Raw genomic sequence first — 55,847 nt, 5'->3', positions numbered from 1 at the left:
GTCCCCAGGCCGGTCGGGAAGAAGATGAGTGCGAGCGCGACGGACACCGCGGTGACGAGGGCCAGTCGTGCTCCGACGCCACGCACGAGCGCCGCCTTGCTGGGCAGGTCCTCCGCCGACTGGCGCAGGACCGACCGCTGGACCATGAGGGCGTTCGCCGCCCCGAGCAGGAGACCGAAGCAGCCGAACGCGGCGATGCCCGCGGCACCGAAGAGGTAGCCCGCGACGAGACCGAGCACGCCGAGGACGACCGCCACGATCAGGGACGTCCGGAAGGCCTCACGCGTGGCCCCGGGAACAGTCAGCATCGGTGCATGACCGAGGGGTTCGTTCACATCAGCTCCCGAGGAACTTGCGCATCTCCGTGTAGGCCAGTCTCGCCGTGGCCGCGATCCCCAGCGCCAGCCCGATCAAGAGGAAGATCGGGAACGTACCGGCCAGGTGATCGACCAGCCACCCCAGGAGTGTGGGTCCGATGAGGCAGCCCGCCAGAGTGGTGCCCAGACCGAGGAGAGCCCATCCGTCCGCCCGCGAATCCGCCATGCCCGGTCGCCCACGCCCTCATGCGGTACGCAGGGCTGACGCGTTCATGGTCAGTCCTCCTCGACGACGACCGGCGACGCGGAACCACCCGGCGCCACGTTGCCGTGCCGTCCTCGGGCGGTCCGGCTCTCACTCATCTGGACCACTCGATTTGCCCCGTTTCGACGGGACGCGAGGAACCTATCACACCCCCTACGACGACCTGTCGTCGTACGTAATCCGCTACTCAGCACCCGTGTGGTGATCGAACTCGGATGCCGGAGAACGATCACCGGGCGCGTAGTCGGGGCACCGCCGAGGCCAGTACCGCGACGAGCAGCCCGAAGGCCACGAGCCCCACGACGAGGAAGACGTCGGTGATCAGCGCCAGGGCCACGGCGCCGAACGCGAAGACCCCGGCCCACAGGTAGATCAGCAGGACCGCGCGCCGCTGCGAGTGCCCGATCTCGAGCAGGCGGTGGTGCAGGTGCATCTTGTCCGGCGCGAACGGGCTGCGTCCGGCGCGGGTACGGCGCACGACCGCGAGCGCCAGGTCGAGCAGCGGGACCAGGACCACCGCGGCGACGACGACGATCGGCGCCAGCAGGGCGAGCGCGTTGCGGGGCGCGGAGTCCGCGTAGGTGATGCGCCCCGACGCGCTCGTGGTGGCGGCCGCGAGCATCAGCCCGATGAGCATCGAGCCGGAGTCGCCCATGAAGATGCGGGCGGGCTGGAAGTTGTGCGGCAGGAACCCCGCGCACGCGCCGGCCAGCACCGCGGCGATCAGGGCGGGCGGGTAGGCGGTCACGTCGCCGCCGCGCTGCTCGAGCAGACCGAGCGAGAAGGCCAGGATCGCGAGCGAGGCGATCATGCCGATCCCCGCGGCGAGACCGTCCAGACCGTCGACGAAGTTGACGGCGTTGATCAGCACCACGCAGATGAACACGGTGAGGACGACGCCCTGGTTGGGGTCGAGGATCAGCAGGGTCCAGTCGCCGCCGTCGGGGATGGGCAGCACGAACCACTGCACCCCGAGCAGCACCAGCACGCCCGCGGAGGTCGCCTGGCCGGCGAGCTTGGTGAGCGCGTCGATGCCGAAGCGGTCGTCGAGCGCGCCGACCAGCACGATCAGCCCGCCCGCGACCATCACGGCGCGGGTCTCCGAGGAGTAGTCGAAGGCACGGCGCAGCACCGGCAGCTGCGAGGCCACGAACACCCCGGCGAGGACGCCGATGTACATGGCGACCCCGCCGAGGCGCGGGATGGGCACGGTGTGGACGTCACGCCCGCGCGGGACCGCGATGGCCCCGGCGCGGATGGCCAGGCGCCGGACGACGCCGGTCACCAGGAACGTGACCACCGCCGCGGAGAGCCCGACCAGGAGGTACTCCCGGATCGGCAGCCCCTGCGGGACGAACGGTGGCGACGGGTCCACGCGCCCAGATTAGACGGGGGCCCTCAGCCCCTCGGGTAGGCGGGGAACCGGGCGACCAGTGTCGACACCTCGTCGCGCACGTCCGCGAGGGTCCGCTTGCCGTCCTCGCTGGTCTCGTCCGCGGTCACCGCGGCCGCGATCAGGCGCGCGACCTCGGGCATCTCCGCGGTCGTCATGCCCTGCGTGGTGATCGACGGCGAGCCGACCCGGATGCCCGACGCGGTCATCGGGGGCTGCGGGTCGTACGGGATCGCGTTCTTGTTCAGCGTGATCGCGGCCAGCCCGCTGCGGGCCTCGGCCTCCTTGCCGGTGACGCCGAGCGGCTGCAGGTCCAGCAGCGACAGGTGGGTGTCGGTGCCGCCGGAGATGGCGCGCATCCCGTGCGACTCCAGGCCCTCGGTGAGCGCCTGGGCGTTCGCGATGACGCTGCGCGCGTAGGCCTGGTAGTCCGGGGTGGCGGCCTCGGCGAGCGCCACCGCCTTGCCGGCGACGGCGTGCATGAGCGGCCCGCCCTGCAGGAACGGGAAGACGGCCTTGTCGAGCGCCTTGGCGTGCTCGGCCTTCGAGACCAGCATGCCGCCGCGCGGGCCGCGCAGGACCTTGTGCGTCGTGAAGGTGACGACGTCGGCGTAGGGCACCGGGCTGGGGATGGCCTGGCCGGCGACGAGGCCGATGAAGTGGGCGGCGTCGACCCAGAGGATCGCGCCGACCTCGTCGGCGATCTCGCGGAACTTCGCGAAGTCGATCAGGCGCGGGTACGCGGTGGCCCCCGCGACGATCATCTTCGGCCGGTGCTCGAGCGCCAGCTCACGGACCTGGTCGTAGTCGATGAGCCCGGTGTCCTCGCGGACCGTGTAGGGCACCGGCTCGAACCACTTGCCGGAGAAGCTGACCTTCGCGCCGTGGGTGAGGTGCCCGCCGTGGGGCAGGCTCATGGCCAGCACCTTGTCGCCCGGCTGGCAGAACGCCGCGTACACCGCGAGGTTGGCGTTCGCGCCGGAGTGCGGCTGCAGGTTGGCGTGCTCGGCGCCGAAGAGCTGCTTCGCCCGCTCGATGCCGATCTCCTCGGCGCGGTCGACGACCTCGCAGCCGCCGTAGTAGCGGCGGCCGGGGTAGCCCTCGGCGTACTTGTTCGACAGCGTCGAGCCGAGCGCGGCGAGCACCGCCGGGCTCGTGAGGTTCTCGCTGGCGATCAGCTGGAGTCCGCCGCGGAGCCGCCCGAGCTCGTCGTCGAGGACCTGGGCGATCTCCGGGTCCACGGCGGAGAGGGCCTGGTAGTCCGGGCCCCAGAAGTGCTCGTCTGCGCCTGCCACGGTCGTGTTACCTCACTCTGGTCGGGGTGGACCGCATGCGGCCGCGTCCCCGGAGCGGGACGACGGCGTCGGTCCGGATTCAGTACGACGCTACCCGGACCGGCCCTGCCCGGTCGGGGCGATTGTGCCGGTGGTCACCAGTCGGCGATCGTCAACGAGGTGTCCGGGCGCGGGCGCGCGTCCAGGCCCCGGGCGAGGTAGTCCCACGCGGCGAGCCCGATCATGGCGCCGTTGTCGGTGGACCAGCGCAGCGGCGGCAGGCAGAGCGACACCCCGGCCTCGCCGCACAGCTGCTGCGCCGCGGCCCGCACCTGCGGGCTCGCCGCGACTCCCCCGACGACGACGAGGCAGCGGCTCGGGTAGCGCTCCAGCGCCCGGCGGCACTTGGCGACGAGCACGTCGAGGCACGCGTCGACGAAGGACGCGGCCACGTCCGCGTGCGGGTGGTCGGGGTTCGCCGCCAGGAAGCGCGACACCGCCGACTTCAGCCCGGAGAAGGAGAAGTCCAGCTCCAGGTCCTTCGCCGGGCGCGGGAAGGCGACGTCGGCGGTCCCGGCCTTGGCCAGCATGTCGATCGCCGGCCCGCCCGGGTACGGCAGCCCGAGCATGCGGGCGACCTTGTCGTAGGCCTCGCCCACCGAGTCGTCCCGCGTCGACCCGACCAGCTCCACCTCGCCGGGGCCGGCCAGGTGCGCGAGCAGCGTGTGCCCGCCCGAGACCAGCAGGACCATGGCCGGGTACTCGACCCGCCGCTCGTCGAGGTCGGCGCTGCGCAGGTGCCCGCGCAGGTGGTTGACCCCGTGGACCGGCAGGCCCCAGCCGTCGCCGAGCCCGACGGCGCTGTTCGTCCCGACGACGAGCGAGCCGATCAGCCCGGGACCGCGGGTGACGCCGATCGCGGTGAGGTCGGCCGGGCGCAGGTCGGCGTCGGTGAGGACCTTGCGCACCGTCGGGAGGATCGCGTCGACGTGCGCGCGGCTGGCCATCTCGGGGTAGACGCCGCCGTAGCGGTCGTGCAGCTCCACCTGTGAGGCGACGGCGGCCGCGACGACCTGGCCGTCGGGACGGACGACCGCGACGCCGGTGTCGTCGCACGACGTCTCGATGCCGAGCATCAACCCGTCGTCGGGAAGGACCGTCGTCATACGCTGCGCTCCTCTCCGATGACCCGCGCGATCTCCGTGGCCGGGACCACGCCCTCGCGCTCGATCCGCGGCGTGTCGAGATGGCAGTTGACGACCGTCGACGCCTCCCCCGACCGCACCCCGCCGTCGACGACCGCGTCCGGGCGCCCCGCGAGCTGGTCGAGGATCGGGCCCGGCGCCTGCCGCGTCGGTTCGCCGTGGGCGTTCGCGCTGGTCACGAGCAGGGCGCCGACGTCGGAGAGCAGGGCGCGCAGGTCGGGGTCGGCCGGCACCCGGACGCCGACCTCCTCGCGACCGGCCAGCCACGGCGGGGCCTTCCCGGCGTCGATGCCGAGGGCCACGGTGATCGGTCCCGGGGAGAACGCCGCGAGCAGCCGGCGCGCCGTCTCCGGGACGAGCACGCCGAGCGAGGGCAGCTCGTCCGGGGTCGCGACCATGATCGGGAGCTCGCGGGTCCGCGGACGGTCCTTGAGGGCGAAGAGCCGGTCGATCGCCTCGGGACGGCGCGGGTGCACGGCGAGCCCGTAGACGGTGTCGGTCGGCAGCAGCGCGACCCCGCCGTCGAGCAGGGCCTCCCGCGCCGCGGTGAACCCGTCGCCGCGGAACCGCACCGACGCCTCGGTGAGCGGCGCGGCGCTGACCACCGGCGGGTCGTGGTCGCCGGCGCGCAGCCGCTCGGTCAGGGCGTCGACGTCCGGCGCGTCGAGCCCGGTGTCGTGGGTGGCCAGGCCGTGCTCCGCGAGCAGGGCCGCCGCCGGGGCGCGGCGGGCGCCCGCGAGCGCGACGGTGCCCTCCCCGACGCGTTCGGCCAGGTCCTTGACCACCACGTCGAACTCGCCGTGGCGCAGGGTGACCTGCCCGTCCGCGTCGGTGAGCGAGGCGTAGACGGCGGTGCCCCCGGCCGGCCGCAGGACCAGCGCCGGGGTCCGGGCCGCCTGGGTGGTGAGCAGCGCGAGCGAGTCCACCGCGACGACCGGGATCTCCCGCGCGAACGCGACGGCGTTCACGTACGCGATCCCGGCGCGCACCGAGGCGAGGTTGCCGGGCCCGACGTCGACGGCGAGCCGGTCGAGGTCGGTCACCGAGCGCCCGGCGTCGCGGATGACCTGGCCGGCGAGCACCCCGACGTCGACGAAGCCCGGGTCACTGCGGTCCGCGGTCGCCCGCGCGACGACCGTCCCGCCGTCGAGCAGGGCGGCCCCGTAGAGCCGTGAGGAGGTCTCGACGGCGAGGGTGAGGGTCATTCCGGGCTCCGGGCGGTGCTCGTTCCGGCGGCGACGGCGTCGAGCACCGGGGCCCACCGCGCACCGCCCCGCATCGTGATCTCGCGCGCCGACGCGTCGTCGGGCCGCGTCGCGAGGTGGACGTAGAGGGGGTCGACGAACTCGCTGGTCACGAGGGCGCCCCACTCGACGAGCGCGATCACCTCGTCGAGGTACTCGTCGAGGCCGAGGTCGCGGAACTCGGTGAGGTCGGCGAGGCGGTAGGTGTCGACGTGCAGCACCCGGGGCCCGGGCGTGGCGTAGAACTGCGCGAGCGAGAACGTCGGGCTGGAGACGGCGGCGTCGGAGCCCAGCGCGGCGACGAGCGCGGACACGAAGGTGGTCTTCCCCGCCGCGAGGTCCCCGGTGAGCAGGACCGCGTCCCCCGCGTGCAGGTGCGGCGCGAGGTCGGCGGCCACGCGGGCCGTGCCCTCCGTGCCCTCGACGCGGCGCACCGTCTCGTGCGCGCTCACCTGCTTCTCCATCGCCGCTCCATGATAGGAGCAGCCGGGGCTGGGGCCTCGCGACGGGCCCGGCGACCCATGATCATCGGGCCTGGGTGGTCGTCCGTCTGGACCCGGGACAGCCATGCAGGCCCGTTGATCACCGGGACCGCCTCAGGCGACGGCGGGCGTGCGCCCGAGGACCTCGCCGATCTGGGCGGTGCTCACCGCGCCCTCCCGCCGCACGACCGGCTCGGCCCCGGTGAGGTCGACGATCGTCGATCCGCCGTCGCTCTCGAGCGCTCCGCCGTCGAGGTAGATCTCGACGGCCTCGCCGAGCTGGGCGTAGGCGTCGGCGCAGGTGTGCGGGACCGCCCCGCCCCCGGCGTTCGCCCCGGTCATCGCCATCGGCCCGCACTCGCGCAGCAGCTCCAGCGCCACCGGGTGCAGCGGCATCCGCAGGACGACGGTGCCCCGGGTGCGGCCGAGATCCCACGCCAGCGACGGCGCGTGCGGCAGCACGATCGACAGCCCGCCGGGCCAGAACGCCTCGACGAGGTCACGGGCCGCGCTGGGGACCACGGAGACCAGCCCGTCGATGGTCGACCAGCTGCCCACCAGCACCGGGACCGGCGTCTCCGGTCCGCGTCCCTTGGCGGCGAGCAACGACCGCACGGCCGGCTGGTCGAACGCGTCCGCCCCGATGCCGTAGGAGGTGTCGGTGGGCACGACGACGAGCCGGCCCGCACGCACCGCAGCCGTGGCCGCGGCCAGGCCGGCCGCCCGGGTGTCGGGCACGCGGCAGTCGAAGGTGGTCACGGCGGGGAGCCTAGGACGTGCGGCGACGCGCCCCGGTAGGGCGGCACGACGGGCACACAGCGCATCCTCCCAAGCACCTCACCATGCCCCAGGTGCTCCTGATCATCGAACGGGGCGGCGACCTACGGGACGGCCCAGCGACCTCAGGCCGCCCGCTGACGCGTACCGACGGCGACGCGCGGCCGGCCCGCCAGGTCGGAGCGGGTCCTGACGTCGGCGAACCCCGCCCCGGCGAGCACCTCGAGTACGGCAGGCGCGTGCGACTCGTCGTGCTCCACGGCCACCCGCCCGCCGTCCCGGAGCAGCCGCGCCGCGGTGTCGGCCAGCGGCCGGATGACCGCGAGACCGTCCGGCCCGCCGAACACCGCCTCGTGCGGATCGTGGTCGACCTCCGGCCCGACCGCCGTCCCCTCGGGCACGTACGGCGGGTTCGCGACGACGACGTCGACGGTCCCCTCGAGCAGGGCGAGCGTGCCGCCGTCGGTCACGTCGGCGCCGGTGAGCCGCACCGTCGAGCCGGCGAGGTTGCGGCGCGCCCAGGCGAGCGCGCCCTCGTCGAGCTCCACCGCGTGCACCTCGGCGTCCGGACGGGCCGTCGCGAGGGCCAGCGCCAGGGCTCCGGAGCCGGTACAGAGATCGACCGCCCGCGGCTCGGCGATCCCGCGCATCGCCGCGACCCCCTCGGTGAGCAGCAGCTCGGTCTCGGGGCGGGGCACGAACACTCCCGGCCCGACCGCGACCGACACCGGCCCGAGCACCGCGCTGGTCAGGAGGTGCTGCAGCGGCTCGCGGGCGGCGCGGCGCTCGACCAGCGCGTCGAGGCGCTCGACGTCCGAGTCGTCGAGCTCCGGGGCCAGCACGAGCCGGGTGCGCGGGACACCGAGCACGTAGGCGGCGAGCAGCTCGGCGTCCACCCGTGGGCTCTCGACCCCCGCCTCGGCCAGGCGTGCGGCGGCGTCGGCGACGCGGGTTCGGGTCAACGTGCTCATCGGGCCCTTCCTTCCTGCCCGGCCTCCTGGGCGGCCTCGGCGAGCCGCTCCTCCCGGTCGGCGGCGCGCAGCGCGTCGAGCACGTTGCCGAGGTCGCCGTCGAGGACCCGGTCGAGGTCGTGGGACTTGTAGCCGATGCGGTGGTCGGAGATGCGGTTCTCGGGGAAGTTGTAGGTGCGTACCCGCTCGGAGCGGTCGACGGTGCGGACCTGGCTGCGCCGGTCGGCCGACGCCTCGGCCGCCTGTGCCTCGTCACGCATGGCCTGCAGCCGCGAGCGGAGCACCTCCATCGCGCGCGCCTTGTTCTGCAGCTGGGAGCGCTCGTTCTGGCAGGACACGACGACGCCGGTGGGCAGGTGCGTGATCCGCACCGCCGAGTCGGTGGTGTTGACGCCCTGCCCGCCCTTGCCCGACGAGCGGAACACGTCGATGCGCAGGTCCTTCTCGTCGACCTCGACCGAGGCGTCCGCGGCATCAGCCTCGGGGTACACGAGCACCCCGGCCGCCGAGGTGTGGATGCGCCCCTGGGACTCGGTGACCGGCACGCGCTGCACCCGGTGCACGCCCCCCTCGTACTTCAGCCAGGCCCAGACGCCGTCGCCCGGGGAATCCGACACGGTCTGGCCGGGCGCGGACACCGTGACGGTGACGTCCTTGTAGCCGCCGAGGTCGGACTCGGTCGCGGCCAGGACGTCGACCTTCCAGCCGCGGTGCTCGGCGTAGCGGGAGTACATCCGCAGCAGATCCCCCGCGAACAGCGCCGACTCCTCGCCGCCCTCGCCGGAGCGCACCTCGACGACGACGTCGTGGCCGTCCGACGGGTCGCGGGGCACCAGCAGCTCGCGCAGCCGCGCGCGCAAGGTGTCGACGGTCGACTCCAGGCTCTCCGCCTCCGCGCCGAACGCGGGGTCGTCGCGGGCCAGCTCGCGGGCGTCCGCCAGGTCGGCCTCGGCCTGCTCCAGCTCACCCGCGGTCGCGACGACGGGGGCCAGCTCCGCGTAGCGGCGGCCCAGCCGGCGGGCGAGCGCCTGGTCGGCGTGCACCTCCGGATCCGCCAGGCGCGCCTCGAGACCGGCGTGTTCCTCCACGAGCGCGCGCACCGACTGCTGCGTCGCGTTCGGGTCCTGCCCCGCCACCTGCGTCATCTTTCCCGCTCTCTACAACTCCCGGCGCCTCGTCCAAACGCACGAACGCCCGCCGTCCCCGCCCCGGGGTGCCGGGGTGGGACGGCGGGCGTCGCGGGAGCTACTTGCGGCCGGCGCGCTTGCCGTACCGGGCCTCGAAGCGGGCGACCCGGCCACCGGTGTCCATGATGCGCTGCTTGCCCGTGTAGAAGGGGTGGCACGCCGAGCAGACCTCGACCGTGATCGCACCGTTCTGCTTGGTGCTGCGCGTGGTGAACTGGTTGCCGCAGCCGCAGGTCACCTGCGTCTCGACGTACTCGGGGTGGATGCCCGTCTTCATCTCTGGCTGGTCCTCTCGTATCCGCCGCCGGGTCCCCGTCGTGATCGTCGGGGTGAACCGGAAGCACCTGTCGCCGGAGTCATTCTCTCAGGACCGCCGACTCCTCACGTCAACAACCCCGGGCCGGAGCGTGTTCCCGGCCCGGGCGCCCTCGACGACGGGCTAGACGTCCTCCTTGCCGGGGGTCGTCTTCGCGACCTGCATGAGGAACTCGATGTTGGTCCGCGTCTTGCGCAGCCGGTCGAGGACCAGCTCGATCGCCTGCTGCGAGTCGAGCGCCGCGAGCACCCGCCGCAGCCGGTGCATGACCGCGGTCTCGTCCGGCGAGAGGAGCAGCTCCTCCTTGCGGGTGGACGAGGCGTCTGGGTCGATCGCCGGGAAGATGCGCTTGTCGGCGAGCTTACGGTCGAGCTTGAGCTCGGCGTTGCCGGTGCCCTTGAACTCCTCGAAGATCACCGTGTCCATCGTCGACCCGGTCTCGACCAGCGCCGTCGCGAAGATCGTCAGCGAGCCGCCGTCCTCGATGTTGCGCGCCGCGCCGAGGAACCGCTTCGGCGGGTAGAGCGCCGTCGAGTCGACACCACCGGACAGGATCCGGCCCGAGGCGGGCGCGGCCAGGTTGTAGGCCCGGCCGAGGCGGGTGATCGAGTCGAGCAGCACGACGACGTCGTGGCCCTGCTCGACGAGGCGCTTCGCGCGCTCGATCGACAGCTCGGCGACCGAGGTGTGGTCCGACGGCGGCCGGTCGAAGGTCGAGGCGATGACCTCGCCCTTCACCGTGCGCTGCATGTCGGTGACCTCCTCCGGGCGCTCGTCGACGAGCACGACCATGAGGTGGACCTCGGGGTTGTTCGTGGTGATCGCGTTGGCGATCGCCTGCAGCACCATCGTCTTGCCCGCCTTCGGCGGCGAGACGATCAGGGCGCGCTGCCCCTTGCCGACCGGCATGACCAGGTCGATCACGCGGGTGGACAGCATCTGCGGCTCGGTCTCGAGACGCAGCCGCTCGTTGGGGTAGAGCGGCGTGAGCTTGGTGAACTCCGGGCGGCGCCTGGCCTGCTCGGGGTCGAGCCCGTTGACGGTGTCGACGCGGACCAGCGGGTTGAACTTCTGCCGGTTCTGCTCGTTCTCCCGCTGCTGGCGGACCTGGCCGGTCACGGCGTCACCGCGACGCAGCCCGTGCTTGCGCACCAGCGATAGCGAGACGTACACGTCGTTCGGGCCGGACATGTAGCCCGAGGTGCGGACGAACGCGTAGTTGTCGAGCACGTCGAGGATGCCGGCGACCGGGATGAGGACGTCGTCGTCGCGGACCTCCGGCTCGCGGCCGCCGTCCTGCCCGGCGCCGCCGCCCTGGCCGCGCTCGCCGCGGTTGCGGCGGCGGTCCCGGAACCGGCGCCCGCGACGACGGCCGCCGCCGCCCTCGTCGTCGTCGTCCTCGTCGTTGTTGTTGTTGCGGTTCTGGTTCTGGCCGCCCTGGTTCTGGCCGCCGCCCTGGTTGCCGCCACCCTGACCGCCGTCGCGGTTGCGACCGCCGCCCTGGTCGTTGCCGTTCTGGCCGCCGCCCTGCCCGCCGTTGCGGTTGCGACGGTTGCCGCGGTCGCCGTCGCCACGACCGGAGTCCTGGTCGGCGTCCGTGTCCTGCCCGGAGTCGCCGGACCGGCCCTGATCGGAGGTGCCGTTGTTCCGGCCGCCGTCCTCGCGGGGCGCGCGCTCGGGCGCCTCGGCCGGCGCGGCGGCGGGGGCCTCGACGGATCCGGTGGCCTCGCCGGCGCCCGAGTCGGAGCCGGCGGACTCGGAGCCGGGGCCCGCGTCGCGCCGGGCGCTGCGCCGCGACCGGCGCGGCGCGGCCGGCGCACTCGCCTCCGCGGCCTCGCCCGCGTCGGCGGCGGGCGCGTCGGTGGTGGCCGTGACGGCCTCGGCGACGGTCTCCGCCGTCTCGGGGGTCGCCGTGCGCGGCGCGGAGTCGGCCTCGGCCGGCGCCTCCGGCTCGGACTCCGGGGTCACCGCGGTCTTGCGGCGGGCGGCACGACGACGGGCGGGCTTGGCCGCGGCCTCGTCGTCGGCGGCCTCGCCGGCCTGGGGCGCCTCGGTGGCCTGCGGCGCGGCGGCCGGCGCCTCGGGCTCCTCGCCGAGCGGGAGCTGGGCCGCACCCCCGCCGCTCTGGCGCTTCTTGATCTCGTTGATCAGGTCACCCCGGCGCATGCCGGTGGTGTCCGTGACGCCGAGCGTCCCGGCCAGCTCGCGCAGCTCGGCGAGCACCATGCCGGAGACGCCGCCACGGCGGCGCTTCTCGGTGCCGCCGGAGCCGGACGTCGGGGCGTCGTTCCCACCCGGGGCCTCGGAGGAGGCGGCGTCGGTGGAGAGGACGTCGGTTTCGGTCACGCAGGTCCTTCCTGACCGGCTCGGGCCATGCTGCCCGGGCCAGCGGACATGTCCGCACGCCTCTGGTTCACGCGTGCGGTTTCGCCGTAACGACACGGTTCACGGGATGACGGAGTGGAGGTTCGGCTCCCGGGAAACACGATGCGCTGCGGAACATCTTCGGGGCCAACGACCACGCGTGGAGCCGTCCGAGAACGCCGAACCACCTGCGCCACCGGGCGGATGCGGTTCCGGAGCGGGGAAGACCATCCCGGGATTCCGGGACGTGGCACCGGCGCGGATCACGCTGGTCGCTGTCGTGGCCCAGGGTAGCCCCACCCGCCACCCGCGGCAACAACCGGGTGGTGTCGGCGTGCCGGGGCGATCCTCAGTCGGTCACGACGGCACCGTCGGTGTCGATCGGCAGCCACATCGTCGTGAACCCGCTGGTGGGGAGGTCGGCCGGCAGCGGGTCGCCGGTGGTCAGCGCGAGCACCGTCGGGCCGGCCCCGGACACGACCGCGGGCACGTCCGCGGCGCGGAGCGCGTCCACCAGATCCGCGGTCGCCGGATAGGCCGGACGCCGGTACGGCTGGTGCAGCCGGTCCTCGGTCGCCGGGAGCAGCAGATCCGGTGCACACGTGAGCGCGTGCACCATCAGCGCGGAGCGCGCCGCGGTGAACGCCGCGTCGGCGTGCGGGATCCGGTCGGGCAGCAGCCCCCGGGTCGCCTCGGTGGAGCTCGAGTCCCCGGAGACGAACACGACCGGCACCACCTCGGGCCGCGGCGCGAGCCGGGTGCCCCGGAAGGAGCCGCCCTCGCACCAGGTCACGACCAGGCCGCCGTAGAGGCAGGCGGCGACGTTGTCGGCGTGCCCGTCGAAGCGCGCCGCGAGATCGAGCACCGCGGCGTCGTCGGGGGCCTTGCCGGGCCCGAGCAGCGCACAGGCCGCGGTGATCCCCGCGACCGCCGCGGAGGCCGAGGAGCCCAGCCCGCGGCTGTGCGGGATCTCGTTGTGGCAGGTCAGGTGCAGCGGCGGCCGGGCGACGCCCGCGAGGTCGAACGTCGCGCACGCGGCCTTGAGCACGAGGTGGCGCTCGTCGCGGGGGACCCGCCCGGCGCCCTCGCCGTGCACGTCGACCACGCTCGGGCCCTCGTCGAGCGCGGTCAGCTCCACGTGGTCGTGCAGGCCCAGCGCGAGGCCGAGGGTGTCGAAGCCGGGGCCGAGGTTCGCGCTGGTGGCGGGGACCCGGACGCGGACGGTGGGACTTTCCGTACCCACGGTCAGCCGAGACCGAGCGCGTCGGCGACGGCGTCCACCCGCTCCGGGACCACGACCGGCTCGGGCACGTCGGCCAGGGCGGTGCCCGGGTCCTTGAGCCCGTGGCCGGTGACCGTGCAGACGACGACCTGCCCGGCGGTGAGCTCACCCGCCGTCGACCGCGCGAGCAGGCCGGCCACGGAGGCCGCCGACGCGGGCTCGACGAACACGCCCTCGCGCGCCGCCAGCAGCCGGTACGCCGCGAGGATCGCGTCGTCGTCGACCTTGGTGATCCGGCCCCCGGACTCGTCCCGCGCCGCGACCGCGCCGTCCCAGGAGGCCGGCGACCCGATGCGGATGGCCGTCGCGAGGGTCTCCGGGTGCGACACCGGGGCCCCGTCGACCAGCGGCGCGGCGCCCGCGGCCTGGACGCCGTGCATCTCCGGGGTGGACTCGACGACGCCGTCGCGGTGGTACTCGACGTAGCCGCGCCAGTAGGCCGTGATGTTGCCGGCGTTGCCGACGGGCAGCACGTGGAGGTCGGGCGCGCGCCCGAGCTGGTCGCAGATCTCGAACGAGGCCGTCTTCTGGCCCTCGATGCGAGCCGGGTTCACCGAGTTGACGAGGGCGATCGGGTGCTCCTCGGCGGCCTTGCGGGCCAGCTCCAGGCACGCGTCGAAGTTGCCCTCGAGCTGCAGGATCCTCGCGCCGTGCGCGGTGGCCTGGGCGAGCTTCCCCAGCGCGATCTTGCCCTGCGGGACGAGCACCGCGCAGGTCATGTCGGTGCGGGCGGCGTAGGCGGCCGCGGACGCCGAGGTGTTGCCGGTGGACGCGCAGATGACGGCCTTCGCGCCGCCGGCCGCCGCCTCGGTCATCGCGACGGTCATGCCGCGGTCCTTGAACGACCCCGTCGGGTTCGCGCCCTCGATCTTGAGGTGCACCTCGCAGCCGGTGAGCGCGGAGAGGTGCTGCGCCGGCAGCAGCGGGGTCCCGCCCTCGCGCAGCGTGACGACGTCCCAGCCGTCCTTCACGTGCGGCATCCGGTCGGAGTAGGCGCGGATGACCCCCGGCCACTCGACGCGGTGGGCGAGCAGGGCGGCGGGGGTCACTGGGCTCCTCCGAGAGCATGGACGGGGCGGCCGAGACCTTCCACGCGCAGCACGCTGGCGACACCGCGGACGGAGTCCAGCCCGGACAGCGCGTCGACGGTGGCCCGCAGGGCCGCGTCGGGGGCCTCGTGGGTCACGACGACCAGTGTGGCGTCCGTCCCCGCGTCGCCGCCATGACCCGCGTCATCCGCGTCCGGGCTCTCGGCCTCGCGACCGCCCTCCTGCTTGACGGTGGCGATGCTGACGCCGTGCTCGGCGAACACCGAGGCCACCGCGGCGAGCACACCCGCGCGGTCGTGGACGTCGACGTTGACGTGATAGCGCGTGCGGACCTCGCCCATCGGCTGCACCGACAGGTGCGCGTAGGCGGTGTCGCGGGGCCCGCGGCCGCCGATGACCCGGTTGCGCGCGGCCGCGACGAGGTCACCGAGCACGGCGCTCGCGGTCTGCGGGCCGCCCGCGCCCTGGCCGTAGAACATCAGCGGCCCGGCGGCGTCGGCCTCGACGAAGACGGCGTTGAACGCGCCGGAGACCGAGGCCAGCGGGTGCGCCTTCGGGATCATCGCCGGGTAGACGCGGGCCGACACCGTACTGCCAGCGTCGCCGTCGACCTGCTCGCAGATGGCCAGCAGCTTCACCGAGCAGCCCAGTGCCTTCGCCGACGCGATGTCGGTCGCGGTGACGTCGCGGATGCCCTCGCGGTGCACGTCGGAGGCGGTCACGCGGGTGTGGAACGCGAGGCTGGCGAGGATCGCGGCCTTGGACGCGGCGTCGTAGCCGTCCACGTCCGCCGTCGGGTCGGCCTCGGCGTAGCCCAGCCGCCCCGCCTCCTCGAGCGCGTCGGCGTAGCCCGCGCCGGTGGACTCCATCGCCGAGAGGATGAAGTTCGTCGTGCCGTTGACGATGCCGGCGACGCGGCGGATCCGGTCGCCGGCCAGCGACTGCTGGATCGGGCGCAGCAGCGGGATGGCGCCGGCGACGGAGGCCTCGTAGTAGAGGTCGGCGCCGGACTCGCGGGCCGCCGTCGCGAGCGCCTCGCCCTCCTCGGCGAGCAGCGCCTTGTTCGCGCTGACCACCGACCGGTCGTTCTTCAGGGCGTCGAGCAGCAGATCCCGCGCCGGCTCGATGCCGCCCATGAGCTCGACGACGACGTCGACATCCGGGCGCGCGACGAGCCCGGCGGCGTCCGTGGTGAGCAGTTCGGCGGGCACGTCGGGGTGGCGCTGCGGGCGGCGGACCGCGATCCCGGCGAGCTCGATCGGGGCACCGACCCGGGCGGCGAGCTCCTCGGACTGCTCGCGGAGAAGCCGCACCACCTGCGTGCCGACCACCCCGCAGCCGAGCAGCGCGACCTTGACCGAGTCGATGGTCCGGCTCCGCTCCGCTACGCGTCCCGCGTCCTTGCTCACAGCACCTCCAGGCGCGCCAGGTCGTCGAGGGTCTCCCGCCGCAGCATGGTGCGGTCGGCACCGTCGGCCACGGCGACGACGGCGGGGCGCGGCACCTTGTTGTAGGCGCTGGCCATGGCGTAGCAGTACGCGCCGGTCGCGGCCACGGCGACGAGGTCGCCGGGCGCGAGGTCGGCGGGCAGCCAGCAGTCCCGGACGACGACGTCGCCGGACTCGCAGTGCCGCCCGACCACCCGGCACAGGGTCGGGACGCCGCCGCCGGGGTTGCCCGCCCCCGCGGTCTCGGCGGGAACGGCCGACCGCGAGACCAGCCGGCAGTCGTAGGCCGCGTCGTAGAGCGCGGTGCGGATGTTGTCGCTCATCCCGCCGTCGACGCTGACGTAGCGCCGCCGCGCTCCCCCGCCGAGCTCGACGTCCTTGATCGTCCCGACGGTGTAGAGGGTCACCGTGCCGGGCCCGGCGATCGCCCGGCCGGGCTCGACGGCGATCCGCGGCACCGGGATGCCCGCCCGCTCGCACTCCCGGTCGACGATCGCGCGCAGCTCCCCCGCCAGCCACGACGCGGAGCGCGGGTGGTCGGCGGTGGTGTAGGCGATGCCCATCCCGCCGCCGAGGTCGATGAGGCCGGAGGCGGTGTCGGCGCGCTCGCCGTGCTCGGCGCGGATCTCCGCGAGCAGCCCGACCACCCGGCGCGCGGCCAGCTCGAAGCCGCCCGAGTCGAAGATCTGCGAGCCGATGTGGCTGTGCAGCCCGACCAGGCGCAGGTTCGCCGACTTCAGCACGCGGCGCACCGCCTCGGCGGCGTCTCCCCCGGCCAGCGAGAACCCGAACTTCTGGTCCTCGTGCGCGGTGGCGATGAACTCGTGGGTGTGGGCCTCGACGCCGACGGTCACGCGGACCATCACCTCGGCCACGATCCCGCGACGACGGGCCGCGTCGTCGAGCCGCGCGACCTCGGCGAACGAGTCCAGGACGATCTTGCCGACGCCGGCGTCGAGGGCGGCCTCCAGCTCGGCGGGCGACTTGTTGTTGCCGTGCATCGCGATCCGCCCGCCCGGGAAGCCGGCCCGGACCGCCGTCGCGAGCTCGCCGTCGCTGCACACGTCGAGCCCGAGGCCCTCGTCGGCGACCCAGCGGGCCACCTCGGTGCACAGGAAGGCCTTCGAGGCGTAGTGCACGAGCTCCGGGTCGCCGAAGGCCTCGGCGTGGTCGCGGCACCGTGAGCGGAAGTCGGCCTCGTCGACGACGAACAGCGGGGTGCCGTGGCGTTCGGCGAGGTCCCGGACGTCGACGCCGGCCAGCCGCACGACGCCGTCGTCGCCGCGGACGGCGTGACGGGGCCACACGGCGGCGGGCAGCGCGTCGAGGGCGGTGCCGTCGTGCGGGACCGGGCCGGGGGCGTCGTGCGCGGGCAGGACGTCGGCATGGCGGGGCCCGGCGGGATGGGCGCGCGTCATTGGGAGATCAACTCACATCGGGGTTCGATCACATACGGCTGGGGGCGGAGACGCCGAGCAGGCCCAGGCCCGACGCGAGCACGGAGCGGGTCGCGCCGCAGAGCGCCAGGCGGGCCGTGTTGACGGGTCCCGGCTGCTCGTCACCCTGGGGCAGGACCCGGCAGGTGTCGTAGAAGCGGTGGTAGGCGCCGGCGAGCTCCTCGAGGTAGCGCGCGACCCGGTGCGGCTCGCGCAGCGCCGCGGCCGAGGACAGCACCCGCGGGAACTCGCCGAGCGTGCGGATGAGGTCGCCCTCGCGGGGCTCGACGAGCAGGCTCAGGTCCGGGTCCGCGGCGGTGACGCCGAGGTCGGTGGCGTTGCGGGCCAGCGCGCAGAGCCGGGCGTGCGCGTACTGGACGTAGAAGACCGGGTTCTCGTTGGTGCGCTTGCTGATGAGGTCCAGGTCGATGTCGAGCACCTGGTCGACGCTCGAGCGCGTCAGCGTGTAGCGGGCGGCGTCCACGCCCACCGCGTCGACGAGGTCCTCGAGCGTGATGATCGTGCCGGCGCGCTTGGACATCTTCACCGGCTCGCCGTCGCGCAGCAGGTTCACCAGCTGGCCGATGAGGACCTCGACGGTGTCGGGCGGGTCCCCGAAGGCCGCCGCGACCGCCTTGAGCCGGTGGATGTAGCCGTGGTGGTCGGCGCCGAGCATGTAGATCGTCAGGTCGGCGCCGCGCGCCCGCTTGTCGCGGTAGTAGGCGATGTCGCCCGCGATGTAGGCCGGGTTGCCGTCGGACTTGATGACGACGCGGTCCTTGTCGTCGCCGTGGTCGGTGGAGCGCAGCCACCACGCGCCCTCGGCGTAGTAGAGGGCGTCGTCGTCCTTGAGCTTCTGCACCGAGGTCCCGACCGCGCCCGAGGCGTGCAGCGCGGCCTCGGAGGACCAGACGTCGAAGTGGGTGCCGAACGCCTCCAGCGACTCCCGCATCTCCCCGAGCATCACCGCGACGCCGAGGCGCTTGAAGGCGGCGACCTGCTCCTCGCGGGGCTGGTCGAGCAGACCGGGCTCGAGCTCGACGACCCGCTGCGCGACCTCGGCGACGTAGGCCCCGCCGTAGCCGTTCTCCGGGACCTCCTCGCCGTGCGCGGCGGCGGCCAGCGACTCCGCGAACCGGTCGATCTGGGCGCCGGCGTCGTTGACGTAGTACTCGCGGACCACCGCGGCGCCCTGCGCCTCCAGCACGCGGCCGAGCGCGTCCCCGACGGCGGCCCACCGGGTGCCGCCGAGGTGGATCGGACCGGTCGGGTTCGCGGAGACGAACTCGAGGTTGATCGTCGTCCCGGTCAGCGCGTCGGTGTGTCCGTAGGCCTCCCCCTGCGCGAGGATCTCGGCGACGATCCCCGCCTGCGCGTCGGCGGCCAGGCGCAGGTTGAGGAAGCCCGGACCCGCGACCTCGGCGCTCGCGATCGCGCTGGTGTCGGAGAGCTTGGTGGCCAGCCAGTCGGCGAGGTCGGCCGGCTTGACGCCCGCCTTCTTGGCGCTGCGCAGCGCGAGGTTGGTCGCGTAGTCCCCGTGCTCCGGGTTGCGCGGGCGCTCGACGACGACCTCGTCGGGCAGCGCCGCCGTGTCGAGTCCGCGCTCGGTCAGCACGTCGACGGCGACGGCGTGCAGGAGATCGGCGAGCGCAGCGGGGGTCACGGACGTCGAGTCTAGGGAGCCACGCGGCGCACGTGGGGCGGTGGGCGGACGGCCGTACCCCGTCCAGGGCAGCGACTACTCACGCAGGGCTCATCCCTACACTCCGTGGCCATGGCGAGTGGACGCTCCACCGGTTCCCCCCGGCGGCCTCCGGCAGGTGGGCACCAGCGAAGCAGGAGCGCTCCGCCGCGGGGCCGGGGTGCTCCGCCCGGCCGGTCCCGGCCGCCGCAGCGCGGGAAGAACCCGGTCACCGGCGCGCGCCGGCGGGCACCGTCGGGAGGCGGTCAGCGCCAGGTGCCGTGGCTGCTGATCGGCGCGATCGTCGTCGTGCTCGCCCTGGTCGGCGGGATCGGCTACTTCCTGCTCGCCCGGAACTCCACGGTGAGCCCGTGGCGGCCGTCCGACGACAACAAGGACCCGTCGCTGGCGATCCCCGGCATCGCGACCACGAAGTACGAGGGCCAGCACCACGTCACGCCGCAGCAGCGCGTCGCCTACGACAGGACGCCGCCCTACGGCGGTCCGCACGACGGCTACTGGGCCGCCTGCAACGGGCAGGTCTACCCGCGGGCCGTGCGCAACGAGAACATGGTGCACGGGCTCGAGCACGGCGCCGTCTGGATCGCCTACGACCCGACGCGGATCTCCGGCGCCGCCCTGGACGGACTCACGGCCAAGGTCCGCGGGCAGAACCAGATGATGATCTCGCCGTACCCAGGGCTGGACCAGCCGATCTCGCTGCAGTCCTGGGGCCACCAGCTCAAGCTCGCCGACCCGAACGACCCGCGCATCGACGAGTTCATCACCTCGCTGCGCGGCAACCCGAACACCTACCCCGAGGTCGGGGCCAGCTGTGACGCCCTCGGGCCCGGCGCCTTCGACCCGCAGAACCCGCCGCCGTTCGACCCGCCGCCCTACCCGAAGAACGCACTGCCGATGACCTACCAGGGCAGCTCGGGCGGGACCGGGTGAGTGCGTCGGTGAGCTCCCCGCCGGAGCCTCCCGACGTGGACGACTTCGAGGACGACGGGGGTGGCTGGTGGTCGCGCAGTCCCGGGTGGGCCCGCGGCGTCGTCGTCGGGGGCGTGGTGCTCGTGCTGCTGCTGGTCGGCGCGCTCGGCGGGCTGGTGCTCGGGCAGCGCACCGCCCCGTCGTACGGGCCGCCGCCGGGCGCGGTGGACGTCGCGTTCCTGCAGGACATGGCGGTGCACCACAACCAGGCCGTGCAGATGGCGGTGTGGGAGCGCAACAACACCACCGACCCGGCGCTGCGCCAGCTGGCGTTCGACATCGAGTCCACCCAGAACCAGCAGATCGGGATGATGCAGGGCTGGTTGCGGCTCTGGGAGCAGCCGACCGAGGCCCAGCCCGGCCAGTACATGGCCTGGATGGGGATGCCGTCCGCGGCGATGCCCGGGATGGCCTCGGACGCGGACCTCGCGCGGTTCACGTCGCAGACCGGCACACCGATGGACGTGGCGTTCCTGCAGCTCATTCTGCGCCACCACCGCGGCGGGCTGTCGATGATGCAGGAGGAGGCGGACCGCGGCTCGGTGTCCGTGGTCACCCAGCTCGCGCGGTCGATGGTCGCCTCGCAGACCGCGGAGGCCGACACGATGACGCAGATGCTCGCGGCGCGCGGGGCGGCTCCGTTGCGGTCGTGAGTCGGGTACCGCGCGCCGCCGGCGATGGTCCGTTGCTGACATCAGAGGTCACGATGAACCCTTCCTGACATGGCCCCGGCGTCCGGACGATCACGGGCGATGCGCTAGGCTCGTCGCCGGTACGCCCCCGTAGCTCAGGGGATAGAGCACCGCCCTCCGGAGGCGGGAGCGCAGGTTCGAATCCTGCCGGGGGCACCACCCGCTCATCAGCGGACACCTCGGGCCGCAGCTTCCCACGCCGCGCGGCCCTGACGGTCGGACGCAGGCTCTCGCCGCGCAGGACGGTGTCCTCCTCGTCGCCGTCGCGCTACGCCGTCCGGTCCCGGTCGCGTGCGGGGTCATCGGGAACCGTGAGGGGGCGGTCCGATGCGACAGCGCGGCCGGCAGGCGCGGCGTCCGCGCGCGCCGCACCCGCGCGCGAACCGGTCCGCCGCCCCCGACTGCCCCCAGCTGACCTACGACGACGAGCAGGACCCGCCCGGCATCCCGCGCGGTCCGCCCGAGACACCCCGCGGTCGCCGACGCGCTGCTCGTCCCGGCGCTGAAGACCGGGTCGGTGTTCGTGTTCACGCTGACCGGCGACGGCGGCTCGGTGCGGGGCGACGCGGGCCGGCTCTTCCGCACCCGCAACCGCTACCGCGACGTCGCCCTCAGCCCCGACCACACCCGCCTCTACGTCGCCACCGACAGCGACGGGCGCGCCGGACCGCAGTCCGGCTCGCGCACCGGCACCCTCGACAACCCGGGCGGCGTGCTCGAGTTCCCGCTCACCGGCCTCACGACCGCTTCCCGATGACCCCCGGGGTGGTCGCAGTGCGGGACGCCCCGGACTAGACCGCTGTACGGGACTCCCGGGTTCCTGGCGTGCCGGTCCCCCCGACGACGGGCGACGGCGTGAATCCCCGAGCGACGAGCCAGACGCCCAGCGACAGTTCCCAGACGGCGATGGGAACGGTCGTGACGGCCGGCAACACCGAGAACTGGTCGACGATTCCGAGGATCGCCGCAACCTTGGCGGCCAGGAAGAATGGCGCTCCGATCAACCCGATCATGGGGATCATCCGCGGCACGAGCCGGGATCGGTAGAGCAAGGTGCCCAGGAGCAGTGCATTCACTCCCGGAATCAGCCCCTGCCCGAGCAGGAACGCCTCGTCGTAGATCGCGACGAGGGATTTTCCGACCGCCACGAGCGCGACCGGGTCGGCTCCGGCCGATGCCCGCCGCACGGTGACGATCGCGAACAGGCTGACCACTCCGACGAAGATCGTGGCGGCCTCCAGGACGCGGGCGGCCACGAACCCGAGCGCCAGGGCCTCGTTCTGCCGCTTGACCACCGGGAAGAGGGTCACCGCCGTGCCGATGCACGCGAGGGCCACGACGATCTCGAGCAGGCCGCCCCGGAGCGCTCCCCCGTCGGGCCCCGGACCGACGATGTAGCCGACACCGTGGATCGGGCCGTACAGAACGAGCGTCGGCACCGACACGAATGTCAGGAGATAGCAGAGGCCCGCGACGAGGGCGGTCTTCCGCAGCGACGTCATGTCGAGAATCCCCCTGTCGACGCGTTCCGCCGCGCCGAGAACAGGCTGGCCTTGCCCGACGGATCGGCTCGACTTTACGCGCGGCCACCGGATCCGGGAACGCATTCGTCCGTGACTTCGCCCGGTGCCTTTTCGGCTACCGCGCGTCGGATTCGAAGGGGCGCGTCGGAATGGGGCGCGACCGTCCGGCTCGACGGGACTGCCCCGAGCGTCGTCACCGGCCGCTCAGCGCAGGGCCGGTGCCTCGCGCCCGTCCGGGGCGTGCGCCACCAGTTCGGCGTGGGCCCGCTCGGCGGCCTCCGCCGGGTTCTCGCGCAGCGCGCCGACGACGGCGTCGACGCCCCCGGACCACGCCATCCGGGCCGCCTTGCGCCGCACCGGCTCGGCGTCGTCGACCAGCAGCAGCGCCAGGTGCTGCGGAGTCCGGGCGTCCGTGCTGCCGATCAGGTCCAGCGCCTCGGCCCGCACCCGCGGCAGCGGATGCGCCAGGTAGCCGCGGATCATCAGCGCGCGCCGCCGGGGCTGGGACGCGGTCTCCCAGTCCTGCAGGGCGTCCGCGGCGCCGGGGGCGGTCAGGTCGAACGGCGGGGTGGGGGCGGCCACGGCAAACGTCAGATCCCCGGGCTGCGGCTCCGCCGTGAGCAGCAGGACGCCGTCGGTTCCGAGCGCCCCGAACCGGTCGGGGACCGAGATCGTCCCGACGGCGAGGTCGGCACGGTCCGCGGCGTTCGCGACCCGTCGTCGGGCCGCCGCGCCCCGCCTGGCGCGCCGCGCGCCGCCCTCCCGCATCCGCTGGATCATCCAGATCAGGGCCGTGCCGAGGACGAGGACGGCGATCGCGGCCCCGAGCAGGACCAGGTATCTCGCTGTCACACCTCAGGCCTGGGCGATCGCGGGGGCGTCGTCGGAGGCCGCCACCTGCTGCAGCGCGGCCTGGTCCTCGGCGTGGAAGGTCTCCTCGAGGCGCTCGGGGTCGGCGTCGGTGTCGATGCTGAGCAGGTCGGCGCCCCGGGCGGACTCGATCGTGCCCAGGCGCCGGTTCAACCGGTCGGCCGCGTACTCGGTCATCTCGTCGACGCTGATGCCGAACGGCGGGTTCTCGTCACCGAAGTGGTCGAAGGTGTTCGCGATGACGCCGACCGCGGGCGCGAAGAGCTCCTCGAGGCGGTCGTTGACCACCGTCCACAGCGCGTCGTCGGCGGCGACGTGGCGACGGCAGGTGAACGTGCCCCAGGCCATGTGCCGGCGCTCGTCGTCGCCGATCAGCTTCACCACCCGCTGCATCCCGGGGAGGATCCCGCGCGAGGCGCAGACCTGGCTCCACCCGAAGTAGCCGGTCAGCGCGAGCGCGCCCTCGACGACGTGGTTGTAGGTGACCGACGCCCGGACCTGGTTGGCGGGCGACGGGTCGTCGTGCAGCGCGTGCAGGCAGGCCGGCAGTTCCTGGGCGAAGATCTGGGTGTAGGCGTCGTTGAAGTCGACGAACTCGTGCAGGTCGTCGGTCATGCCCACGGCGTCGAACCAGCGCCGGAACGACTCGGTGTGCTTGGCCTCCTCGTACAGGAACTGGGTCAGGTACATCTCGTCGGCGAGCCGCCCCTCGGCGGCCATCGCGGCGATGAAGGGCTGCAGGTCCTGGGTCACCGACTCCTCGCCGGCCAGGAACTGGGCGGCGAGCGCCGAGGTGAGCCAGCGCTCCTCGTCGGTCATCGCCGCCACGTCGCGCGCGTCCTGCGAGAAGTCGATGTCCGCGGGGTTCCAGTGCCGCGCGTTGCCCTTGGTGAACAGGCGCATCGGGAACGACTCGAACGAGAGCCGCCCGGCCTCGAGGCTGGCGTAGCCGGTGCGCTGCCCGTGCGCGATGCTGCGTGTGCTGCTCACTTCGATCCGCTCCGTCCCCTCGAGGCCGGCCTGACTGGCCTGGACCGCCGCCACGGTGGCACGGATCACCGTCGGGGACTCGGGGACATGCCTCCTTCGGGGGCGCAAGACACCACCACGGTGAGCCCGGCCCGCCTCGTCAGCGCCCCCGGTCCGCCGCGCGCCCGAGCATCTCGGCGAACAGTTCGCCGAGCGGGACGCCGGCCCGCTCCGCCATCGCGACGATCACGCTCGTGGGGGCGAAGGAGCAGTACAGGCCGGCCTCGAGGAACCACGGGCGGCCCGCGGGGTCGACGCGGAAGTCGAAGAGCCCGTAGTCGCGGCACCCCAGGGCCGCGTGGCAGCGGCGGGCGGCCTCGTGCACCGGACCGACCACGGGGTCGTCGGGAGAGACCGCCCACGCCCGGTCCGCGCCCTTCGCGACCAGGCCGAGCCCGCCGTCGTCGTCGCGGGCCAGCTTGTCCGCCGGCAACCGGACCGGCGCCGCGTCCTCGTCGACCGGGTACTCCTCGAGCGGCAGGCACACGAGCTCCCCCCGGTGCTCGATCACGCCGCACCGCACCTCGCGCCCCGCCGGGACGTAGGTCTCGACGAGCGCCGCGCCGGAATGCCCGAGCGCCGCCCCGAGGGCCGGGCCGTACTGCTCGGGGCGGCGCACCAGCGTGACGCCGAGCGAGTTGTCGGAGTCCGCGGGCTTGACCACCACCGGCAGCTCCGGCACCGCGCCGGGCGACGCGGAGGTGACCACCCGGCCGTCGGGCACGTCGACCCCGCCGTGCGCGACGAGTGCCCGCGCCCGCGGCTTGTCGGCGCCGAGCGCCATGACCTCGGGCGGGTTGCCGACGACCGGGACGCCGAGCACGTCGAACAGCGCGCGGTAGGACGTCATCCCGGGCAGGCAGAACATCTGGGGGATGACGACGTCGGGCGGGAGTTCCCGGATCCGCGCCAGCGCGGCCGGCAGATCGAGGGCCGGGGCGGCCGTGTCCACCGTGGTGGGGAACCGCCAGCACCCGTCGGGCGAGACGTGGGCGATCACCGGCTCGTACCGGTCCGGGTCGGCGGTGGCGGCCAGGCAGCCGCGGGCGTAGAGCCGGGAGAGCTCGGCGAGGAACTCGCTGGTCGGGGACCCGACGAGGTGCAGGACGCGTAGCACGGTCAGTCCCCGGCCGGTTCGACGAGCTTGCCGATGTTGACGTCGATCCGGACCCAGTCCCGCCCGGCGAGCAGGCTCGACCACAGCAGCGCCGGGATCTGCAGGTGGTGGACCAGCAGGAACGGCAGCGGGTCGTCGAGGTCGAAGATCGCGTCCGTACCGCGCAGGACCACCCGGAGCCGCTCGAGGGCCGTCGCCGGCCGCGACACCATCCGCCAGAGCTCCTGGTAGAGCCAGTAGGTGGGCCGGGCGGTCGGGCTCGGCCGCAGGGTCGCGACGTCGTCGTCGAGGTACGCCGCCGCGAGAGCCTCGGGCCGGTCGTGGAACATCGTGATCGCGGAGTGGGTGCGGGGGTTGCACTCGATCGCGACCGGCGCTCCGTCGTCCTCGACGATGACATCGAACGAGTACTGGCCGGTGAGCTTCCGGTCGGCGACGAACCGCGACACCCACTGCTCGATCTCCGGGACGTCGACCGGCGCGTAGTTGAGCTGGAAGGCCGACGACTCGCAGCAGCAGTAGACCTGGAGCCGGCCGTCGCGGGCCGTGCCGTGGGTGCAGTACTCCTGGCCGCGCACGAACGCCTGCAGGATCCACGGCGTCTCCGGCGAGATCGGCCTGGACCGGGCGAACGCGGCGGTCTCGTCCGGTGTCGGACGAGGCAGCGGCGTGAGATCGAGGCGGTTGACCGCGTCGTACGGGATGCTCTTGAGCACGTACCCCGGCCCGCCGGGCGGGAAGTCGAACGCCTCGACCTCGGCCGCGGACGTCACCCGATGCGTGTCCGGCACCGGCAGCCCGCCGGCCTGCGCCGCCGCGGCGAACGCGGCCTTGTCGTCGACGGTGCCGATGGCCTCGGCGTCGCCGTGCAGCACCTCGCAGTACTGCTCGAGCACCGGCTTGGCCAGCGCGTCGTACCAGCTCGACGCCGGGCTGCAGACCGGCACGTAGACGTCGACGCCCTCGTGGCGCACCACCTCCACGAGCGCATCCACGTAGCCGAGGTCGTCGGGGGCGGGCACGACGTGGAACGCGGCGACGGCGCGGGAGAAGCGGTGCCCGGTCAGGCGGTAGCGCGCCGACTCGACCAGCACGACCCGGTGACCGGCCGTGTGGAACGCGCGGGCGAGCGTCAGCGCCTTGGTCATCTTCCCGCCGCTGACCAGCACGGTCCGCGGCCGCTCCGGCGTGTCACGCGGCGGGGCGCCGACCAGGGCCGAGCGGACGAGCGCGGCGCCCGTGACGGCGAGGTTCGCGGGCAGCGCGGCGGCCAGCAGCGCCTGGATCGCCAGGGTCCGGGCGGCGCCGGTCAGGCTCATGACACACCCGGGTAGGTCGCGACCATCCCGCGGTGCATCACCCGGTGCCCCACGACGCCGTCGTGGTCGGCCCTGTGCATGACCGCGCCGTTGTCCCAGATGACGACGTCGCCGGGCCGCCAGGCGTGGCGATGGACGTTGTCGTCGCGGGTGGAGTGCTCGAGCAGCGCGGTGACGGTGTCGGCGGCCTCCTCCTCGCCCATCCCGCTGACCGCGGCGCAGCGCTTCGGCGCGTCGAGGTAGAGCGCGACCCGCCCGGACACCGGGTGGGGGCGCAGCACCGGGTGGTCGGCGGCGGCCTCGTCGTCGGGACCGAGGTCGAGGCCGGTGACGACGTGGCACAGCGTGCGGCCCTGCACCCGCTGCCGGAGCTCGTCGGGCAGCGTGTCGTGGGCCCGGAACTGGTTGCTGAACAGCGTCCGGCCGCCCTGCTCGGGGACCTCCACGGCCCGCAGCGCGGTGTAGGCGGGGGGTCGGGCCACGTACCCGGTGTCGATGTGGAAGGTGCTGCGGGGCGGCTCGGTACGGCCCACGTTGGAGACGACGTTCAGGTCGGGGTGTCCCGCCAGCGGCGCCTCGCCGGTGGTGAACGCCAGGTCCCCGAAGCTGCGCAGGAACGCCGTGAAGCGCTCGTCGTCGACGTCGCCCTGGTCGGGGAGCACGAGGACGCCGTGCTCGGCGAGCAGGTCGCGCAGGGCCGTGACGTCGTCGAGCGGACCGACCGCGAGGCCGGTGATCTCGGCGCCGACGGGTGCCAGTGCCTCGATGTTCATCGGTCCTCCTCGACGCGGCGGATCAGCGTCATGCCGTCCCGCAGCGGGACGAGGACCTGCTCGACCCGCGGGTCGGCGGCGACGGCGTCGTTGAACGCGGCGATCGCGGCGCCGTTGGCGGTCGGTGCGCCCGCGCCGTACGCCCGGCCCTGCATGAGGGTGTTGTCGACGACGACGAGGCCGCGCGGGCCGAGCAACCCGCCGTCGAGCAGGGCCGTGAGGTAGTCGGCGTAGCCGGCCTTGTCGGCGTCGACGAACACCAGGTCGAAGGACTCCCCGGCGAGCGCGCGCAGCGTGTCGGCGGCCGGGCCGACCCGGACGTCGATCCGGCCACCGGCGGGCGAGCCCGCGAAGCACTCCCGGGCGAGGGCGGCCACGTCGGCGTCGACCTCGCAGGCGACGACCCGGCCGTCGTCGCCGACCGCCTCGGCCATCGCCAGCGCCGAGTAGCCGGTGAACATGCCGATCTCGAGGACGGAGCGCGCCCGCGTCGCGTGGACCAGCGTGCGCAGCAGCTGTCCCTCGACGTGGCCGGAGAGCATCTCCTGCTCGAGCCCGGTCCCACCGGAGTGCGTGCGCCAGTCGTGCTCGACGGTCCGCCGGGCGAGCGCGGCCAACCCCGTCGACTCCGGGGTGGTGCACCGCTCGAGGTAGGGATCGAGCCCGACGGCGAGATCCCGCGCCTCGCGCAGCCGGTCGAGTCCGTCGGCGTCGAGCGCCCCTCGCTGCGCCCGGTCGAGCACGTCGTCGAGGGCGGCGGCGAGGATCCCGACCGGGGTGACCGGGCGCGGCGCCCCCGGTGCGGTGGCGGCCGGGGTCACGAGGCCGTCACCTCCTCCGGCACGACGAACATGTCCTCGCCGTGGCCGCCACGCGGGTAGCCCGCGGCGAGCTCGTGGTGGGCGTCGAGCGTCGCGGCGAGCTCGTCGGCGGTGAGGTCGTTGACGAAGAAGCAGGTCCCGATCGGGCGCGGAACGGCGGCGCGCAGCTGCCCGTTGCGGGTCTGCACGATCGAGTCCGTGGCCTTCGCGAGCAGCTCGGGCGTGAGGTACGGGCTGTCGAGCGTGAGCCCGATCCGGCTCATCAGCCAGAAGATCCGGTCCCGTTCCCCGGCCGAGATGTAGCCCCGCCGCTCGGCGAGCGTCGTCGAGAACGCCATGTCGACCGCGATCGCGTGGCCGTGGAAGTACGGCCGCTCCGGGGTGAGCTCGAGGGTGGGGCTCCAGGTGTGCCCGAAGGCGATGACGCGGTCGAGGTCGAGCTCCTGCAGGTTCGGGACCTCGAGCTCGAGCATGGTGCGGATGGCGTCGTAGGTGAGCCGGTGCGCGGTCCCGCGCAGCTCGGGTGACCCGTCGAGATGACCGAACCGCGTCGTCAGCAGGTCCTCGCCGTACTTCTCTAGCGTCTCGAAGATGTCGGCGTTCCCGACCGTCGCGATCTTCACGAGCTCGGCCATCCCGTTGCGCACCTGGTCGGCCGGGAGGGTCCGCAGGAACGAGAAGTCGAGGATGACCTGCTGGGAGGCGTGGAACGCCCCGAGGCGGTTCTTGTTCTTCCCGTGGTTGACCGCGACCTTGATCGCGACGCTGGCGTCGATCAGGCCGATCAGCGTCGTCGGGATGCGGATGTAGTTGGTCGCGCGCCGGAACATCGAGCACGCCGTGCCGGTGACGTCGGTGATGAGCCCGCCCCCGACGACGAGCACCGGCTCGGTGCGCACCAGCCCGAAGTCGCCGAACGCGTCGACGATGCTCTCGACGGTGCGCATGGTCTTGTCGGGCTCGCGGATGGTGAGCGGGAACAGCGTCAGCGCGAGCCCGTGGTGGTCGAAGTAGGCCTGCATCTGCTCGCCGTGGAGCTCGTGCACGGCGCTGTCGATCACCGCCAGGCAGCGCCCGTACGGGCGGTAGGCCTCGGCGAGCTCGGGGTTCTCCGGCGCGAAGACCCCGTCGACGTAGCGCAGCGAATAGTCGATCTTCTCGTACGCCTCGACGTGGAAGGCGGTGTCGGTCGCGGTCAGCGTCGGCTCGGGTGGGGCGGCCATGGCGGGGCTCCTGTCCAGGTCGAGCGGGGTCAGCGGTTTCCGGCCAGGGAGCGGAGCTCGCCCAGGTCGAGCGCCTCGACGCGGCCGGTGACGCCCGCGAACTCCAGGTCGGCGGTGTTCTCGTTCGGGAACGCGACGCACGGGACGCCCGCGGCGGCGGCCGCGTGGGCGCCGCCGGGGTTGTCCTCGACGGCCAGGCACCGCGAGGCGTCGAGCCCGAGCTCACGCAGCGCCACCGTGTAGGCGGCGGGGTCCGGCTTGGTGCGCTCGACCCGCGAGGAGTCGACGACGACGTCCCACGCGTTCGCGTCGATGTCACCGGAGACCGCGTCGAGCAGCGCGGCGACGTTCTCCTTCGAGGTCGACGTCACGAGGCCGACCCGCAGGCCGGCGTCCCGCGCGGCCCGGACCGTCTCGGCGACGCCGGGCCGGGGACGGACGTCCGCGGACGCCAGCCGTCGCTGGAAGATCGTCGACTTCGTCGCGTGGACCGCGTCGGCGTCGACGGGCTCCCCGATCGACCGGGCGTACTCGGCGATCCGGTCGCTGCCGCCGTTGCCCGCGAGCATCGCGCGGTACCGGTCGCGGCTCCACTCCCAGTGCAGGCCGTGCTGCGTGAAGGCCTCGTTGAAGGCCTGTCGTTGCAGCTCGGAGGTGTCGACGACGGTGCTGATGGAACCGAGCAGGATCGCGGAGACCATGGAACCTCTTCCTCTGGTGCGGGTCGGGTGGTGCCGGGTCAGTGCTGGAAGCGCATCCAGGCCTGGCGGCGGTCCTCGTGGGTGCGCAGGTCCCCGATGGCCCGGACCCGCCGGGCCTGGTCGGGGGTGGCGGTGTGCTGCGCGACGGCTTCCTCGGCGACGGCCATGTCGCGGTCGGCGAGCGCCTCCGCGGCCGTCGTCGGGGTCGGCTGCGGGGGTGGCGCGCCGGCGTCGTCGGCGTCCCCGGAGCGGTACGGGTTGTCGGCCGGCGGCCGGCCGCTCAGCCGCCCGTACGCGCCCACGAGGAGCAGCACGAGGCCGGCGCCGATGCTGAAGAAGACGTTGGGCAACCGGAACGCCAGCAGGTTGGCGACGGTGCCGATCAGGGCGAGGTTGACGAACGCCGAGATCAGGAACAGCGCGCCGACGACGATGAGGACGGTCGACGCGGTCCGTCCGCCCCGGATCGCGGCGGCGACGAGGACGACGGCCGTGGCGATCGAGATCGCGGAGAGCAGCCCGTTCGAGGAGAGCCCGAGCACGGGCCGGCCCTCGGTGGAGAAGAACTCCAGGCCGCCGGCCACACCCGCCGTCGCGAACGTGACGAGGACGGCGGCGGCCAGCACGGCGCCGATCCGGTGGACCAGGAGCACCCCCCGACCGGGACTCGGCGCGTGCTCGTGCCGTCCCGGGGGGAACATCCGTCCGAACAGTGTCGTGGGCATGACCGGCCGTCTCCTTCCACGTGCGGGGGCGAACGCCCTGGCCCACGGGTCTGGAGCCGGCATGTCGTCGGGGGGCCCTGACGACCTCCCCTCGCGATCGCGGGCAGGATTGCCGACGCGGCGAGAGTTGAAACGACGCAGAACCGTTGCGGTTCAGCGAGTGGCGAGCTGCGCTCCGAGCCGCCCGGCGATGTGCCGCAGCACGGCCGGCAGATCGTCGACGGTGTCGACGGTCGCGGGCAGGTCCAGCAGGTCCAGCCCGGCCCATCCGGGTCCGACCGCGAGGACCGATCCGGCGGAGGCGCCGACCTGGTCGAGCACCACGGCGCGCGCGGTCGACGGGGTCTGGGCCCACAGCACCACGGTGTCGGGCCCGGTCCGGCGGCAGGCTTCCGCGAGCGCGACGTCGGGGACCGACGGGCCCAGCATCCGGGCGGGCAGGTGCGACTCGGCCAGCGCCGCGTGGAGGGCCTCGAGGGCCAGCGTGTGCTGCTCCCCGTCGGTGCACGCCAGGAGGACTCCGGCGCCGCTCGCGACGGCGGGCGGGTCGGACGCGGCGCTGACCGGACGCAGGGCGGTGCTGATGGCCCAGGCGGCGATCAGCTGCGCGTCGATGCACCCCCCGGTCTCGGCGACCTCGCGGTCGAGCGTCGCCAGGGCGGGCCGGCACATCTGCTGCCAGGTCGCGACCACGCCACGCTCGGCGAGCTGTCCGGCGACCGCCGCGACCACGGCGTCGGCGTCGAGGCGGTGGGCCGCGCCGACCACCCCGCGGACCACCTGCGCATACGAGCGGCGACCGCCCTCGGGGTCCGCGCCGACGGCCGGTTCGGCGCCGGGCACGTGCTGGCGGGCGACGGCCGCCGCGGCGGACGGGGCCACACCCTGCCCCACGAGGCGACACATCGTCTCGAGCTCGGCCACGTCCCGTTCCGAGTAGCGGCGGTAGCGGCCGGACTCGTGCTCGGCGGGTCCGACCCCGTACCGGCGGGCCCAGCTCCGCAGCGTCGACGGCGCTACGCCGAGCCGGCGGGCGACCGCGCCGGCGGTCAGTTCGACGCCGGCCGGGCGCGCCCGGGGCGCGATGGAGCCGCCGTCGTCGTCGCCCTCGCTGCCGCCCATCCGGCCTTCGCCCCTCGAACCACGCCGTCGCCGCCTCGGCCTCGGCCTGCGCGTCGTCGGCCAGGACAGCAATGGCGTCTCGACTGCTGCCGGGAGGATCCTACGGCAGGACCACCGGGGCCCGGCCGGATCGCCTGGACGCCGCACGCGGCGCTGATAAAACGTTGCACGAACGATGCGCTGACTCACCGGGTGATGACCAAGGCGTCGGGAACGTCCGCGAAGAGCGCAGCCACCAGGTCGGCTTGTCGATCGCGAACGCGGCGGAGCGCGGCTGAGCAGTCGGGTGCGTCAGTCAGCGTTGATCAACAGCACACCACGCAGACGCGTAGGCCCCGAAACCTGCACTCAGTGCCGCTCGAGGCCGAGCGCGGCTGTTGGTCACCCTGACGGGCCCGATCTGAATGGGTCCCGGAGGGATTCCGCGCTAGCGTCCTGTGGTCATGGCAGACAGCGCCTCCTTCGAGGGCCGCACCGTCGTCGTCACCGGCGGCGGATCCGGCATCGGCCGGGCCACGGCACGGGCGTTCGCCGCCCGCGGCGCCGCGCACGTCGTCGTCACCGGGCGCCGCCCGGAACCGCTGGCCGAGACGGCGGCCGGGCATCCGGCGCTCGTCCCGGTCGTCGCCGACGTCGCCACCGACGCGGGCGCCGACGCCGTCCGGCACGCCGTCACGAACAGCGGCGGCCACCTCGACGTGCTGGTCCACAACGCCGGCGTCTTCCGCGCCACCCCGCTCGACGGCGGCTCGGTGCAGGCCGCCCGCGACCTGCTCGACATCAACGTCCTCGGCCCCGTCGTGCTCACGACGCACCTGCTCCCGCTGCTGCGCACTCCCGGCGCCGCGATCGTGCTGATGTCCAGCGTCGTCGGGCACACCCCGCAGCCCGGGCTCGGCGTACTCGGCGCGAGCAAGGCCGCCCTCGACAGCCTCACCCGCTCCTGGGCCGTCGAGCTGGCGTCCCGCGGCATCCGGGTGAACGCGGTCGCGCCCGGCCCGACCCGCACCGACGCCGTCACCGCCGGAGCCGAGGACCAGGCCGCCGCCGATGCCCTCGTCGAACGCTTCGTGGCCAAGGTCCCGCTCGGGCGCATCGGCGAGGTCGACGACGTCGTCCCGTGGATCCTCGCCCTGGCCGACCCCGCGTCGTCGTGGATGACCGGGAAGATCCTCGGCATCGACGGCGGTCGCGACCTCATGGGCTGATCACCCGAGCCTCAGCCGCCGAACTCGGTCACGCCGAGGGCGAATTCGAAATGTCCCACCCCGTGACGGGCGAGGCCCATCGTGAGCAGGCCCGCTCCTTCGAGCCAGTGCGCCATCCCCAGGTCGCCGACGTCGCGCGGGCGCAGCCCGAGACTGGCGATGAACGTCGCCACGCCCGCCTTGGCCTGCGCGTCGTCGCCGGCGAAGAAGACGTCGGGCCGACCACCCTTGTCCAGGACATGACCGAAGATGGTGTTGAAGCCCTTCACCACACTCGCGCTCGCCGGCGCCACCTTCGCGGCCTCCTGCGCGACCGAGGTGTCCTCACCGACGGCCAGTCCGTCGGCCGTGGCGTTGAAGGGGTTGCTGATGTCGACGATGACCTTGCCCGCGAGAGCGTCTCCGTACTGGCTGATGACCGGGACGACACCGTCGGCCAACAGGGCCACGATGACGATGTCCCCGGCTGGGACGGCTCCCCACTTTCCCGTCGTGGCGCCGTCGCCGAGGGCCCCGGCCAGGTCGGCGGCCTTGGACTGATCACGACCCAGGATCTCGGCGGTGTTGCCGCCCGCCACCGCCAATCCGCCGATGATGCGGGCCATGTTCCCGGTCCCGATGATGCTGATAGTGCCCATGAGATGTGGCCTCTTCCTCGTTCTCGGGATTTCGTGGCGTACCCACGCCGAATGACACGAACGGGACGGTGCGCAATTCCTGATGTGTCCGTTCCCGTTCGGCCCCATCGACGATGCCAGTGGCGAGAATGGGCGTCCAAGACTTCTTCCGGACGTGGCGATACCCTGGAGGCATCGCCGGATCGGGAGGCTCCGTGGACCTGGACCTACGCAAGGTGCGGTACTTCGTCACCGTCGCCGACACGCTGCACTTCGGTCGCGCCGCGGACGAGCTGCACATCGCGCAGCCGGTGCTCAGCCGCCAGATCCGCGCGCTGGAACAGGATCTCGGTGCCTCGCTGCTCACCCGCGACAGCCATGGCGTGGCCCTGACCGACGCGGGCCGCCAGCTCCTCGACGATGCCGGCCCGCTGCTCGCCGCCGCGGACGCCCTCCGACGGCGGGTGTGCGTGGCCGCACGCGGCGACCGGCGGCTGGTGGTCGGCTTCCGGACCGGCATCCCGGTCATCCCGGCGGCGCGGGCGTTCGAGGCCCGGCACCCGGACGTCGTCGTGGACGTGCAGCGGATGGAAGGGGCCGACCAGGCGACGATGCTGCTCGACGGCCGCGTCGACGTCGGCTACGTCCGGCTGCCGATCGACGAGACCGGGCTGCGGGTGACCCCGCTGTACACCGAGCCGCTCCTGGTCGTGGTGCCCGCGGGCCACCGGTTGGCCGGCAAGGAGGAGGTCACCGAGGCCGACCTGGCCGATGAGCCGCTGGTGTGGCATGCCGACCCGAGCACGCAGCCCACCCGGCGCCCCCTGCCCGACTCCGGGCTCCGGGTGCGCGGCGTGGAGGAGAGGCTCGAGCACGTCGGGGCCGGCCGGGGCATCTCGTTCGTGGCGCGTTCTGAGACCACGTTCTACTCCCGGCCGGACATCAGCTACGTGCCGATCCCCGACCTGGCGCCCGACCAGGTGTGCCTCGCGGTCGCCGCATCGCGTTCCTCGCCGGTGGTCGACGATTTCGTCGCCGCGGCCCGGGCGGCGGCCGAGATCACGGCGGAGTGCGGGAACGTCGACGTGGCCCAGGGCACTGACGCCGGAGAAACGACGACCGTACGGGGTTGACCCTCCGGCGAGGGGAGACCGGAGCGTCGTCGGCATGACCGAATCCGAGACGCTCGTCCAGCGCTACTTCCTCCTCGCCGCTGCTCCCGACCTCGCGGCCTACCACGCCCAGTTCGCCGACGACGCGATCGTCGAGGACGAAGGCCACCTCCACCGGGGCATCGACGCCATCCGGGCCTGGCGCACGAGCGTGCCGCCGGTGACCTACGAGGTGCGCGGTGTCGACCCGATCGCCGGTGACGGCCGGCGTGCCGTCGTCGAGATCGCGGGGGACTTCCCGGGCAGCCCGGTCGACCTCGCGTTCGGGTTCACCTTCCGCGGCGACCGGATCGAGTACCTGACGATCCGGCCGACGGCCTGAGCGGATCAGGCAGGGGCGGCGCGGCGGGTGGGCTTCCCGGCGGTGCGGTGGTCGTTGCCGACGATCGGGGTCCGCAGGACGCCCAGGCGCTCGACCTCCACCTCGACCTCGTCGCCCGGCTGCAGCAGCCACGGCGGCGTCCGCGCGTAGCCCACCCCCGACGGGGTGCCGGTCGCCAGCAGGTCGCCGGGCTCGAGGGTGAGGGTCCCGGAGACGAGGGCCAGGGTGTCCCCCACGTGGTAGACCATATCGTCGGTCGACGCGTCCTGCACGACCTCACCGTTGACCCGGGTCCGCACCCGCAGGCCGTCGCGGAGGTCGCCCACCTCGTCCGCCGGGACCATGGGCCCGAGCGGCCCGGACCGGTCGGCGTTCTTGCCCAGGATCCACTGCGAGGTCAGCTTCTGGGCCCGCCTCGCGGTGAGGTCGTTGAAGGTCGAGTAGCCGACGACGGCGGCGAGGGCCTCGTCGGGGGTCGCGTCGACGAGGCGCTCGCCGACCCAGGCGACGACCTCGCCCTCCCAGTCGAGCCCGGCCTCGTTCGCCGGCACCGGCACCGCGGCGCCCCCGACGGTCAGCGAGCGGCTCCACCGGGCGAACAGCGTCGGGTGCTCCGGGAGCGCCTCCCCGGAGTACGAGCCCTCCGCGAGGTGGCGGAGGTAGTTCAGGCCGATGCAGATCACCCGGGCGTCGGGCAGGACCGGCGGGACCACCTCGGCGGACCGCACCGACACCTGCCTGCCCCGCGCCGGCGACGCCAGGTGCGCCCGCGGGTCCCGCCAGAACTCCGCCAGCGGACCCAGCACGGTCGCGGTCTCCCCGTCCGGCGACAGCCTCGCGACCTCGACGTCGCCGGTCGCACCGGCCAGCCCCACGATCGCCATGCCGTCCTCTCGTAAACCTTCTAAAGGTTATGATCTTATGCTTCACTGGCCACTATGACCGAGGGCCCGGCGGAGCGCCAGCACGAGGCGGGCGTCGTCCCCCGTACCCGGGCGGAGCACCTGGCCGCCCGGCTGGAGGCCCGCATCCGGACCCTGGCCCCGGGCGCTCCGGTGGGCACGATCGAGGAGCTGCGCACCGAGTCCGGGTTCGCCCGCGCGACCGTCAGCGAGGCGGTACGCCTGCTGGCCGACCGCGGTGTCCTGGTCGTCCGGCCCGGCCGGGGCGGCGGCCTGTTCGCCGCCGAGCAGGGGCCGGTCGTGCGGATGCGCCGCACCCTGCTCGCCGCGGCCAATCGCCCGACCGAGGTCGCCGACGCCGTGGAGCTGCGCAACCAGCTCGAGGAGCTGATCGACCTCGGCGCGGCCCGCTGCTGCGGCGAGGCCGACGCGGCGGAGCTGCGGAGCCGGCTGCGGGCGATGGAGGTGGCCGCGGACTGGGGCGGCTTCGTCCGCGCCACCTGGGCACTCCACGAACGCATCGCGGAGCTCTGCCCCAACGCGATGGCCCGCGCGGTGTACGTCGCCACGCTCGGCCACCTCGGCACCACCTCCCCGCAGCTGGAGTCCGACGACGCCCGGTCCTACCGCGGCCGCCGGCTGCAGGTCCACGTCGACCTGGTCGACGCGATCACCGCGGGCGACGACGCCGCCGTCCGGGCCGCAGTGGCCCGCCACCACCACACCGACTGACGCTGCCCACCGATCGGCGCCGAGCCGCGAAGGAGCCCCGTGCCCGCCGAATTCCGCCGCTACCTGTTCCCGCCGGACTCGGCGCGCATCAACGACGTCAAGGGACTCGACGCCTACGAGTACCGGGAGGCCGCGAAGTCCCACCCGTTCACCGGCGGCCTCATCCGCGGCTGGGCGCCGCTGCAGCTCGCCGAGTTCCGCGGCGTCACCGAGGAAGGGACGCTCCGCCCGGACCAGCACCCGTTCACGCCCGCCCGGCCCGGTGAGGAGGCCCCGGTCGCCGCGATGATCGAGGCCGCCCTGGTGCTGGAGGACGCGCTCGACGAGGCCGGCCGCGCGAGGCTGAACCACGCCGTCGACGCCGTCGAGTGGCAGACCTGGGCCAACCCCGAGTTCCTGCAGTTCGACACCGGGGTCCGGCTGGAGTTCCAGCCGGCCGAGGTCCAGCGGCGCGCCCTGGCCCTGGTCGCGGCGTCGCTGAGCCCGGAGGGCTACACGCTGGTCCACGACATGATGCTGATCAACGGCTTCCTCGGCGAGGTCGTCGGCCTCGAGAACATCCTCAACGAGTTCAGCTACAACATCGCCCTCTACGGGCGGCCGCACCCGGTGGCGCCGTGGGGCTGGCAGCTCTTCGGGCACCACTGCGCGGTCAACTGCCTGGTCGTCGAGGATCGGATGGTCGTCAGTCCGGTGTTCCTCGGCGCCGAGCCGAACGAGATCGACGAGGGGCCGCACGCCGGGGTCGAGACCTACACCGAGAAGATCCGGCTCGGGACCGACCTCATGGCCGCGCTGCCCGAGCAGCAGCGCCGCGAGGCGACCGTCTACGAGCAGATGGTCGACCCGGCGATGCCTCCGGACCGGGTGCACCCGGGCGACGAGCGCCACCTCGCGGGCGCGTTCCAGGACAACCGGGTCATCCCGTTCGAGGGTGTCCGCGTCGCGGAGATGCCTGCCGAGGCGCAGGAGCTCGCGTTGGCCGTCGCCGAGGCCTTCGTCGCGCTGCTGCCCACCGGACCCCGGGCGGCGCGGATGCGGGAGGTGCGGGAGTCGCTCGACGAGACCTGGTTCAGCTGGATCGGCGGCCACCGCCCCGGCGACGTCTTCTACTACCGGCTCCAGTCACCGGTGCTGATCGTGGAGCTCGACCACCACTGCGGGGTCTTCCTCGACTACGACACCCCGAAGCAGTTCCACATCCACACCGTCCTGCGCACGCCCCACGGGAACGACTACGGCCGGGCCTGGGTCCGGGCCTGGCAACAGGGGCGCTGACACTCCTCGTCACCTGTCCCTGGTCGGCTGCGACCTCTTCCGAATCTCCTCGGAAGAGATTAGGTTTCACATCAAGAGCCGAAGGGATCCACGATGACGACCGACGCCTCTCCCGTGGTGCCGCCCCAGCCGGGCCCCACCACGAGCCCCCTGTCCGAACCGTCGCTGGCCGAGCTCGCCCGGGCCGACGGCGTCCGCTTCCTCCTCGCGATGTTCGTCGACCTCACCGGCAAGCCGTGCGCGAAGCTCGTGCCCGTCGAGTTCGCGGACGAGCTGCAGCACGAGGGCGTCGGCTTCGCCGGCTACGCGGTGGGAGCGATCGGCCAGCAGCCGAGCGATCCGGACCTGATCGTCCTCCCGGACCTCGCCAGCTACACCCCGCTGCCGTGGGTCCGCGACGGCCTCGCGCTGGTGCACTGCGACCCGCACGTCGAGGGCGAGCCCTGGCCCTTCGCCCCGCGGGTGATACTCAAGCGGATGCTGGCCGCGGCCGCCGACCGTCAGATCGAGCTGTTCGCCGGCGCCGAGATCGAGTACTTCCTGGTCCGGCGGGATGACGACGGCACGCTGACCCCGGCCGACGTCAAGGACACCGAGGCGCGTCCCTGCTACGACGCCCGCGGCCTGACCCGGATGTACGACCACCTCACCGGGATCTCGACGGCGATGAACGCCCTCGGGTGGGGCAACTACGCCAACGACCACGAGGACGCCAACGGGCAGTTCGAGCAGAACTTCGCCTACGCGGACGCCCTGACCACGGCCGACCGCGTGATCACCGCCCGGTACCTCATCTCGGTGCTCGCCGAGCAGCGCGGCATGACCGCCACGTTCATGCCCAAGCCGTTCGCCGACCGCACCGGCTCCGGCATGCACCTGCATCTCTCGCTGTGGCGCGACGGCAGCAGCCGCTTCCCCGACGGCGAGGACCCGCGCGGCTTCGGGCTCTCCGAGCTGGCCTACCGCTTCCTCGGCGGCATCCTCGAGCACGCGCCGGGCATGCAGGCCGTCCTCGCGCCGACCGTGAACTCCTACAAGCGCACCGGCGCGACGTCGACCCGCTCCGGGGCCACGTGGTCGCCGAACCGCCCGACCTACGGCGGCAACGACCGCACCCACTACGTGCGCATCCCGGACGGGAACCGCGTCGAGCTCCGCGGGGGCGACGGCGCGGCGAACCCCTACCTCGCGCTCGCGGTGGCGCTCGGGGCGGGGCTCGACGGCATCGACCGCGAGATCGACCCCGGTGCCGCCGGCCCGGGCGGGCGACCCGAGCTCCCGCCGACGCTGCTCCACGCCGTCGAGGCCCTGACGGCGGACCCCGTGGTCAGCGCCGCCCTCGACGCCGCCGGCCCGGGCGTGGCCGAGTACTTCGCCAACGCGAAGCGCGACGAGTTCTTCGACTGGCACGCCACGGTCGGCGCCTGGGAGCACGACCGCTACCTGACCGCGTTCTAGGGCTGCGCCCATGTGAGCGGATGTGGTCGTCATGGCGACCACATCCACTCACATGGCCCGACGAAGGAGGGCCTTCACCCATGTGCGGAATCGTCGGACTCCATCTCCGGGATCCGGACCTCTACCCCCGGCTCGGCCGGCTGATGGCGTCGATGCTGGACGGCGTCGTCGAACGCGGCCCCGACTCGGCCGGCGTCGCGGTCTACGGCGACACCCGCCGCGTCCCCGAGGGCCACGCCGCGGTCTCGGTGCTGCTCCCCCCGGACGCCGACCCGAGCGGTCTCGGCACCCAGGTCACCGCCGCCGGTGACACCACGATCATCGCGGCCCCGATCGGCGTCGACGACCTGGTCGCGCGGGTGACGACGGCCTTCCCGACGGCGACCGTGGTCGGTTCCGGCGAGGACCTCGCGGTCTACAAGGGCACCGGGCACCCGGCGGCGCTGGCCACGACCTACGACGTCGCGGGCGCCTCCGGCTGGCAGGCGCTCGCCCACACCCGGATGGCCACCGAGTCGGCCGTGACGCCGGAGGGCTGCCACCCGTTCTCGGTGGGGCCCGACCAGTGCCTGGTGCACAACGGCTCGTTCTCCAACCACGCCACGATCCGCCGCGAGCTCGAGCGCGAGGGCGTGCGGTTCGACTCCGAGAACGACTCCGAGGTCGGGGCCCGCTTCGTCGCCTCGCGCCTGGCGCAGGGCGAGGACCTCGAGAAGGCGCTGCTGGCGCTGCGGGAGACCTTCGACGGCTTCTACACCCTGCTCGTCACCAGCGCGCAGGGATTCGCCGTCGTCCGGGACCCGATCGCCTGCAAGCCCGCCGTCATCGCCGAGACCGACGCGTGGGTGGCGATGGCCTCGGAGTTCCGCGCCCTCACGGGCCTTCCCGGCATCGACTCTGCCCGCCTCTACGAGCCCGAGCCCGGAAAGGTCTACGCGTGGACCCGTTGACCGAGGCGATCACCGTCGACCTCGCCACCCAGCCGGTCCGGGCACTCAATGCCGAGCTGCACTCGCCGTCGTCGAAAGCCTACGAGGTGCTGGCCCCCGCCGGCGCGCACGCCGTCGCCGCCGGCATCGACAGCGGGATCAGCGTCGACGTCCGCGGGCACGTCGGCTACTACGCCGCGGGCATGAACGACGGCGGCGTCGTGACGATCCACGGCAACGCGGGCACCGGCGTCGCCGAGAACATGATGTCCGGGACGGTCCGCGTCACCGGCGACGCCTCGCAGTCGGCCGGGGCGACCGCCCACGGCGGCCTGCTGGTGATCGACGGCAGCGCCTCCATGCGCTGCGGCATCTCGATGAAGGGCGTGGACATCGTCGTCGGCGGGTCCGTCGGGCCGATGAGCGGGTTCATGGCCCAGGCCGGGCGCATGGTCGTCTGCTGCGACGCCGGCGACGGCCTCGGCGACTCGATCTACGAGGCCCGCCTCTACGTCCGTGGCGCGGTCGGGGCGCTGGGCGCGGACTGCGTCGAGAAGCCGATGCGCGACGAGCACCGCGCCGAGCTCGCCGAGCTCCTCGCGGCCGCAGGCCTCGAGCACGACGTCACGGAGTTCCGCCGCTACGGCTCGGCGCGGCGCCTCTACCACTTCCACTCCGAGCAGGCGGGGAGCTACTGATGACGCCCTCACCCGCCGAGCGCGGACTGCGCGAGTCGGCCACCTTCGACCGCGCGACGATCGCCGGCATCCGGCACGCCGCCGCGACCGGGGTCTACGACATCCGCGGCTGGGGCGCCAAGCGCGCCGTCCCGCACTTCGACGACCTGCTCTTCCTCGGCGCCTCGATGTCCCGCTACCCCCTCGAGGGCTACCGCGAGCGCTGCGACACCGACGTCGTCCTGGGCAGCCGCAACGCGAAGTACCCGCTGCACCTCGACACCCCGGTGACGATCGCCGGCATGAGCTTCGGCGCGCTCTCCGGTCAGGCCAAGGAGGCCCTCGGACGGGGCGCCTCGGAGGTCGGCACCAGCACGACGACGGGCGACGGCGGCATGACCGCCGAGGAGCGCGGCCAGTCGAAGACCCTCGTCTACCAGTACCTGCCCAGCCGGTACGGCATGAACCCGACCGACCTGCGCAAGGCCGACGCGATCGAGGTCGTGCTCGGGCAGGGCGCCAAGCCCGGCGGCGGCGGGATGCTGCTCGGCCAGAAGATCTCTGACCGCGTCGCCGGGATGCGCACGCTGCCCGCGGGCATCGACCAGCGCAGCGCCTGCCGCCACCCGGACTGGACCGGCCCCGACGACCTCGCCATCAAGATCCTCGAGCTGCGCGAGATCACCGACTGGGAGAAGCCGGTCTACGTCAAGGTCGGCGCGACGCGCACGTACTACGACGTCAAGCTCGCGGTGGCGGCCGGCGCCGACGTCGTCGTCGTGGACGGCATGCAGGGCGGCACCGCCGCGACCCAGGACGTGTTCATCGAGCACGTCGGGATCCCGACGCTCGCCGCGATCCCGCAGGCCGTGCAGGCGCTGCAGGAGCTCGGCCTGCACCGGCACGGCGTGCAGCTGATCGCCTCCGGGGGCATCCGGACCGGGGCCGACGTCGCGAAGGCGATGGCGCTCGGGGCGGACGCGGTGGCGATCGGGACGGCGGCCCTGATCGCCCTGGGCGACAACTCGCCGGAGTACGCGGCCGAGTACGAGGCGCTGGGCTCGGCGGCCGGGTTCTACGACGACTTCCAGGACGGCCGCGACCCGGCCGGCATCACCACCCAGGACCCCGAGCTGGCCGCGCGGCTCGACCCGGTCCGGGCCGGCAAGCAGCTCGCGAACTACCTGCGGGTCCTGACGATGGAGGCCCAGACGATCGCCCGCGCCTGCGGCAAGTCCCACGTGCGGCACCTCGAGCCGGAGGACCTGGTTGCGCTGACGATCGAGGCCGCCGCGATGGCCCGCGTGCCGCTGGCCGGGACCGAGTGGATCCCAGGGAACACGAAGCGAAGCGGAGCTGGACCATCGACGGGGAGGAACACCCATGCCTGAGGTCGTGATCATCGGCGGCGGCCTCGAGGGGTGCGCCGCCGCGTGGGCGCTGGCCGAGCGGGGCGTCACCGACGTCGTCATCGTCGAGCGGGCCACGGTCGGCGACGGCGGCACCGGGAAGTCGTCCGGCGTGGTCCGTTGCCACTACGGCGTCTCCTCGCTCGCCGCCATGGCCACTCGAGCTCTGGACGTCTTCGAGAACGCCGAGGAGGTCCTGGGCACGGACGTCGGGTTCCACCAGACCGGTTACGTGGTCGGGGTCGGGCCGCAGAACGTCGACGCGCTGCAGGCCTCGCTGGCCGACCAGCGCGCCGTCGGGGTCCGGACCGAGGACATCGACCGCGGCGAGGTCGCCCGGTTGTGGCCGGTCGCGGATCTCGAGCCGTTCGCCGCGTTCGCCTGGGAGCCGCGCGGCGGGCACGGCGACGCCTACCGGACCGCCCAGGCGTTCGCCGCGGCCGCGCGGCGCTCCGGTGTCCAGCTCCGCCAGGGGACGACCGTGGCCGAGATCCTCGTGACCGGCGACCGGGTGAGCGGGGTGCGGTTGGCCGACAGCTCGGAGATTCACGCCGATCGGGTCGTGCTCGCCGCGGGCCCGTGGTCGGTGCCGCTGCTGGCCGCTCACGGGATCGAGCTGCCGATCACCGTGCACCGCGAACAGATCGTGCTCATCGACCCGGGTCGGGACCTCGGCCCGGTGCCGGTGTTCTCCGACCTGGTCTCGCTGCAGTACGTCCGCCCGGAGACCGGCGGGGAGATCCTCTTCGGGAACTCCGACCTGTCGGTGCTCGAGCCCGCCGATCCCGATCGCTATTCCAACCAGGCCACCGAGAGCTTCCTCGACATCGCGGTCGAGAAGGTCGGGACCCGGTTCCCCGGTCTCGAGAACGCCGCGATCGCCTCGACCTATGCCGGCTGCTACGACGTCACCCCGGACTTCAATCCCGCGATCTCGGAGACCCCGGTCGACGGGCTGATCGTCGCGGCGGGATTCTCCGGGCACGGATTCAAGATCTCGCCATCGGTGGGGCGGTTGGTGGCCGATCTCGTCGTCGACGGCAAGAGCAGCATCGCCGACATCCCGGAATCCGACTTCCGGCTGTCCCGATTCGCCGAGGGCGAGCTGCTGACGAGCCCGCATCCCTATGTCGGTGCGGGGCAGATGCGATGAACGACACCGGCCCTGATCACGGACCGGCGGCCCGGGAGGTCGCCACGCCGCCGTCGCAGGAGGGGAAGCTCGAACGCGCCATCGGTGCGCGGGTCCGCCGCATCCGCCAGGAGTCGGGTGCCACCCTCGCCGAGATGGCGGTGCGAACCGGCATCTCCAAGCCGATGCTGTCGAAGATCGAGCACGCGCAGACGTCGTGCAGCCTCACCACGCTGGCCCGGCTCGCCGACGCGCTCGACGTGCCCGTGACCTCGTTCTTCCGCGGCGCGGACATGGAGCGGGAAGCGGTCTTCACGCCCGCCGGGTCGGGGCCGCGGATCGTCGCCCGCGGCACCCGGGTCGGCCACGACTACACCCTGCTCGGCTCGCTGCGCGGCCCGCACAAGCGCCAGGAGGCCCACCTCGTCACGCTCACCGAGCAGAGCGAGGAGTTCCCGCTCTTCCAGCACCCCGGGCACGAGCTGCTGTACATGCTCGAGGGCGTCATGGTCTACGCCCACGGCGAGTCGAGCTACACGATGCGGCCGGGTGACGCGCTGCAGCTCGACGGCGAGGGCCTGCACGGTCCGCAGGAGCTGGTGGAGCTCCCCATCCGCTTCCTCTCGGTCCTCGCCCACGGCGACGACGGCGGTCTTCCCGACGACGGGTAGCGCGCCGCTTCGGCGGCGTGTCGTCAGCCCAGCGTGACGCGGGACGCCTCCTGCCTGCCCTGGGCGAAGCCGGCGTGCGCGGCGGGGCCCCGGCTCGCCGGGTCCATCTGGTTCCTGCCCGACGCGGCCCGGGAGCCGGCGTCCGGGGTGATCACCTCGACGTGGCTGCCTTCCCCGCGCAGGGCCTCGACCTGCGCGGACAGGTCCGCCTCGGGTGGTCGGCGCAGACCCTCGAAGTCCCGCTCGGTCGGTGTGCCGCCGCGGCCGCCCAACGGTGAGAGCACGACGACGGTGGCGTGGCCCGAGGCGAGGTCGGCGTTCTCGGTGGACCGCACGCCGCCGTCGATGTAGCGGGTGCCGTTGACGGCGACCGTGGGGGCCAGACCGGGCAGCGCGCAGCTCGCGGTGACCGCGTCCACCAGGTCGACGCCGGAGTCGCGGTCGAGCGCGACCATCTCGCCGGTGTGCGCGTCGAGGGCCACGACGATCACCTTCCGGTCCGGCCATTCGGGGCGGGGCAGCCTGGCGGCGACGGTCGCGCGTCGCTGGTCCGCGCCAGGTCCGAGGACGGCGTCGCTCTCCAGCCCGAACGCACCCATCGCGCGGTGGAGGTCGGCGGCCGACGTGGCGGCAGCGCCGATGGCCCGCATCCGCTCGAAGACCGTCGCCATCGGCAGCGAGGGTGGCCGCTCCCCCGGCTGTCCGGCCGGCCGGCCGGGCCCGGCGAGAATGTCGGCCAACAACTCGGCGATCGGGACGCCGCTGCACACCTGCGCGGCGGCGGTGGCCCCGGCGGAGGTGCCGACCACCAGATCGGCGGCCCCGATGAGGTCGACTCCGGCGTCGGCCAGACCCGCGAGTATCCCGATCTCCCACGCATTCCCGGCGGCACCACCACCACCCAGGACCAGAGCGACGTCGTGAGCCATCCGCTCACTGTCGCAGCCCGTGGATAGCCATTTTCCGGTCCGACCGTGATCCCGCCGGAATCCGGCCGCACGAATGGATCTCGGTGGGCGGGTCGTGACCGGAGTGGCAACCGTGATGCGGCAACCGAGTCACGGTGACTCGGTTGCCGCACCAGGTTCTGGCCCGGGTTCCGGTCAGGGACGCCGAGCGGCGTGGCCGTGTCTGCGTCCGGAGCCGGGTCCGGAGAGGCCACCGCGATGGCACAACCGAGTCACCGTCAGGCGGCGCCGGCTGTCGAAGTCGACCTCGGCCTTGCCCCGCTCAGCCGTCGCGACGGACAGAGGCCAGGAAGGCGTCCACGCGGGTGCGCAGCCCCGCGACACGCTCGTCGACCGGCAGTCCGACGTCGGGTACGACCTTCGCGGTCGGGCTCGGGACGACTTCTGACCGGGTGGTGACCGGGCAGGCGAGGTCGTCACAGATGTAGGTACCGACGCTGCTGCCCTCGCGGCCTGCGGCACCCGCACGTCGCGCGGCGTAGAGCGAGACGTCCCCGTTGGTGTAGGTGGTCCGGCACAGCGCGCACATCGCGGTGCGGCGGTTGCCACCGCCGGTGGCGGCCCGGAGCACGACGCCGGTGAGAACGTCGTCGTGACGAGTCAGGAGGTACGCCCGCGCGGGCATCTTCGGATCGTGCCAGCCCACGAACTCGACCGCGTCGAGATCCGTGCCCAGGACGCCGTCGCCGATCGTCATCCGCTTCGTGTCGCCCTTCGAGCAGTTGATCATCGAGCGGCGGATGTCGTCGGCGCTGAGCGCGGTCACGATCGGCCTTCCTGTGCGTCGTGGGCGCCGACCCGCGAGCGGGTCATCGCGCAGAGCGGAACGAGTACGCCGACAGTCTCTTGATCGTCACGGTGGAGGTGCATCCGATTTTCCGTCGTGCTCCGCTTGCACGATCGGTTTCGGGGTCACCGGACGCTGACGCCGAAGCTCAGCGGTCGCGCTGCTCGCCGCGCACACGTCTCTGCTGTCGGACGCCTTCGATCAGGCCGACGAGCAGCAGCGCGATCGCGAGCGTGTACAGGATCGCGCTCAACCACCCTGGTGAGGACCTGCCCGAGCCCGCCGCGATGGCCGTCAAGGAGGCACCCACGATGACGTAGGTCAGCGCGTAGTTCGACGAGCTCGCGCTGTCGTCGCCACGTGCCACAAGATCCACCGTAGCCCTGGAGCCGCCCTGCGAACAGGGAGATTGCGTCGACAGGTGCCACGACCTGCATGACCGGTCGGCGGCTGCGTCGTCGCCGCTCCGCCCGGGGCTCTGGTTCTTCGTCGCGGGGGCGAGGGTCGCCACCTTCTCCGCCGACGACTCACTGACCGGAGACACCTGGCTGAACCTCACGCGGAACCGGGCACCCCCTGGGTCAGGGCGGCGCGGACGACGTCGAGCGCCCCCTCCGGGGTCGCGCCGATCTCCGCGGCCCGACGGGCGTACTGGACGGCGGCCGCGCGCAGCTCGTCGTCGTCGGACGGCGGCCCGACGACGAACGTGCCGCGGGTCCCGCGACCCTCCGCGATGCCGGCCTGCTCGAGCTCGCGATAGGCACGCGCGACGGTGTTCGCGGCGAGTCCGAGGTCCGCCGCGAGGCGGCGGACCGGCGGCAGGCGATGTCCCGCGGGCAGCTCGGCGCTGCGGATCTGATCGGAGATCTGGGTGCGGAGCTGCTCGAAGGGCGGGACCCACGACTCCGGGTCGATGTGCAACATCGTCACGCGGCCGCCTCCGCGGAGAGGTTGCTTCCCGCGCCAAGATCCGTAGCGTCGGTCGGATGGAGCAGCAGGCGCTGGCGACGGTGCTACGGACGCTGGAGTCCGCCTCCGACGCCCAGGGTCGGGAGCCGACGCCCGAGCCCCGGGAGCTCTACGGCTGGGGTGCGGCGCTGGCGGCGATCACCGATCAGCTCGACGGTGCGGTCAGCGTCGTCTCGGGGGAGGTCGCGCGGCTAGAGAGCGAGTCCGAGCTCCGCGACGACATGGGCACCGACCCGAGCGAGCGTCTCCAGGTGGCCCGCGAGCAACTCGAGTCCCTGCGTTCGGCGTTGGGCGCAGCGAACTCCGCCGCGCGCGGGTTCCACGCCTCGATCGGCCATGTCGGCCGGTCCTTCTCCCGACCCTGATCGCCGGCCTCGGGATCTTCGCCGGATTGCTCCGGCCCGGCCCGTTGCCGTGCCGACACCCGATCGCGACCGGCGAGCAATTGTCCGCTGAGCGAAGCAGATGTACAAAGACGGGCACGGAGCTGCGGCCCGGCCACGGCGTGATCGGAAGAGAAGATCCCGTCCCCCGGCCCGTGGTCCCGTGCTCGGATGATCACGGGAAACCCACGCGAAACCACCGCTTTCATGGCGACAGCCGTGGGTCTGCGCCAGTTCACCGGCCGGCGGCGGCTGGCGCCGAGACCGCACAACACGGCGTCCGGTGCACGCCTGGTAACCCGCGGATTCCGAGCGCCCCCGGCGCCCGTCCCGTCTCTGTGCCCGCCGCCCGGGCACGGAGCGGGCGCCGTGGGCCCACCCCGACGACGAGTCGTGTCGGCTCGCGCGGTGTGCGGGTACGCCATCCTGCGATGAGCACTCAACGCCCCCTGGCGATGGTGACCGGCGGCTCCGCCGGCATCGGCTTCGAACTGGCCGCGCAGCTGGCGGGTCGCGGCTACGACGTCGCGATCTCCGGCCAGAGCACGCGGGTCCACGACTCGGCCGAGCGGCTCCGCGAGTACGGCGTCGAGGCCTATCCGCTGCAGGCGGACGCGGCCACCTACGACGGCGTCGAGGCGTTCTGGAGCCACGTCGCCGACCTCGGGCGCCCGATCGCCGTGGCCTGCCTCAACGTCGGCGTGGGCGTCGGCGGCGCCTCCTTCGCCGAGACCGATCTCGACGCCGAACTGCGCATGATCGGGATCAACTGCAGCGGTCTGGTCCACATGGCCAAGCGGGTCGTCCGGGCGATGCGGACCCAACAGGGCGAGCGGCGCATCCTGGTCGTCTCCTCGACCTCGGCGACCACCCCCACCCCGTACGAGCCGGTGTACGGCCCCACCAAGGCCTTCGGGTTCTCCTTCGCCGAGTCCATCCGCGAGGAGCTGCGCGACGAGGGCATCATCGTCACCGCCCTGCTGCCCGGCGCCACCGACTCCGAGTTCCACGCGAACGCCGGCATGGGCGACACGCGGTTCGGCGACAACTCCTGGAAGAACGACCGGACGCTGGTCGCCCAGCAGGGCATCGAGGCCCTCCTCGCCGGGGACGACCACGTGGTCGGCGGGGACGACGCCACCAAGCAGCAGGTCATCGACAATCGCGCGATGTCGGAGCCCGAGAAGGCCACCCGTCAGGGAGCCCTGGCCCGCCCTGACCAGGCGCCGCTGATGGGCACGGTCACGGTAGGTGCCCCACGAGCCCGGTGATCATCAGTACGTGAGGCAGGCCGGAGGGCGGTCCGGCCGGCCTCTTGTGCCCTTCGTCGACATCCAGGGATGACCTCGAGCTGGTGCGCTGTCGCGCCTGTGAGCACCAATTGAGGCTATAGCGTCAATTGGTGCGCACGAGCGCGAAGCGCACCTACCCGAGCGTGAACGGGTCGCGGGTGCCGCCGGTGAGCTCGACCCACACCGCCTTGTCCTCGAGGTAGGCGTCGATGCCGTGGATGCCGTTCTCGCGGCCGAGCCCGGAGGCCTTGAAGCCGCCGAACGGGACACTCGGCCCGAGCACCCGGTACGCGTTGATCCACACCGACCCGGCGCGGATCTTCGCGGCCACCCGGTGGGCCCGGTGCACGTCCTTCGTCCAGACCGCCCCGGCCAGCCCGTACGGGGTGTCGTTGGCGAGCTTGATCGCCTCGTCCTCGTCGGTGAACGTGACCGCCGAGAGCACCGGCCCGAAGACCTCCTCGCGATAGACGGTGTCGGTCGGCTTCACCGAGAGCACCGTCGGCTGCACGAAGTAGCTGCCCAGGCTCTCCTCCGAGACCCCGCCGTAGGCGATCGTCGCGCCCTCCTCCTTGGCCTTCGCCAGGTAGCCGAGGACCTTCTCGTACTGCGGCTTGTTCGCGACCGGGCCCATCTCGGTCTCGGCGGCCATCGGGTCGCCGAGCTTGATCGACGCGGCCCGTTCGGCCACGAGGCGCACGAGCTCGTCGTGGACGTCGGCGTGCACGACGAGCCGCGAACCGGCCATGCAGGTCTGGCCGGTGGCCGCGAAGACGCCGGCGACGAGGCCGTTGGCGGCGGCCTGCAGGTCGGCGTCCGGGAACACCACCTGCGGCGACTTCCCGCCGAGCTCGAGGGTGACCGCGTTGAGGTTCTCCATCGCGGCCTTGCCGACGGCCTTGCCGGTGGCGGTCGAGCCGGTGAACGCGACCTTGTCGACGCCGGGGTGCGACGCCAGGTGGGCGCCGGTGTCGCGGGACAGGCCGGTGACGACGTTGACCACCCCGGCCGGGATCCCGGCCTCGGCGATCAGGTCGGCGAACCCGAGGGTGGACGCGGGCGCGTGCTCGGAGGGCTTGATGACGACGGTGCACCCGGCCGCGAGCAGCGGGGCGAGCTTGAAGGTCATCAGCAGCAGCGGCGAGTTCCAGGGGGTGATCGCCGCGACGACGCCGACCGGCTCCCGCCGGGTGTAGACGAGGTAGTTCGGGTTCGGCGACGGGATCTGCTGGCCCTCGATCTTGTCGGCCAGCCCGGCGAAGTAGTGGTACCAGCCGCCGAGCCCGTTGAGCTGCCCGAGCATCTCGCGGTAGAGCTTGCCGGAGTCGTTGACCTCCTGGCGGGCCAGCTTCTCGGCGTTCGCGGTGACCAGGTCGCCGAGCCGGCGGATGCAGGCGGCCCGGGCGAACCCGGTCATCTGCCCCCACTCGCCGTCGAACGCGGACCTGGCCGCCGCGACGGCGCTGTCCACGTCCTCGGGCCCGCCGTCGGGGATGCTCGCCCAGTTCTCCCCGGTGTACGGATTCTGGGACTCGAAGGTGCGGCCGGATATCGCGTCGACGGCTTTGCCGCCGATGAGCATCCGGAACTGTTCGAGATCGGCCACGGGACTCACTTCCTCGGTGTCGCTACAGGAGGGCGCTACAGGAGGGGCTTCAGGGCACGGACGGCCGGCGCGGCGCGGACGCCCGCGGTGAACTGGGCGAATGCGCGGCCGTGGGCCTCGGCGAGCTGCTGGGCGGACTCCCCGAGCACCGTGGGTTCGTCGTAGTCGGCGCCCTCGAAGTACAGCCCGGGAGCGAGCACCTGGGCGGCGAAGAACCCGGCGAGGACGTCGCGCAGGTCGTCGACGGCCAGGAAGTGGTGGGCGGTGGCGCCGGTGTGCACGATCGCCGCGGCCTTGCCGAGCAGCGGTGACCGGGTGTCGCCGACGATGCCGCGCTCGGTGTTCTCCAGGACCGCCTTGATCAGGCTGCTCGAGCGCGCCCGGTAGGTGGGGGTGGCGAACGCGATGCCGTCGGCGACCTCGAACGCCTGCTGGATCTTCTCCGGGTCGGGGCCGTCGGCCAGTTCGAGGACCTCGACCTCGGCGCCCTCGGCGGCAGCGCCCGCGAGCAGAGCGCGCACCGCGGTCAGGCTGCGACCGCCCGGCGACGGGGACCCGACCAGGCCCAACAACCGGGGACGCGCCGGGTGGTCGCTCGACACGGACATCAGATGCTCCCCGGATCCCCTACGACGACGGCGTCTCCCGACCGAGGCTAGGAAGCAGCACGGCCCCGCCCCATCCGTCTCGCGCACCGCACCGGCCGATTTGCGCAGCCCGGCTCCGGCCCGCGCTCAGAGGTCGGCGTCGCTCGCACTCCGGGCAGCGGCGTGGCGGGCGCCGAGGATGTGGGACCGCATCGCCGACTCGGCCAGGGCCTCGTCGCCACGTTCGATGCCGAGCACGATGTCGTGGTGCCCGGAGATGCTGCGGGCCAGGTCGGCGTCGGTGTAGTGGTGGAACGCCTGGCGCACCCGCGGTGACGACGACAGCGAGCTGAGCAGCGCGAGCAGCCGGGGGCTGTCGGCGGCTTCGAGCACGCCCCGGTGCAGCGCCCCGTTCGCCTCGACCGCGTCGCTCAGCGCCGCGTCGGCCGCCTCGGATCCGCCGTGGCCCGCCGCCCGGAGACCGGAGAGCTCGGTCGCGGCCCGCTCGAAGCGCCGGTCCTGATCACGCAGCGCCCGCAGGGCGGCGGTGTCGGCACGGGTCACCGCGAGCCGGGCGCCCTCGCCCTCGAGCATCGCCCGCAGCCGGTAGACCTCGTCGACGTCACGCACCGTCCAGGAGCACACCCGCGCGCCGCGGTGCCGCACGATCTCCACCAGGCCCTCGGCGGCCAGCGCGTTGAGGGCCTCGCGGACGGGCGTCCGGCTGACGCCGAGCTGGTCGGCGAGCGGACCTTCGCGGACCCACCGTCCGGGCGGGAGCGACCCCTCGACGATGTCGTCGCGGATCCGCCGGTACGCCACCGACCGCGCCCCGGACTCCGGGGCCGTGGCCCGGTCGGCCCGTGGGAGCGGGCTCGGAGCCGCCGCCGTGACGTCTCGTGCTGACACACTCATGATCGTCCGCTCCGACGGATCGCATGCAACCCGGTCACCCTTCCGGACGAACCGCATGACGTTCCGCCATCACATCGCCGTGGCCGAACATCGGTTTGCCTGCGTATCGTATACGTGTCACTGTGGCCCACGACACGGTCCGACCGGGGTCGAGAGGTCAGCAGCGTGGGCGCACCCAGCACGACGACGAGTGATCGCGCCGCTCGTGCGCACGAGCCGCTGGCCGCGCACGCCGTCATGGAGACCGCCGACGTCGACGAGGCGCAGCACGTCGTCACCGACGTCTACGTCCCCCACGAGCTCGACTCGCTCGGCGGCCGCCCCCTGGACGCCCGGCTCAACAGCATCGCGTCCGAGCGGTTGACGCTGGGCTACCTGGTCTACGGGGCGAACGCCTCGCTGGACCTGCCACCGCTCGAGCACTGCTACCACGTCAACCTGACCCTGAACGGCCGCACCGAGGTCACGCGCCGCGCGGGGAGGGAACGCGCGGTCACCGAGGCCGGGCGCAGCGGAGCGGTGCTCCTGCCCACCGAGGACTCGACGGTGACCTGGAGCCCCGAGGCCGTCCAGTTCGCCATGAAGTTCCCCCGCGGTCCCCTCGAGGAGCACCTCGGAGGGCTGATCGGCCGGCCCGTGACCGATCCGCTGGACTTCGACATCTCCATGGATCTCTCCGACGGCCCGGGCGCCGCGCTGATGGCCGCGGTGCGCTTCCTGCAGACCGAGATCGACCGGCCCGGCGGGATCAGCGACTCGCCCCTGGCACGGGCCCAGCTCGAGACCTACGTGATGACCGCGCTGCTGCACGGTGTCCGCCACCAGTACACCGACGCCCTGCACGCCCCGCGGGCCGAGGATCGGCCGACCCTGGTCCGCCAGGCCCTCGAGTTCATCGAGACCCACGCCGGCGAGCCGTTCAGCATCCCCCAGCTCGCGAAGCGGCTCGGGGTCTCCACCCGCACCCTGCAGGTCACCTTCGCCCGCAACGTCGGCATGACCCCCAGCGAGTACGTCCGCGACCAGCGGCTGTCCCGGGTGCACGCCGAGCTCGTGACCGGGGATCCCTCGAGCACCTCGGTGACCGAGTGCGCCGCGGCCTGGGGATTCCTGCACCAGGGCCGGTTCTCCGAGCAGTACCGCCACAAGTACGGCGAACTGCCGTCCCGCACGCTGCGCAACGGCTGAGAGATCACCGGGACGGCTGCGCGTATCGGATGCACGCCTTCGCCTCGCGGATGGTCGGCCGCATCGTCGCCTGCCTAGCGTGGTCCCGATCACGGCGCCCGGGATTCGTCCCGCTCCGCGAATGCCGCGAGCGAGGGCGCCGGTTTCGCGACCATCGACGACGCTGGAGGTTCAGGCCATGGTCCAGACCATCACCCGCGGCCGCGAGCAGGAGATTCCGCTCAAGCACCCTCGTGAGAACGGCAAGCCCTCGATCTTCAACGACCAGAGGATGAAGCTGGGGCTGTTCGGGTCCAACTGTTCCGGCGGCCTGTGCATGACCGACGCGCCGACCACCTACGAGATCACCTGGGACCACACGCGCTCGATCGCGCAGAAGGCCGACCGGCTCGGGATGGAGGCCATGGTCCCGGTCGCCCGCTGGAAGGGGTTCGGCGGGAACGTCAACTTCAACGGCACCAACTTCGAGACCTTCACCTGGGCGGCCGGCCTCGCCGAGGCCACCGAGCAGATCACGATCTTCACAACGACCCACATCCCGACCGTGCACCCGATCGTCGCCGCGAACATGGCCACGACCATCGACCACATCTCGAACGGTCGCTACGGGATGAACCTGGTCATGGGCTGGTTCACCCCCGAGATGGAGATGTTCAACCCGAAGCAGCTCGAGCACGACGAGCGCTACCAGTACGGCGGCGAATGGCTCGAGTTCGTCGAGAAGCTCTGGACCGCCGAGGGCGAGTTCGACTTCGGCGGGAAGTACTTCCAGTCCTCGAACTGCGAGTCCGAGCCGAAGCCCGCGCAGAACCCGCGCCCGGTACTGATCAACGCCGGCAACTCCCCCGCGGGGACCGACTTCTCGGCGAAGTACGTCGACATCAACTTCGCGTCGCTCGACATGGAGAAGATGCCCGACTACACCCGGGCGATCAAGAAGAAGGCGAAGGACGACTACCTCCGCGAGATCAGCACGATGACCTACGGCCTGGTCGTCTGCCGGGACACCGAGGCCGAGGCCAAGCGGGTGCACCAGGAGATCATCGACAAGGGCGACTGGCCCGGTGCCCGCCACCTGATGAGCATCATCGGGATGGAGAGCGAGTCGTTCAACGAGCAGATCGAGAAGTTCCAGGAGCGCTTCATCGCCGGGTGGGCGGGCCAGCCGCTCGTCGGCACCCCGGAGCAGGTCGTCGACGGTTTCCAGCAGCTCTCCGACGCCGGCATGGAAGGCATGATCATGGGTTTCCTCGATTACAACGAGGAGATCGACCACTTCGGCGAGGCCGTCATGCCACTCATGCGTGAAGCCGGACTGCGCTACTGACGTGGTAGGCATGCGCCCCCGGAGAACGGGCTCCGGGGGTGCATGCAGGAGGACGTCATGGCTGGTCAGCTCGACGGCAGGGTCGCCGTCGTCACCGGAGCGGGCAAGGGACTCGGGGCGGCCATCGCCGGCCGGTTCGCCGAGGAGGGCGCGACCGTCGTGGTGTCCGACATCGACGCCGGCGCCGCCGAGAAGGTCGCCGCCGGGCTGCCCGGCGCCCGGGCGATCCCGTGCGACGTCCGCGACGAGGGCCAGGTGCAGGCGCTGATCGAGCGGACGGTGTCCGAGTGCGGCGCGCTGCACGTGATGGTTCCCAACGCCGGCGTCGGCACCCCGTGCCCGCTGCTGGCGATGGACCTCGCCGCGTGGCGCTCGGTGCTCGAGGTGAACCTCGACGGCGTCTTCCTGTCCCTACGCTACGCCGCGCCGGCGATCATCGCCTCCGGTGGCGGCAGCATCGTGAACCTGGCGTCGGTCACCGCGACGACGGGATCGCCGCTGATCGGGCACTACGCCGCGGCGAAGGCCGGCGTCGTCAACCTGACCAAGACCGCCGCCACCGAGCTCCGTGATCAGGGCGTGCGGGTGAACGCGGTGCTGCCCGGCTTCGTCGGGACCGATCTGGTCACCGCGGCCGCGCCGGTCTTCGAGCAGCTGCTCGGGCTGCCGGACGGGGGCTTCGACGGCCTCATCGCCCAGAAGCAGGGCCGGTACGGCACCCCGGAGGAGGTCGCGGACGCGGTGCTGTTCCTCGCGTCCGACCGCTCCGCCTTCTGCAACGGCAGCGGTCTCGTGCTCGACGGCGGGTTGGACGCGTCCCTGCTCTGACGCCTCACGGCGGCCATATGCGCTGGTAGGACGGTCGGACGCCGAGGTTGCTCCTCGCGTGTCGATGCACAGGCAACGCCTAGACGCGGCTGGGCCGGCTCCCCGGGAACCCGGTGACCGTGGGGCCATGGCCACGACGATTCCGGCAGGCGCTCCGCGCAACGCTCCGACGATCCCCGCCCGGCACTCGACCCTGCACATCGGGATCAGTCGCCGGCTGAGCGTGTTCGCCGTGTCCGGACCGATCGACGCCGAGACCGTCGGAGAACTGCGGCGCAGGGTGCGCAGCCACGTGGCCAAAGGGGCGGGCACCGTGGTGCTCGACCTGACCGGCGGCGACCGCCTGACGGCCGCGTCCTACGCCGGCGTCGTCGGGTGCGCGTGGGACGTCGTCGCCGACGGCGGGGCGCCGATGCGTCTCGTCGTCGACGCCGGCCGTCCCGCGGTGAGCCTGACCCAGCTCGTGGGTCTGGGACACCTGCTCGCGCTGTACGAGTCGCTCGACGAGGCCTGCCACCCCGAGCCGGCTCCCCCGCTCACGGTCGCCCTCACCGTGTCCGGCACGACCCTGCACCGCACCGTCTGAGCGGGACGTGACCACCGCCACACCCGACACGCCGGGGCATATCCAGCACACAGGTTCGTCCCAGCCACGATCAACGTCGCTCACCGATCGTGATCGGGTGCTCACAGACAGCCGGAAGGCTTGCCTCGCTCCCCAGCACCAGCCCTCCGCCGCCGACGTCGACCCCGAGCCGCCCCCGGTGCTCGATGTCGTGGTTCCGGTCTTCAATGAGGAGCGGGGGCTGGGTCCGTGTGTGCAGCGGTTGCATGCGCATCTGTGTGAGGCGTTCCCGTACCGGTTCCGGATCACGATCGCCGACAACGCCT

57 protein-coding genes, 1 tRNA gene and 1 pseudogene (1 of these 59 running past the window's edge) are annotated in these 55,847 nt (G+C 73.1%); 22 read left to right on the top strand and 37 right to left on the bottom strand.

Features of this window, described 5'->3' with window-relative positions; genetic code table 11:
* The 17 genes from LQ327_RS26565 to argS form a co-directional block, all read right to left on the bottom strand.
* Window positions 1–308, bottom strand: partial view of a hypothetical protein gene (locus tag LQ327_RS26565; protein ID WP_230738833.1) — the 5' portion only. It extends 79 nt beyond the left edge of the window; only the first 308 of its 387 coding nucleotides appear in the window; its start codon is at window positions 306–308; the stop codon falls past the left edge of the window.
* Between the two features lie 28 nt (window positions 309–336).
* Window positions 337–543: an AtpZ/AtpI family protein gene (locus LQ327_RS26560; RefSeq protein WP_230738832.1), complete on the bottom strand. Its 207-nt coding sequence runs from the start codon at window positions 541–543 to the stop codon at window positions 337–339.
* Between the two features lie 268 nt (window positions 544–811).
* Window positions 812–1,957: a glycosyltransferase family 4 protein gene (locus LQ327_RS26555; RefSeq protein ID WP_230738831.1), complete on the bottom strand. Its 1,146-nt coding sequence runs from the start codon at window positions 1,955–1,957 to the stop codon at window positions 812–814.
* A 23-nt stretch (window positions 1,958–1,980) separates the two neighbouring features.
* The gene (gene glyA / locus LQ327_RS26550; protein ID WP_230738830.1) at window positions 1,981–3,270 is read right to left on the bottom strand and encodes a serine hydroxymethyltransferase; all 1,290 of its coding nucleotides are present in this window, start codon (window positions 3,268–3,270) and stop codon (window positions 1,981–1,983) included.
* A 134-nt stretch (window positions 3,271–3,404) separates the two neighbouring features.
* Complete coding sequence (tsaD, locus tag LQ327_RS26545; RefSeq protein ID WP_230738829.1) at window positions 3,405–4,415, bottom strand: tRNA (adenosine(37)-N6)-threonylcarbamoyltransferase complex transferase subunit TsaD; 1,011 nt, start codon at window positions 4,413–4,415, stop codon at window positions 3,405–3,407.
* Window positions 4,412–5,659, bottom strand: a complete 1,248-nt coding sequence (locus LQ327_RS26540) for an L-threonylcarbamoyladenylate synthase (RefSeq protein WP_230738828.1) — start codon at window positions 5,657–5,659, stop codon at window positions 4,412–4,414. The genes tsaD and LQ327_RS26540 overlap by 4 nt, the downstream gene beginning before the upstream one ends.
* On the bottom strand, window positions 5,656–6,162 hold the full coding sequence (tsaE, locus tag LQ327_RS26535; protein ID WP_230738827.1) for a tRNA (adenosine(37)-N6)-threonylcarbamoyltransferase complex ATPase subunit type 1 TsaE: 507 nt from the start codon (window positions 6,160–6,162) through the stop codon (window positions 5,656–5,658). Before tsaE ends, LQ327_RS26540 begins: the two co-directional genes overlap by 4 nt.
* Window positions 6,163–6,294: 132 nt before the next feature.
* Complete coding sequence (locus tag LQ327_RS26530) at window positions 6,295–6,939, bottom strand: L-threonylcarbamoyladenylate synthase (RefSeq protein WP_230738826.1); 645 nt, start codon at window positions 6,937–6,939, stop codon at window positions 6,295–6,297.
* Between the two features lie 143 nt (window positions 6,940–7,082).
* Window positions 7,083–7,928 carry a peptide chain release factor N(5)-glutamine methyltransferase gene (gene prmC, locus LQ327_RS26525; RefSeq protein ID WP_230738825.1) on the bottom strand — a complete coding sequence of 282 codons (846 nt, stop codon included), beginning with the start codon at window positions 7,926–7,928 and terminating at the stop codon, window positions 7,083–7,085.
* Entirely contained in the window at window positions 7,925–9,073 is a 1,149-nt protein-coding gene (gene prfA, locus LQ327_RS26520; protein WP_230738824.1) for a peptide chain release factor 1, read from the bottom strand. The genes prmC and prfA overlap by 4 nt, the downstream gene beginning before the upstream one ends.
* Window positions 9,074–9,173: 100 nt before the next feature.
* The gene (gene rpmE / locus LQ327_RS26515; protein ID WP_230738823.1) at window positions 9,174–9,392 is read right to left on the bottom strand and encodes a 50S ribosomal protein L31; all 219 of its coding nucleotides are present in this window, start codon (window positions 9,390–9,392) and stop codon (window positions 9,174–9,176) included.
* Window positions 9,393–9,554: 162 nt separating this feature from the next.
* Window positions 9,555–11,657 carry a transcription termination factor Rho gene (gene rho / locus LQ327_RS26510; protein WP_269071026.1) on the bottom strand — a complete coding sequence of 701 codons (2,103 nt, stop codon included), beginning with the start codon at window positions 11,655–11,657 and terminating at the stop codon, window positions 9,555–9,557.
* Window positions 11,658–12,144: 487 nt separating this feature from the next.
* On the bottom strand, window positions 12,145–13,038 hold the full coding sequence (thrB, locus tag LQ327_RS26505) for a homoserine kinase (RefSeq protein WP_230738821.1): 894 nt from the start codon (window positions 13,036–13,038) through the stop codon (window positions 12,145–12,147).
* Between the two features lie 2 nt (window positions 13,039–13,040).
* A complete protein-coding gene (gene thrC / locus LQ327_RS26500; protein WP_230739256.1) occupies window positions 13,041–14,057 on the bottom strand; it encodes a threonine synthase in 1,017 nt (338 codons plus the stop codon).
* A 65-nt stretch (window positions 14,058–14,122) separates the two neighbouring features.
* A complete protein-coding gene (locus LQ327_RS26495; protein WP_230738820.1) occupies window positions 14,123–15,535 on the bottom strand; it encodes a homoserine dehydrogenase in 1,413 nt (470 codons plus the stop codon).
* Window positions 15,532–16,992, bottom strand: a complete 1,461-nt coding sequence (gene lysA / locus LQ327_RS26490; RefSeq protein ID WP_230738819.1) for a diaminopimelate decarboxylase — start codon at window positions 16,990–16,992, stop codon at window positions 15,532–15,534. Before lysA ends, LQ327_RS26495 begins: the two co-directional genes overlap by 4 nt.
* A gap of 28 nt (window positions 16,993–17,020) precedes the next feature.
* Window positions 17,021–18,673, bottom strand: coding sequence for an arginine--tRNA ligase (gene argS / locus LQ327_RS26485; protein WP_230738818.1), 1,653 nt, complete (start codon window positions 18,671–18,673; stop codon window positions 17,021–17,023).
* A gap of 294 nt (window positions 18,674–18,967) precedes the next feature.
* Between argS and LQ327_RS26480 the strand changes: the two genes are divergently transcribed.
* The 4 genes from LQ327_RS26480 (at window position 18,968) to LQ327_RS26465 (ending at window position 21,133) form a co-directional block, all read left to right on the top strand.
* Complete coding sequence (locus tag LQ327_RS26480) at window positions 18,968–19,645, top strand: thioredoxin-like domain-containing protein (protein ID WP_230738817.1); 678 nt, start codon at window positions 18,968–18,970, stop codon at window positions 19,643–19,645.
* 35 nt (window positions 19,646–19,680) lie between these two features.
* Complete coding sequence (locus LQ327_RS26475) at window positions 19,681–20,337, top strand: DUF305 domain-containing protein (protein ID WP_230738816.1); 657 nt, start codon at window positions 19,681–19,683, stop codon at window positions 20,335–20,337.
* Between the two features lie 123 nt (window positions 20,338–20,460).
* Window positions 20,461–20,535: transfer RNA gene (locus LQ327_RS26470), tRNA-Arg, on the top strand.
* Window positions 20,536–20,899: 364 nt separating this feature from the next.
* Window positions 20,900–21,133, top strand: coding sequence for a hypothetical protein (locus tag LQ327_RS26465; RefSeq protein WP_230738815.1), 234 nt, complete (start codon window positions 20,900–20,902; stop codon window positions 21,131–21,133).
* Between the two features lie 34 nt (window positions 21,134–21,167).
* Here the strand turns inward: LQ327_RS26465 and LQ327_RS26460 are convergent, their stop codons facing one another.
* From LQ327_RS26460 to LQ327_RS26410, 11 genes are all read right to left on the bottom strand, one after another.
* On the bottom strand, window positions 21,168–21,983 hold the full coding sequence (locus LQ327_RS26460) for a DUF4386 domain-containing protein (RefSeq protein WP_230738814.1): 816 nt from the start codon (window positions 21,981–21,983) through the stop codon (window positions 21,168–21,170).
* Between the two features lie 120 nt (window positions 21,984–22,103).
* Window positions 22,104–22,751: a hypothetical protein gene (locus tag LQ327_RS26455; RefSeq protein ID WP_230738813.1), complete on the bottom strand. Its 648-nt coding sequence runs from the start codon at window positions 22,749–22,751 to the stop codon at window positions 22,104–22,106.
* Between the two features lie 3 nt (window positions 22,752–22,754).
* On the bottom strand, window positions 22,755–23,759 hold the full coding sequence (locus LQ327_RS26450) for a R2-like ligand-binding oxidase (RefSeq protein ID WP_230738812.1): 1,005 nt from the start codon (window positions 23,757–23,759) through the stop codon (window positions 22,755–22,757).
* 139 nt (window positions 23,760–23,898) lie between these two features.
* Window positions 23,899–24,915, bottom strand: a complete 1,017-nt coding sequence (locus LQ327_RS26445; RefSeq protein WP_230738811.1) for a D-alanine--D-alanine ligase family protein — start codon at window positions 24,913–24,915, stop codon at window positions 23,899–23,901.
* 2 nt (window positions 24,916–24,917) lie between these two features.
* Window positions 24,918–26,234 (bottom strand): ATP-grasp domain-containing protein, encoded by a 1,317-nt coding sequence (locus LQ327_RS26440; protein WP_230738810.1) that lies wholly within the window; start codon window positions 26,232–26,234, stop codon window positions 24,918–24,920.
* Window positions 26,231–27,007 carry a TauD/TfdA dioxygenase family protein gene (locus tag LQ327_RS26435; protein WP_230738809.1) on the bottom strand — a complete coding sequence of 259 codons (777 nt, stop codon included), beginning with the start codon at window positions 27,005–27,007 and terminating at the stop codon, window positions 26,231–26,233. Before LQ327_RS26435 ends, LQ327_RS26440 begins: the two co-directional genes overlap by 4 nt.
* Window positions 27,004–27,828: an O-methyltransferase gene (locus LQ327_RS26430; RefSeq protein WP_230738808.1), complete on the bottom strand. Its 825-nt coding sequence runs from the start codon at window positions 27,826–27,828 to the stop codon at window positions 27,004–27,006. The genes LQ327_RS26435 and LQ327_RS26430 overlap by 4 nt, the downstream gene beginning before the upstream one ends.
* Window positions 27,825–29,051, bottom strand: coding sequence for a sedoheptulose 7-phosphate cyclase (locus tag LQ327_RS26425; protein ID WP_230738807.1), 1,227 nt, complete (start codon window positions 29,049–29,051; stop codon window positions 27,825–27,827). The genes LQ327_RS26430 and LQ327_RS26425 overlap by 4 nt, the downstream gene beginning before the upstream one ends.
* A gap of 29 nt (window positions 29,052–29,080) precedes the next feature.
* Window positions 29,081–29,752 carry an HAD family hydrolase gene (locus tag LQ327_RS26420; RefSeq protein WP_230738806.1) on the bottom strand — a complete coding sequence of 224 codons (672 nt, stop codon included), beginning with the start codon at window positions 29,750–29,752 and terminating at the stop codon, window positions 29,081–29,083.
* Between the two features lie 38 nt (window positions 29,753–29,790).
* The gene (locus LQ327_RS26415; RefSeq protein WP_230738805.1) at window positions 29,791–30,477 is read right to left on the bottom strand and encodes a DUF4383 domain-containing protein; all 687 of its coding nucleotides are present in this window, start codon (window positions 30,475–30,477) and stop codon (window positions 29,791–29,793) included.
* Between the two features lie 153 nt (window positions 30,478–30,630).
* Window positions 30,631–31,599 carry a MerR family transcriptional regulator gene (locus tag LQ327_RS26410; RefSeq protein WP_230738804.1) on the bottom strand — a complete coding sequence of 323 codons (969 nt, stop codon included), beginning with the start codon at window positions 31,597–31,599 and terminating at the stop codon, window positions 30,631–30,633.
* Window positions 31,600–32,042: 443 nt separating this feature from the next.
* On the opposite strand from LQ327_RS26410, the gene LQ327_RS26405 reads away from it, so the two are divergent.
* Window positions 32,043–32,807 (top strand): SDR family NAD(P)-dependent oxidoreductase, encoded by a 765-nt coding sequence (locus LQ327_RS26405; RefSeq protein ID WP_230738803.1) that lies wholly within the window; start codon window positions 32,043–32,045, stop codon window positions 32,805–32,807.
* Window positions 32,808–32,818: 11 nt separating this feature from the next.
* On the opposite strand, the gene LQ327_RS26400 is transcribed toward LQ327_RS26405, so the two are convergent.
* Window positions 32,819–33,445: an NADPH-dependent F420 reductase gene (locus tag LQ327_RS26400; RefSeq protein ID WP_230738802.1), complete on the bottom strand. Its 627-nt coding sequence runs from the start codon at window positions 33,443–33,445 to the stop codon at window positions 32,819–32,821.
* Between the two features lie 194 nt (window positions 33,446–33,639).
* Between LQ327_RS26400 and LQ327_RS26395 the strand changes: the two genes are divergently transcribed.
* Together LQ327_RS26395 and LQ327_RS26390 are read left to right on the top strand one after the other, a co-directional pair.
* A complete protein-coding gene (locus LQ327_RS26395; RefSeq protein WP_230738801.1) occupies window positions 33,640–34,557 on the top strand; it encodes a LysR family transcriptional regulator in 918 nt (305 codons plus the stop codon).
* Between the two features lie 34 nt (window positions 34,558–34,591).
* Window positions 34,592–34,918, top strand: a complete 327-nt coding sequence (locus LQ327_RS26390) for a nuclear transport factor 2 family protein (RefSeq protein WP_230738800.1) — start codon at window positions 34,592–34,594, stop codon at window positions 34,916–34,918.
* Window positions 34,919–34,923: 5 nt separating this feature from the next.
* Here the strand turns inward: LQ327_RS26390 and LQ327_RS26385 are convergent, their stop codons facing one another.
* Window positions 34,924–35,802: a fumarylacetoacetate hydrolase family protein gene (locus LQ327_RS26385; protein WP_230738799.1), complete on the bottom strand. Its 879-nt coding sequence runs from the start codon at window positions 35,800–35,802 to the stop codon at window positions 34,924–34,926.
* A gap of 54 nt (window positions 35,803–35,856) precedes the next feature.
* On the opposite strand from LQ327_RS26385, the gene LQ327_RS26380 reads away from it, so the two are divergent.
* From LQ327_RS26380 to LQ327_RS26345, 8 genes are all read left to right on the top strand, one after another.
* Window positions 35,857–36,552: a FadR/GntR family transcriptional regulator gene (locus tag LQ327_RS26380; protein WP_230738798.1), complete on the top strand. Its 696-nt coding sequence runs from the start codon at window positions 35,857–35,859 to the stop codon at window positions 36,550–36,552.
* A 39-nt stretch (window positions 36,553–36,591) separates the two neighbouring features.
* On the top strand, window positions 36,592–37,830 hold the full coding sequence (locus LQ327_RS26375; RefSeq protein WP_230738797.1) for a DUF3500 domain-containing protein: 1,239 nt from the start codon (window positions 36,592–36,594) through the stop codon (window positions 37,828–37,830).
* A gap of 93 nt (window positions 37,831–37,923) precedes the next feature.
* On the top strand, window positions 37,924–39,288 hold the full coding sequence (gene glnT, locus LQ327_RS26370) for a type III glutamate--ammonia ligase (RefSeq protein ID WP_230738796.1): 1,365 nt from the start codon (window positions 37,924–37,926) through the stop codon (window positions 39,286–39,288).
* Window positions 39,289–39,368: 80 nt separating this feature from the next.
* A complete protein-coding gene (locus LQ327_RS26365) occupies window positions 39,369–40,238 on the top strand; it encodes a class II glutamine amidotransferase domain-containing protein (RefSeq protein WP_230738795.1) in 870 nt (289 codons plus the stop codon).
* Window positions 40,226–40,915, top strand: a complete 690-nt coding sequence (locus tag LQ327_RS26360; protein ID WP_230738794.1) for a glutamate synthase — start codon at window positions 40,226–40,228, stop codon at window positions 40,913–40,915. Before LQ327_RS26365 ends, LQ327_RS26360 begins: the two co-directional genes overlap by 13 nt.
* Complete coding sequence (locus tag LQ327_RS26355; RefSeq protein WP_230738793.1) at window positions 40,915–42,285, top strand: FMN-binding glutamate synthase family protein; 1,371 nt, start codon at window positions 40,915–40,917, stop codon at window positions 42,283–42,285. Before LQ327_RS26360 ends, LQ327_RS26355 begins: the two co-directional genes overlap by 1 nt.
* Window positions 42,278–43,456, top strand: a complete 1,179-nt coding sequence (locus LQ327_RS26350; RefSeq protein ID WP_230738792.1) for an NAD(P)/FAD-dependent oxidoreductase — start codon at window positions 42,278–42,280, stop codon at window positions 43,454–43,456. The genes LQ327_RS26355 and LQ327_RS26350 overlap by 8 nt, the downstream gene beginning before the upstream one ends.
* A complete protein-coding gene (locus LQ327_RS26345; protein ID WP_230738791.1) occupies window positions 43,453–44,106 on the top strand; it encodes a helix-turn-helix domain-containing protein in 654 nt (217 codons plus the stop codon). Before LQ327_RS26350 ends, LQ327_RS26345 begins: the two co-directional genes overlap by 4 nt.
* Before the next feature lie 23 nt (window positions 44,107–44,129).
* Here the strand turns inward: LQ327_RS26345 and LQ327_RS26340 are convergent, their stop codons facing one another.
* From LQ327_RS26340 to LQ327_RS26325, 4 genes are all read right to left on the bottom strand, one after another.
* Complete coding sequence (locus LQ327_RS26340; RefSeq protein WP_230738790.1) at window positions 44,130–45,035, bottom strand: patatin-like phospholipase family protein; 906 nt, start codon at window positions 45,033–45,035, stop codon at window positions 44,130–44,132.
* Between the two features lie 301 nt (window positions 45,036–45,336).
* Window positions 45,337–45,840, bottom strand: a complete 504-nt coding sequence (locus LQ327_RS26335; RefSeq protein ID WP_230738789.1) for an FBP domain-containing protein — start codon at window positions 45,838–45,840, stop codon at window positions 45,337–45,339.
* A 169-nt stretch (window positions 45,841–46,009) separates the two neighbouring features.
* Window positions 46,010–46,420 carry a hypothetical protein gene (locus LQ327_RS26330; RefSeq protein ID WP_230738788.1) on the bottom strand — a complete coding sequence of 137 codons (411 nt, stop codon included), beginning with the start codon at window positions 46,418–46,420 and terminating at the stop codon, window positions 46,010–46,012.
* Window positions 46,417–46,785: a GntR family transcriptional regulator gene (locus LQ327_RS26325; RefSeq protein WP_230739255.1), complete on the bottom strand. Its 369-nt coding sequence runs from the start codon at window positions 46,783–46,785 to the stop codon at window positions 46,417–46,419. Before LQ327_RS26325 ends, LQ327_RS26330 begins: the two co-directional genes overlap by 4 nt.
* A gap of 62 nt (window positions 46,786–46,847) precedes the next feature.
* On the opposite strand from LQ327_RS26325, the gene LQ327_RS26320 reads away from it, so the two are divergent.
* Both LQ327_RS26320 and LQ327_RS26315 read left to right on the top strand, forming a co-directional pair.
* Complete coding sequence (locus tag LQ327_RS26320; protein WP_230738787.1) at window positions 46,848–47,195, top strand: hypothetical protein; 348 nt, start codon at window positions 46,848–46,850, stop codon at window positions 47,193–47,195.
* A 449-nt stretch (window positions 47,196–47,644) separates the two neighbouring features.
* Window positions 47,645–48,484 (top strand): SDR family NAD(P)-dependent oxidoreductase, encoded by an 840-nt coding sequence (locus tag LQ327_RS26315; protein WP_230738786.1) that lies wholly within the window; start codon window positions 47,645–47,647, stop codon window positions 48,482–48,484.
* A 154-nt stretch (window positions 48,485–48,638) separates the two neighbouring features.
* Here the strand turns inward: LQ327_RS26315 and LQ327_RS26310 are convergent, their stop codons facing one another.
* From LQ327_RS26310 to LQ327_RS26300, 3 genes are all read right to left on the bottom strand, one after another.
* Entirely contained in the window at window positions 48,639–50,111 is a 1,473-nt protein-coding gene (locus LQ327_RS26310; protein ID WP_230738785.1) for an aldehyde dehydrogenase, read from the bottom strand.
* Window positions 50,112–50,146: 35 nt separating this feature from the next.
* Entirely contained in the window at window positions 50,147–50,719 is a 573-nt protein-coding gene (locus LQ327_RS26305; protein WP_230738784.1) for an NAD(P)H-dependent oxidoreductase, read from the bottom strand.
* Window positions 50,720–50,845: 126 nt separating this feature from the next.
* Window positions 50,846–51,607: a GntR family transcriptional regulator gene (locus LQ327_RS26300; protein WP_230738783.1), complete on the bottom strand. Its 762-nt coding sequence runs from the start codon at window positions 51,605–51,607 to the stop codon at window positions 50,846–50,848.
* A 171-nt stretch (window positions 51,608–51,778) separates the two neighbouring features.
* On the opposite strand from LQ327_RS26300, the gene LQ327_RS26295 reads away from it, so the two are divergent.
* The 5 genes and pseudogenes from LQ327_RS26295 to LQ327_RS35035 form a co-directional block, all read left to right on the top strand.
* Entirely contained in the window at window positions 51,779–52,801 is a 1,023-nt protein-coding gene (locus tag LQ327_RS26295) for an AraC family transcriptional regulator (RefSeq protein WP_230738782.1), read from the top strand.
* Between the two features lie 178 nt (window positions 52,802–52,979).
* On the top strand, window positions 52,980–54,128 hold the full coding sequence (locus tag LQ327_RS26290) for an LLM class flavin-dependent oxidoreductase (protein ID WP_230738781.1): 1,149 nt from the start codon (window positions 52,980–52,982) through the stop codon (window positions 54,126–54,128).
* Window positions 54,129–54,185: 57 nt separating this feature from the next.
* The gene (locus tag LQ327_RS26285) at window positions 54,186–54,956 is read left to right on the top strand and encodes a glucose 1-dehydrogenase (protein WP_230738780.1); all 771 of its coding nucleotides are present in this window, start codon (window positions 54,186–54,188) and stop codon (window positions 54,954–54,956) included.
* Between the two features lie 127 nt (window positions 54,957–55,083).
* On the top strand, window positions 55,084–55,542 hold the full coding sequence (locus LQ327_RS26280) for an STAS domain-containing protein (protein WP_230738779.1): 459 nt from the start codon (window positions 55,084–55,086) through the stop codon (window positions 55,540–55,542).
* A gap of 7 nt (window positions 55,543–55,549) precedes the next feature.
* Window positions 55,550–55,847, top strand: a pseudogene (locus LQ327_RS35035) (hypothetical protein); the annotation flags it as partial.

The sequence above is a fragment of the Actinomycetospora endophytica genome (assembly GCF_021026375.1).
Classification (GTDB): domain Bacteria; phylum Actinomycetota; class Actinomycetes; order Mycobacteriales; family Pseudonocardiaceae; genus Actinomycetospora; species Actinomycetospora endophytica.
The sequence above is the reverse complement of the archived record's forward strand: the minus strand, read 5'-3'. Positions and strand labels throughout refer to the sequence as shown.

What these genes read in the sequence shown, in the direction of transcription:
- LQ327_RS26560 (WP_230738832.1), bottom strand. Translation starts at nt 543, where the DNA reads ATGGCGGATTCGCGGGCGGACGGATGGGCTCTCCTCGGTCTGGGCACC.
- tsaD (WP_230738829.1), bottom strand. Translation starts at nt 4,415, where the DNA reads ATGACGACGGTCCTTCCCGACGACGGGTTGATGCTCGGCATCGAGACG.
- LQ327_RS26540 (WP_230738828.1), bottom strand. Translation starts at nt 5,659, where the DNA reads ATGACCCTCACCCTCGCCGTCGAGACCTCCTCACGGCTCTACGGGGCC.
- tsaE (WP_230738827.1), bottom strand. Translation starts at nt 6,162, where the DNA reads ATGGAGAAGCAGGTGAGCGCGCACGAGACGGTGCGCCGCGTCGAGGGC.
- prmC (WP_230738825.1), bottom strand. Translation starts at nt 7,928, where the DNA reads ATGAGCACGTTGACCCGAACCCGCGTCGCCGACGCCGCCGCACGCCTG.
- prfA (WP_230738824.1), bottom strand. Translation starts at nt 9,073, where the DNA reads ATGACGCAGGTGGCGGGGCAGGACCCGAACGCGACGCAGCAGTCGGTG.
- rpmE (WP_230738823.1), bottom strand. Translation starts at nt 9,392, where the DNA reads ATGAAGACGGGCATCCACCCCGAGTACGTCGAGACGCAGGTGACCTGC.
- rho (WP_269071026.1), bottom strand. Translation starts at nt 11,657, where the DNA reads ATGGTGCTCGCCGAGCTGCGCGAGCTGGCCGGGACGCTCGGCGTCACG.
- thrC (WP_230739256.1), bottom strand. Translation starts at nt 14,057, where the DNA reads ATGCCGCACGTGAAGGACGGCTGGGACGTCGTCACGCTGCGCGAGGGC.
- lysA (WP_230738819.1), bottom strand. Translation starts at nt 16,992, where the DNA reads ATGACGCGCGCCCATCCCGCCGGGCCCCGCCATGCCGACGTCCTGCCC.
- LQ327_RS26460 (WP_230738814.1), bottom strand. Translation starts at nt 21,983, where the DNA reads ATGCGTTCCCGGATCCGGTGGCCGCGCGTAAAGTCGAGCCGATCCGTC.
- LQ327_RS26440 (WP_230738810.1), bottom strand. Translation starts at nt 26,234, where the DNA reads ATGAGCCTGACCGGCGCCGCCCGGACCCTGGCGATCCAGGCGCTGCTG.
- LQ327_RS26435 (WP_230738809.1), bottom strand. Translation starts at nt 27,007, where the DNA reads ATGAACATCGAGGCACTGGCACCCGTCGGCGCCGAGATCACCGGCCTC.
- LQ327_RS26425 (WP_230738807.1), bottom strand. Translation starts at nt 29,051, where the DNA reads ATGGCCGCCCCACCCGAGCCGACGCTGACCGCGACCGACACCGCCTTC.
- LQ327_RS26420 (WP_230738806.1), bottom strand. Translation starts at nt 29,752, where the DNA reads ATGGTCTCCGCGATCCTGCTCGGTTCCATCAGCACCGTCGTCGACACC.
- LQ327_RS26415 (WP_230738805.1), bottom strand. Translation starts at nt 30,477, where the DNA reads ATGCCCACGACACTGTTCGGACGGATGTTCCCCCCGGGACGGCACGAG.
- LQ327_RS26410 (WP_230738804.1), bottom strand. Translation starts at nt 31,599, where the DNA reads ATGGGCGGCAGCGAGGGCGACGACGACGGCGGCTCCATCGCGCCCCGG.
- LQ327_RS26405 (WP_230738803.1), top strand. Translation starts at nt 32,043, where the DNA reads ATGGCAGACAGCGCCTCCTTCGAGGGCCGCACCGTCGTCGTCACCGGC.
- LQ327_RS26400 (WP_230738802.1), bottom strand. Translation starts at nt 33,445, where the DNA reads ATGGGCACTATCAGCATCATCGGGACCGGGAACATGGCCCGCATCATC.
- LQ327_RS26390 (WP_230738800.1), top strand. Translation starts at nt 34,592, where the DNA reads ATGACCGAATCCGAGACGCTCGTCCAGCGCTACTTCCTCCTCGCCGCT.
- LQ327_RS26385 (WP_230738799.1), bottom strand. Translation starts at nt 35,802, where the DNA reads ATGGCGATCGTGGGGCTGGCCGGTGCGACCGGCGACGTCGAGGTCGCG.
- LQ327_RS26380 (WP_230738798.1), top strand. Translation starts at nt 35,857, where the DNA reads ATGACCGAGGGCCCGGCGGAGCGCCAGCACGAGGCGGGCGTCGTCCCC.
- glnT (WP_230738796.1), top strand. Translation starts at nt 37,924, where the DNA reads ATGACGACCGACGCCTCTCCCGTGGTGCCGCCCCAGCCGGGCCCCACC.
- LQ327_RS26365 (WP_230738795.1), top strand. Translation starts at nt 39,369, where the DNA reads ATGTGCGGAATCGTCGGACTCCATCTCCGGGATCCGGACCTCTACCCC.
- LQ327_RS26355 (WP_230738793.1), top strand. Translation starts at nt 40,915, where the DNA reads ATGACGCCCTCACCCGCCGAGCGCGGACTGCGCGAGTCGGCCACCTTC.
- LQ327_RS26350 (WP_230738792.1), top strand. Translation starts at nt 42,278, where the DNA reads ATGCCTGAGGTCGTGATCATCGGCGGCGGCCTCGAGGGGTGCGCCGCC.
- LQ327_RS26345 (WP_230738791.1), top strand. Translation starts at nt 43,453, where the DNA reads ATGAACGACACCGGCCCTGATCACGGACCGGCGGCCCGGGAGGTCGCC.
- LQ327_RS26340 (WP_230738790.1), bottom strand. Translation starts at nt 45,035, where the DNA reads ATGGCTCACGACGTCGCTCTGGTCCTGGGTGGTGGTGGTGCCGCCGGG.
- LQ327_RS26325 (WP_230739255.1), bottom strand. Translation starts at nt 46,785, where the DNA reads ATGTTGCACATCGACCCGGAGTCGTGGGTCCCGCCCTTCGAGCAGCTC.
- LQ327_RS26320 (WP_230738787.1), top strand. Translation starts at nt 46,848, where the DNA reads ATGGAGCAGCAGGCGCTGGCGACGGTGCTACGGACGCTGGAGTCCGCC.
- LQ327_RS26315 (WP_230738786.1), top strand. Translation starts at nt 47,645, where the DNA reads ATGAGCACTCAACGCCCCCTGGCGATGGTGACCGGCGGCTCCGCCGGC.
- LQ327_RS26305 (WP_230738784.1), bottom strand. Translation starts at nt 50,719, where the DNA reads ATGTCCGTGTCGAGCGACCACCCGGCGCGTCCCCGGTTGTTGGGCCTG.
- LQ327_RS26290 (WP_230738781.1), top strand. Translation starts at nt 52,980, where the DNA reads ATGGTCCAGACCATCACCCGCGGCCGCGAGCAGGAGATTCCGCTCAAG.
- LQ327_RS26285 (WP_230738780.1), top strand. Translation starts at nt 54,186, where the DNA reads ATGGCTGGTCAGCTCGACGGCAGGGTCGCCGTCGTCACCGGAGCGGGC.
- LQ327_RS26280 (WP_230738779.1), top strand. Translation starts at nt 55,084, where the DNA reads ATGGCCACGACGATTCCGGCAGGCGCTCCGCGCAACGCTCCGACGATC.